General features: G+C 70.8%; 46 protein-coding genes. 17 read left to right on the plus strand and 29 right to left on the minus strand.

Going from position 1 to position 57,671, the window contains the following annotated elements:
- The coding region (locus tag ACFP2T_RS29300) for a hemerythrin domain-containing protein (RefSeq protein WP_377427242.1) at positions 1-519 on the minus strand (519 nt) is incomplete at its 3' end.
- A 107-nt stretch (positions 520-626) separates the two neighbouring features.
- Here ACFP2T_RS29300 and ACFP2T_RS29305 point away from each other — a divergent pair.
- Entirely contained in the window at positions 627-848 is a 222-nt protein-coding gene (locus tag ACFP2T_RS29305; RefSeq protein WP_377427244.1) for a hypothetical protein, read from the plus strand.
- Positions 849-1,041: 193 nt separating this feature from the next.
- Here ACFP2T_RS29305 and ACFP2T_RS29310 read toward each other — a convergent pair whose 3' ends face one another.
- The 5 genes from ACFP2T_RS29310 to ACFP2T_RS29330 form a co-directional block, all read right to left on the minus strand.
- Entirely contained in the window at positions 1,042-1,971 is a 930-nt protein-coding gene (locus ACFP2T_RS29310) for a diacylglycerol/lipid kinase family protein (RefSeq protein WP_377427245.1), read from the minus strand.
- 88 nt (positions 1,972-2,059) lie between these two features.
- Complete coding sequence (locus ACFP2T_RS29315; RefSeq protein ID WP_377427247.1) at positions 2,060-3,136, minus strand: NYN domain-containing protein; 1,077 nt, start codon at positions 3,134-3,136, stop codon at positions 2,060-2,062.
- A 78-nt stretch (positions 3,137-3,214) separates the two neighbouring features.
- Complete coding sequence (locus tag ACFP2T_RS29320) at positions 3,215-4,273, minus strand: CU044_5270 family protein (protein ID WP_377427249.1); 1,059 nt, start codon at positions 4,271-4,273, stop codon at positions 3,215-3,217.
- Positions 4,266-4,898 (minus strand): RNA polymerase sigma factor, encoded by a 633-nt coding sequence (locus ACFP2T_RS29325; RefSeq protein WP_377427252.1) that lies wholly within the window; start codon positions 4,896-4,898, stop codon positions 4,266-4,268. The genes ACFP2T_RS29320 and ACFP2T_RS29325 overlap by 8 nt, the downstream gene beginning before the upstream one ends.
- A 164-nt stretch (positions 4,899-5,062) precedes the next feature.
- A complete protein-coding gene (locus ACFP2T_RS29330; protein WP_377427255.1) occupies positions 5,063-5,686 on the minus strand; it encodes a TetR/AcrR family transcriptional regulator in 624 nt (207 codons plus the stop codon).
- Positions 5,687-5,819: 133 nt separating this feature from the next.
- Here ACFP2T_RS29330 and ACFP2T_RS29335 point away from each other — a divergent pair, with 133 nt between their 5' ends.
- The gene (locus ACFP2T_RS29335) at positions 5,820-6,839 is read left to right on the plus strand and encodes a glycoside hydrolase family 113 (protein ID WP_377427258.1); all 1,020 of its coding nucleotides are present in this window, start codon (positions 5,820-5,822) and stop codon (positions 6,837-6,839) included.
- Positions 6,840-6,930: 91 nt separating this feature from the next.
- On the opposite strand, the gene ACFP2T_RS29340 is transcribed toward ACFP2T_RS29335, so the two are convergent.
- Entirely contained in the window at positions 6,931-8,925 is a 1,995-nt protein-coding gene (locus tag ACFP2T_RS29340; protein WP_377427260.1) for a beta-galactosidase, read from the minus strand.
- A gap of 317 nt (positions 8,926-9,242) precedes the next feature.
- Here ACFP2T_RS29340 and ACFP2T_RS29345 point away from each other — a divergent pair, with 317 nt between their 5' ends.
- Positions 9,243-11,588: a TIM-barrel domain-containing protein gene (locus ACFP2T_RS29345; protein WP_377427261.1), complete on the plus strand. Its 2,346-nt coding sequence runs from the start codon at positions 9,243-9,245 to the stop codon at positions 11,586-11,588.
- A 79-nt stretch (positions 11,589-11,667) separates the two neighbouring features.
- On the opposite strand, the gene ACFP2T_RS29350 is transcribed toward ACFP2T_RS29345, so the two are convergent.
- The 5 genes from ACFP2T_RS29350 to ACFP2T_RS29370 all read right to left on the minus strand — a co-directional run bounded on the left by ACFP2T_RS29350 (position 11,668) and on the right by ACFP2T_RS29370 (position 17,558).
- Complete coding sequence (locus tag ACFP2T_RS29350) at positions 11,668-13,143, minus strand: MFS transporter (RefSeq protein ID WP_377427264.1); 1,476 nt, start codon at positions 13,141-13,143, stop codon at positions 11,668-11,670.
- 73 nt (positions 13,144-13,216) lie between these two features.
- Entirely contained in the window at positions 13,217-13,705 is a 489-nt protein-coding gene (locus tag ACFP2T_RS29355) for a MarR family winged helix-turn-helix transcriptional regulator (protein WP_377427266.1), read from the minus strand.
- Between the two features lie 114 nt (positions 13,706-13,819).
- Positions 13,820-14,758 carry a carbohydrate ABC transporter permease gene (locus ACFP2T_RS29360; RefSeq protein WP_377427267.1) on the minus strand — a complete coding sequence of 313 codons (939 nt, stop codon included), beginning with the start codon at positions 14,756-14,758 and terminating at the stop codon, positions 13,820-13,822.
- A complete protein-coding gene (locus tag ACFP2T_RS29365) occupies positions 14,755-15,726 on the minus strand; it encodes an ABC transporter permease (protein ID WP_377428028.1) in 972 nt (323 codons plus the stop codon). The genes ACFP2T_RS29360 and ACFP2T_RS29365 overlap by 4 nt, the downstream gene beginning before the upstream one ends.
- A gap of 152 nt (positions 15,727-15,878) precedes the next feature.
- The gene (locus ACFP2T_RS29370) at positions 15,879-17,558 is read right to left on the minus strand and encodes an extracellular solute-binding protein (protein ID WP_377427270.1); all 1,680 of its coding nucleotides are present in this window, start codon (positions 17,556-17,558) and stop codon (positions 15,879-15,881) included.
- 273 nt (positions 17,559-17,831) lie between these two features.
- Here ACFP2T_RS29370 and ACFP2T_RS29375 point away from each other — a divergent pair, with 273 nt between their 5' ends.
- The 4 genes from ACFP2T_RS29375 (at position 17,832) to ACFP2T_RS29390 (ending at position 25,434) form a co-directional block, all read left to right on the plus strand.
- Complete coding sequence (locus tag ACFP2T_RS29375; RefSeq protein ID WP_377427272.1) at positions 17,832-19,349, plus strand: ROK family transcriptional regulator; 1,518 nt, start codon at positions 17,832-17,834, stop codon at positions 19,347-19,349.
- Positions 19,350-19,665: 316 nt separating this feature from the next.
- Positions 19,666-22,746, plus strand: a complete 3,081-nt coding sequence (locus ACFP2T_RS29380; RefSeq protein WP_377427275.1) for a glycoside hydrolase family 3 C-terminal domain-containing protein — start codon at positions 19,666-19,668, stop codon at positions 22,744-22,746.
- A gap of 74 nt (positions 22,747-22,820) precedes the next feature.
- Positions 22,821-23,879, plus strand: coding sequence for a LacI family DNA-binding transcriptional regulator (locus ACFP2T_RS29385; RefSeq protein ID WP_377427278.1), 1,059 nt, complete (start codon positions 22,821-22,823; stop codon positions 23,877-23,879).
- A gap of 46 nt (positions 23,880-23,925) precedes the next feature.
- Entirely contained in the window at positions 23,926-25,434 is a 1,509-nt protein-coding gene (locus ACFP2T_RS29390) for a pyridoxal-dependent decarboxylase (protein WP_377427280.1), read from the plus strand.
- 54 nt (positions 25,435-25,488) lie between these two features.
- Here ACFP2T_RS29390 and ACFP2T_RS29395 read toward each other — a convergent pair whose 3' ends face one another.
- Positions 25,489-26,403: a helix-turn-helix domain-containing protein gene (locus ACFP2T_RS29395; RefSeq protein WP_377427282.1), complete on the minus strand. Its 915-nt coding sequence runs from the start codon at positions 26,401-26,403 to the stop codon at positions 25,489-25,491.
- 121 nt (positions 26,404-26,524) lie between these two features.
- On the opposite strand from ACFP2T_RS29395, the gene ACFP2T_RS29400 reads away from it, so the two are divergent.
- Positions 26,525-26,839, plus strand: a complete 315-nt coding sequence (locus ACFP2T_RS29400; RefSeq protein ID WP_377427283.1) for a PadR family transcriptional regulator — start codon at positions 26,525-26,527, stop codon at positions 26,837-26,839.
- Positions 26,839-27,801 carry a hypothetical protein gene (locus ACFP2T_RS29405; protein WP_377427285.1) on the plus strand — a complete coding sequence of 321 codons (963 nt, stop codon included), beginning with the start codon at positions 26,839-26,841 and terminating at the stop codon, positions 27,799-27,801. The genes ACFP2T_RS29400 and ACFP2T_RS29405 overlap by 1 nt, the downstream gene beginning before the upstream one ends.
- Before the next feature lie 23 nt (positions 27,802-27,824).
- Here ACFP2T_RS29405 and ACFP2T_RS29410 read toward each other — a convergent pair whose 3' ends face one another.
- The 3 genes from ACFP2T_RS29410 to pyk form a co-directional block, all read right to left on the minus strand.
- The gene (locus ACFP2T_RS29410; RefSeq protein WP_377427288.1) at positions 27,825-28,391 is read right to left on the minus strand and encodes an RrF2 family transcriptional regulator; all 567 of its coding nucleotides are present in this window, start codon (positions 28,389-28,391) and stop codon (positions 27,825-27,827) included.
- A gap of 110 nt (positions 28,392-28,501) precedes the next feature.
- A complete protein-coding gene (locus tag ACFP2T_RS29415; RefSeq protein ID WP_377428030.1) occupies positions 28,502-29,371 on the minus strand; it encodes an acyl-CoA thioesterase in 870 nt (289 codons plus the stop codon).
- A 20-nt stretch (positions 29,372-29,391) separates the two neighbouring features.
- Positions 29,392-30,843: a pyruvate kinase gene (gene pyk / locus ACFP2T_RS29420; RefSeq protein ID WP_377427290.1), complete on the minus strand. Its 1,452-nt coding sequence runs from the start codon at positions 30,841-30,843 to the stop codon at positions 29,392-29,394.
- 379 nt (positions 30,844-31,222) lie between these two features.
- On the opposite strand from pyk, the gene ACFP2T_RS29425 reads away from it, so the two are divergent.
- On the plus strand, positions 31,223-31,525 hold the full coding sequence (locus ACFP2T_RS29425) for a hypothetical protein (RefSeq protein WP_377427293.1): 303 nt from the start codon (positions 31,223-31,225) through the stop codon (positions 31,523-31,525).
- Between the two features lie 17 nt (positions 31,526-31,542).
- Entirely contained in the window at positions 31,543-33,225 is a 1,683-nt protein-coding gene (locus ACFP2T_RS29430) for an amidase (RefSeq protein WP_377427295.1), read from the plus strand.
- Between the two features lie 224 nt (positions 33,226-33,449).
- On the opposite strand, the gene ACFP2T_RS29435 is transcribed toward ACFP2T_RS29430, so the two are convergent.
- Positions 33,450-34,175 carry a helix-turn-helix domain-containing protein gene (locus ACFP2T_RS29435; protein ID WP_377427297.1) on the minus strand — a complete coding sequence of 242 codons (726 nt, stop codon included), beginning with the start codon at positions 34,173-34,175 and terminating at the stop codon, positions 33,450-33,452.
- Positions 34,176-34,249: 74 nt separating this feature from the next.
- Here ACFP2T_RS29435 and ACFP2T_RS29440 point away from each other — a divergent pair, with 74 nt between their 5' ends.
- On the plus strand, positions 34,250-35,791 hold the full coding sequence (locus ACFP2T_RS29440; RefSeq protein ID WP_377427299.1) for an FAD-dependent oxidoreductase: 1,542 nt from the start codon (positions 34,250-34,252) through the stop codon (positions 35,789-35,791).
- A 106-nt stretch (positions 35,792-35,897) separates the two neighbouring features.
- Here the strand turns inward: ACFP2T_RS29440 and ACFP2T_RS29445 are convergent, their stop codons facing one another.
- The 8 genes from ACFP2T_RS29445 to ACFP2T_RS29480 form a co-directional block, all read right to left on the minus strand.
- Positions 35,898-37,496, minus strand: coding sequence for an FAD-dependent oxidoreductase (locus tag ACFP2T_RS29445; RefSeq protein WP_377427302.1), 1,599 nt, complete (start codon positions 37,494-37,496; stop codon positions 35,898-35,900).
- 65 nt (positions 37,497-37,561) lie between these two features.
- On the minus strand, positions 37,562-38,698 hold the full coding sequence (locus ACFP2T_RS29450) for a glycoside hydrolase 5 family protein (RefSeq protein WP_377427304.1): 1,137 nt from the start codon (positions 38,696-38,698) through the stop codon (positions 37,562-37,564).
- Between the two features lie 160 nt (positions 38,699-38,858).
- Complete coding sequence (locus ACFP2T_RS29455) at positions 38,859-39,746, minus strand: carbohydrate ABC transporter permease (RefSeq protein WP_377427306.1); 888 nt, start codon at positions 39,744-39,746, stop codon at positions 38,859-38,861.
- Entirely contained in the window at positions 39,743-40,642 is a 900-nt protein-coding gene (locus ACFP2T_RS29460; protein WP_377427309.1) for a carbohydrate ABC transporter permease, read from the minus strand. The genes ACFP2T_RS29455 and ACFP2T_RS29460 overlap by 4 nt, the downstream gene beginning before the upstream one ends.
- Before the next feature lie 128 nt (positions 40,643-40,770).
- Positions 40,771-42,129, minus strand: a complete 1,359-nt coding sequence (locus ACFP2T_RS29465; RefSeq protein WP_377427312.1) for an ABC transporter substrate-binding protein — start codon at positions 42,127-42,129, stop codon at positions 40,771-40,773.
- A 55-nt stretch (positions 42,130-42,184) separates the two neighbouring features.
- A complete protein-coding gene (locus ACFP2T_RS29470; RefSeq protein WP_377427314.1) occupies positions 42,185-43,456 on the minus strand; it encodes an enolase C-terminal domain-like protein in 1,272 nt (423 codons plus the stop codon).
- Positions 43,453-44,352 carry an NAD-dependent epimerase/dehydratase family protein gene (locus ACFP2T_RS29475; RefSeq protein ID WP_377427316.1) on the minus strand — a complete coding sequence of 300 codons (900 nt, stop codon included), beginning with the start codon at positions 44,350-44,352 and terminating at the stop codon, positions 43,453-43,455. The genes ACFP2T_RS29470 and ACFP2T_RS29475 overlap by 4 nt, the downstream gene beginning before the upstream one ends.
- Positions 44,353-44,531: 179 nt before the next feature.
- The gene (locus ACFP2T_RS29480) at positions 44,532-45,530 is read right to left on the minus strand and encodes a LacI family DNA-binding transcriptional regulator (RefSeq protein ID WP_377427319.1); all 999 of its coding nucleotides are present in this window, start codon (positions 45,528-45,530) and stop codon (positions 44,532-44,534) included.
- Between the two features lie 140 nt (positions 45,531-45,670).
- Here ACFP2T_RS29480 and ACFP2T_RS29485 point away from each other — a divergent pair, with 140 nt between their 5' ends.
- Together ACFP2T_RS29485 and ACFP2T_RS29490 are read left to right on the plus strand one after the other, a co-directional pair.
- Positions 45,671-49,204, plus strand: coding sequence for a hypothetical protein (locus tag ACFP2T_RS29485; RefSeq protein WP_377427322.1), 3,534 nt, complete (start codon positions 45,671-45,673; stop codon positions 49,202-49,204).
- A 208-nt stretch (positions 49,205-49,412) separates the two neighbouring features.
- A complete protein-coding gene (locus ACFP2T_RS29490) occupies positions 49,413-52,130 on the plus strand; it encodes a glycoside hydrolase family 3 C-terminal domain-containing protein (protein WP_377427324.1) in 2,718 nt (905 codons plus the stop codon).
- Here the strand turns inward: ACFP2T_RS29490 and ACFP2T_RS29495 are convergent.
- Positions 52,093-53,505, minus strand: coding sequence for an FAD-binding oxidoreductase (locus tag ACFP2T_RS29495; RefSeq protein WP_377427326.1), 1,413 nt, complete (start codon positions 53,503-53,505; stop codon positions 52,093-52,095). The two genes, ACFP2T_RS29490 and ACFP2T_RS29495, sit on opposite strands and share 38 nt — an antisense overlap.
- 312 nt (positions 53,506-53,817) lie before the next feature.
- On the opposite strand from ACFP2T_RS29495, the gene ACFP2T_RS29500 reads away from it, so the two are divergent.
- The 3 genes from ACFP2T_RS29500 (at position 53,818) to ACFP2T_RS29510 (ending at position 55,647) form a co-directional block, all read left to right on the plus strand.
- Positions 53,818-54,489 (plus strand): SRPBCC family protein, encoded by a 672-nt coding sequence (locus ACFP2T_RS29500; RefSeq protein ID WP_377427328.1) that lies wholly within the window; start codon positions 53,818-53,820, stop codon positions 54,487-54,489.
- 45 nt (positions 54,490-54,534) lie between these two features.
- Positions 54,535-54,918, plus strand: coding sequence for a VOC family protein (locus ACFP2T_RS29505; protein WP_377427331.1), 384 nt, complete (start codon positions 54,535-54,537; stop codon positions 54,916-54,918).
- A 114-nt stretch (positions 54,919-55,032) separates the two neighbouring features.
- Positions 55,033-55,647 carry a DUF4865 family protein gene (locus tag ACFP2T_RS29510; RefSeq protein ID WP_377427333.1) on the plus strand — a complete coding sequence of 205 codons (615 nt, stop codon included), beginning with the start codon at positions 55,033-55,035 and terminating at the stop codon, positions 55,645-55,647.
- 78 nt (positions 55,648-55,725) lie between these two features.
- On the opposite strand, the gene ACFP2T_RS29515 is transcribed toward ACFP2T_RS29510, so the two are convergent.
- The 3 genes from ACFP2T_RS29515 to ACFP2T_RS29525 all read right to left on the minus strand — a co-directional run bounded on the left by ACFP2T_RS29515 (position 55,726) and on the right by ACFP2T_RS29525 (position 57,659).
- Positions 55,726-56,235, minus strand: coding sequence for a hypothetical protein (locus ACFP2T_RS29515; protein WP_377427336.1), 510 nt, complete (start codon positions 56,233-56,235; stop codon positions 55,726-55,728).
- A gap of 161 nt (positions 56,236-56,396) precedes the next feature.
- The gene (locus ACFP2T_RS29520; protein WP_377427337.1) at positions 56,397-56,783 is read right to left on the minus strand and encodes a carboxymuconolactone decarboxylase family protein; all 387 of its coding nucleotides are present in this window, start codon (positions 56,781-56,783) and stop codon (positions 56,397-56,399) included.
- A gap of 156 nt (positions 56,784-56,939) precedes the next feature.
- Positions 56,940-57,659, minus strand: coding sequence for an SDR family oxidoreductase (locus ACFP2T_RS29525; RefSeq protein WP_377427338.1), 720 nt, complete (start codon positions 57,657-57,659; stop codon positions 56,940-56,942).
- Positions 57,660-57,671: the final 12 nt, after the last annotated feature.

Raw genomic sequence — 57,671 nt, forward strand, 5'->3', positions numbered from 1 at the left:
CGGGTGCGGTAGGCCCAGCAGGTCCGCCGTGGTCCGGCCCGGACCGGCCAGCGCGTTGAGGGCGTCGGCGATCTTCTTCTCCTCGTACCGAAAATGCGTCTCCAATACGGCCTCCAGGCCCTCCAACTCGGCGCGTACCCGCATCGCCCGATCCGGATCCGGTTCCGGACCGAGGCCGTTGAGCAGGTCGGTCAGGTTACCCAGGATCTCGGCCAGGATCTGGTGATCGCGCTCCAACTCCGCCAGCACGGGGCGCAACGGCGGAAACTGTTCCGCCAGGGCGGGGAACGCCCCGCCGTCCTCGCCGGTGTGATGTCGGGTCAATGCCGAACAGAAGGCCAGGCAGTGCACGGGCAACGCCGCTGCCGAAATGGCCCGACCGCCCAGCGTCCCGCCGTCAAGATGGGAGTCGACATCCTCGCGGAGCCGGGCGAACTCCTCGCGGAGCCAGATGTGGATCTCGATCAACTGATTGCCGAACGCCAGAATCCGGTCGTCCGATCCGGTGGTTGACACCATGAAAACCCTTGCTGTACCGCGCCTCCATGCCCTCGGTGGTCTTCGTGCCGGGTACACCGCGACGCTGCGGACGAGTTTACCCACGCGCCAGCCGGGATGATGGAACGATGTCGACGGAGTCATCAGCCGGCGAGGCACGCGATGACGGCAGCCGGAGCGCGGGTCGTCAGCGGCGAGCTTTGTGGATCGTCTGGCGTCAGGACGACAACGGCAACCAGTTCGAGGTCGCTCGGCACGAGCGTCGCGCCGACGCAGACGCCCTGGCCGCCACGATGGAGGCTCGCGGACACAAGCAGACGTACTGGGTCGCCGCCGCGGCCGACGCCTGATCACCCGGCAGGAGCGCGCCGGTGATCGTGCTCTCGGCCCTCGCCCGCGTGCCGGAGAGCGTCGTCATGGCTCGGGCGGCCGCGTACCGCTACTGTTCCGTGACGCGTCCACCCTCGGCAACGCCTGTCCCGGCGGCCTCGGGGACCCTCGTACCGGCGGCGTTCGGGCCGGGCACCGGCTGGATCGCCCGGGTCAGCGGTCCGGGGTGTCGACCGGGGCCATCACCCGCAACGCATTCGCGTCGAGCCCGATCTGGACCGGGGTCTGTCCGCACACCTCACCGTCGACCTCGACCGGTGCCGGCCGGTCGGTCTCCACCCAGAGCTCCCCGGTGGCGAGGAACGGCTCGTCGCCGAGGGTGCGGCGGTGGCCGGTCGCCGCGTTCCGGGCCGTGTCGCGCAGCAGGTCCCGGCGCGCCGGGCCGCCCACCGGGTACGCCACCAGCAGCCGGTCGTCGGCGTTCGCGTCCGCCGTGATCGGTCGACCGGCGTGGAAGCCGCCGTTGGCGACGTACAGCTGATGGGTCAGGAACTCCCGCGTCTGCCCGTCGGCCCGCACCGTCATGCGCACCGGGCGGTGCCGGGGCAGCAGCGCCAGGGCGGTGACCGGGTACGCGAGCCGGCCGGTGACCCGCTTGAGTCGCGGCGGCGCCACCAGCATCACCTCGGCCGACAGGCCGATGCCGACGTGGTTGGCGAACGGCATCCCACCGGCGATCCCGAGGTCGACGTCGATCACCTTGCCGTCGGCGAGGGTGGCGATGGCCGCGTCGATGTCGAGCGGAACGCCGACGGTCCGGGCGAAGTTGTTGGTGGTGCCCAGCGGCAACAGGCCGAGCGCGATGTCGCGATGGGCGAGCAGCCGCGCGGCGGCGCCGATCGTGCCGTCCCCGCCACCGACGACGAGCAGGTCCGGTCCCAACTCGGCGGCGACCGCCAGGCTCACTTCGAGTTCTCCCGGCCGATCGACCGGATACGCCCCGAGCAGGGTGAAGCCGGCCGCCGCCAGCCGTGACCGGACGCCGGTGTAGAGCCGGCGGCCCCGGCGAGAGCGGGCGTTGACGACGAGCGCCGCCCGGCGTTGCTGCCGGATGGCCTCGCCCAACTCCTGCTTTGTCCGCATGGGCCCAGACCCTATCGCCAGCCGCCCGCCGGTCGGCACGACGTGGGACGCCCTGACTGCGGCCCGCCGCCGACCGGACATCGGGCGGTCACGAGGAATTCGGGGTGAGCAGGTAGTCGTCGGATTCGGGGCTCCAGCGCAGTTGGACCGCGCCGCTGGTCGCGGCGGCCTTGCAGAACTGGAGGAAGGTGCGGTAGCCGAGCTTCTTCTCGCTGAAGTCGGGCCGGGCCCGCCGAAGCTGGTTCTTGAGGCCGGACAGCGCCACCGCACCCTCCTTGCCGGCCAGGTCCACCACCACGGAGCGAAGGAGTCCGAACGCCACCTCCCGATCACCGTGCTCGGGCAGTGACACCTCGGGATCGCCCTTGGCCGGTCCCTCGGTCAGCTCGATCACGTTGTGCTCGGCGAGGTACCGCAGAAGCTCGCCGAAGGCGCGGAATCCGTAGTTGGACTCGCTGAACGTCGGGTCCTTCCGCAGCAGGGTCCGCTTCAGCGTCGAGGCGGTCACCGCACCGCCGGAACTGCCCTGGAGGCCAGCCACGGTCTGGGCCACGAGGACGGCGAGCGTATCGACGTCGCGCACGGGTTCCTCGACCGCCGGCAACGGCTCCGGCTCCTGCTCCACCTGCTGCGGCTCCGGGCCCGTCGGTCGGGCCGGACGGCCCCGCCGACCCCGTGCGGAGGGGACGTCGACGCCCTCGAGGCGGTCGTAGTACAGGAACTCGTCGCACGCGGGCGGGAGCAGCGCCGAGGTCGAGTTCTCGACGCCGACCCCGATGACCCGCTTGTTGAGTTCGCGAAGCTTGTGGACCAGTGGCGTGAAGTCACTGTCACCGGTGCAGATCACGAACGTCGAGATGTAACCGCGTTCGAAGGCGAGTTCCACGGCGTCGACCGCCATCTTGATGTCGGCGGCGTTCTTGCGCGAGGCACCCATCCGCTGAGGTATCTCGATGAGTTCCACGTGGGACCGGGTGAGCATCCGCCGGTCCTCGTCAAAGTACGACCAGTCGGCGTACGCCCGCCGCGCGATCACCCGCCCCCGCTCGGCGAGGGCGTCGGCGATCGGGCGGAAGTCGAAGCCCATTCCGCCGAGGTGGTCGCGCGCCCCCAACGCGAGGTTCTCGTAGTCGAGGAACAGGGCAATGCGGTCTTCTTGATCCACGCGCGTCAGCCTACGCCCGGCTCGGTGCCGTGGCCGATGACATCGGCTCGGGGGCGCCGGGCGCGTCCCGCCGCAGGGTCACGGGAGTTGGCGGGCCCGGTCGACGATGGCGATCCTGGTCCGGGCGACCTCGCCCACCACCTCGTTCACCTCGGGCCTCGGGCCGGGCGGCGGCCACAGGTGCTGCCCGGACGTGGCCGGCGTCGGTTCCCGGGAACTCACTTTCACTTCCCGGGCGCCGAGATACTCGTGGGTCTTCGCATCGAAGATCAACTCCGTTCGGAAACCGTCGGCCGTCATCGCGACGGCGACGCCACGCCGACCGGCCGGATCCACCGCGTTCGGCAGCACGACAACACCAGGAATGGTCGCGGTCGCCTCGAAGAGCGCGGCCAGCGACCGCGGGGGAACGTACCCCTCCTGGATGAGGTCGCCGACCCGCCGGAACATCCACGGGTCGAGCGGGCTGTCGTCCGGACCGTTCGCCGCCAGGTACGCCCGCATCCCGTCCCGGTCGGTCGGAAGGTTGTCCAGGTACGCCGGCACGCAGCCAGGCCCCGACTCGCGACAGGACGCCTCCAATGGAAGGTGCAGGTCCGGCCGGCCCTGGTGCCCCGGGTCGTAGGCCTTCTCGTCGAGCCAGCCGTCCCGGGTACCGTCCACCGAGGTCCATGATTGCCGGTGCTTGCGAACGGGCGGAATGTACCTGCCGTCGGCGTCGTATCCGTGGAACGCGACGACGGACTCGACGTACACGAACTGATCGGATCGGGGGGTGACGGCCGGCGTCTGCCGGGCCTGCGCGGCCGCCAGCCGCAGCACCGTGCCGGCGTCGAGCGTCGACACCGGCGGACCGGCGACGTCCGATCCCGCGACGTCCGATCCCACGACGTCCGATCCCGCGATGCCGTGCCCGACGGCCACCAGTCCGACCGCCAGGGCGAGCACCAGACCGCCGGCCGGCACCAGCTGCCAACTCCAGCCGGCCGCCGGCCATGCCCGCCGGGTACGGCTGACCAGAGCCGGCACCGGCGGAGCGGCCTCGGTGAGCAGCCGGGCCCTGGCCCTGGCCATCGCCTCGGGGTGGGCCGGCGCCAGTTCGGCCCGGAACTCCGTCATCAGGTCAAGGTCATTCATCGTCGATCCTCTTCAGCAGGTCCAACTCGGGGTGGTCGCGAAGCGCCTCGCGGATGCGGCGGCGGGCGCTGTGCAGGCGGGACCGGACCGTCCCGACCGGGATGTCGAGGGCCCGCGCGACCTCCGGATAGCTCAACTGCGCCTGGCCGACGAGGGTCAGTACCTCCCGCTCCCGTACCGACAGTCGGGCGAGGACGGCCGCGAGCTTGCGGACGTGGTCCTCGGCGTCGATCCGGGACAGCACCCGGTCGGTGTCGCCGTCCAACACCGGGTCGACCCCGGTACGGGCCAGCGCCCGGTACTGGCGTACCTCGGTGCGCTGCTCCCGGCGCAGCAGGTTGGCGGCGATCCCGTAGAGCCAGGGGCGGGCGTCGGGCAGCGAGACGTCATACCGTCCCCGGTTCCGGAACGCCACCAGAAACGTCTCGGCCGCGAGGTCGTCGGCGAGTGAACGGCCGATCCGACGCGCCAGATACCGGTGGATCGCCTCGGCGTGCCGGTCGAAGATCCCGGCGAAGCGTTCCGGCTCGGTCCAGGAGGAGCGGATCAGCTCGTGGTCGCCGGCCGTGCTGGTCACCGCTGCGACCTGCGCGGTGCCGGCCGTCACCGTCGACCGGGCGGCCACGCCGCAGTCCGTTCGCCGACCGCCCCGACGCGTGGTGGGTCTGTCATTGGCTCTCCCCGCGAGGTGTAGGAACCTGTCACCCGTTCTTGCCCGATCGGGCCGGAGCGGTTCGGTTCGGCTCTCCGGGCGGCAGTCGACCGCGCCTGCGGCCAGTTGACCGTGCCTCAGGTCAGGGGCAGCCCGCGTCGTTTCACCAGCGGCAGGTACACCTCGTCGACGATCTCGACGATGGTGGCGTCCGGCACGCTCCTGATGCCTCGGGTGAGGTATTCGTTGCGGAGCAGGTTGATGGCTACGGTGGCGACTCGCGGGTGCAGTGCCTCGGGGTGAGCCTCGCCGCGTGCGACGGCCCGTCCCAGGATGGCCAGCCAGGTACCCACGTTGGCGTCGGCGGTCTGCTCGTGCAAGGCGGCCAGGAGCGCGGGATCGTCGGCGACGCTCGCCAGCAGGCTGTGCAGGATCTTGCCGCGCGGCGAGGCCGCGTCGCTGTTCAACCGGCGCAGCAGGTCCAGCACATCGCCGCGCAGCTCGCCGGTGTCCGACGGCCGCACGTCGGAGTCGACGAGTTGCCGGTAGGCGGCGACGCTGAGGGCCGCACGGCTCGGCCAACGGCGGTAGATCGCGTTCTTGTTGGTGCCGGCCCGCCGCGCGACCGCGTCCATGGTCAGGTCGCGGTATCCGGAGTCGACGAGTTCGTCCGCCGCCGCACGCAGGATCGCCTGCTCCAGCTCGGTTCCACGCCGCCGCGTCGCGGGCGGCGGGGACTGTGGTGAAACGTCCGCAGCCATGGGCGCCTCCTTGAGGGTACTGATGGTACCCCAGAACATCCCCACACTCGCGCTTCCACCTCGACATAGGGTACGGTCGGTACCCTAAATGCGGCTGCGCGGTACACCCGCGCGGGACCATCGGGAGCGATACATGCGAGGCAAGGGCATCACCTACGACACCGGCTTCCTCGTGGGCGGATCGAGCACCCACGAACCCTTCGAGCCCGACGTCGTCAAGCGCGAGATGCGCGTGATCCGCGAGGATCTGCACTGCACGACGGTGCGCGTCACAGGAGGCGACCCAGAGCGGCTGGAGATCGCCGCCCAACACGCCGCCGACGCCGGCCTGGAAGTCTGGTTCTCCCCGTTCCCGAACGACCTCGACACCGGGCAACTGCTCGCCCTGCTCGCCGACTGCGCCGAGCGGGCCGAACGGCTACGCCGCACGGGAGCCGACGTCGTCATGGTCACCGGCGCGGAACTGACCCTTGTTGCCAAGGGCTTCCTGCCCGGCGACACCCTCGCCGACCGGATCGCCCTGATCACCACCGACCCGGCACGCGCACGGGAGGCGATGGTCCAGGCGCCCGCCGCGCTCAACGCGTTCCTCCGCGAGGCCGTGTCCGTCGTCCGGGAACGGTTCGGCGGCAAGGTCACGTACGCCTCGCTGCCATCCGAAACCGTCGACTGGACACCATTCGACTTCGTCTCGGCCGACGCCTACAAGTCCGTCGAGATCGCCGACCAGTACCTCGACGGCATCCGTGCCCTGCTCGCCCACGGCAAACCCGTGGCGATCACCGAATTCGGCTGCACCACCCACCGCGGCGCGGCCGACCTGGGCGCACGAGGGATGTTCATCGTCGAGTGGGACGGCGCCGGAGCCGTCCGGTTGACCGGCGACTACCTGCGCGACGAGGAGGAGCAGGCCGCCTACCTGGAGGAACTCCTGGACATCTTCACCGCCGAAGGCGTCGACACTGCCTTCTGGTGCACCTTCGCCGCCTACAACCTGCCGCACCGCGACACGGGCGATTCCCGCGACGACCTCGACATCGCCTCCTACGGACTCGTGAAGGTGCTGGAGCACGGCCACGGCGAGACCTATCCGGACATGGGTTGGGAACCGAAGAAGGCCTTCACCGCTCTCGCCCGCCATTACGCCACCTGACGAGAGCCACCGGATCAGCCGGCGACAGAGTGCCGTGGAGTCGATCGAGGGCGGCACGCTGCGCCGTGCTGAGCCGGAGGACCGGCGGCCCTCACGTCTCCCGAAGCACGGCACAGCCGCCGGCCGGCAGCACCACGGACTCACCCCGTACCCCGGTCAACAGGTCCACTCCGGACGCCGGCACGGTCACCGCGGCGTCGGTGTGGTTCAACAGGAACAACCAGCTCTCCCCGGCGGCACGCCGCCGAACCGCCTCCACCCCGTCCGGCGCCGCCGGGCAGGTCGGTGCGACACCGGCCGCCCCGGCGGCACCGGCCAGCAGTTCGCGGTACCCGGCGTCGCCCGGCCGGGTCGAGACGTACCAGGCCACTCCGTCGCCGTACCGGTGCCGGGTCACCGCCGGCTGCCCGTCCAGCACCCCGCCGACGTACGTCAGCACGGGCTCGGCGCCGGTCAGCCGGACCGTCTCGGACCAGAGCCGGCCAGTCGTGGTGCCGTCGGACAGTGGCAGCCGCTGCGCGGCGTCGAGCGGGTGGAACTCCTCGACCCGGATCCCGAGCAGGTCGCGGAAGGCACCGGGATAGCCGCCCGGGCGTACCCGGGCGTGTTCGTCGGCGATCCCGCTGAAGTAGCCGACCACCAGGTGACCACCGGCCGCCACGTAGTCGCGCACCTGCCCGGCGTACGCGTCCGAGACCAGGTAGAGCGCCGGCAGCACCAGCAGGGCGTACCCGGAAAGATCGTCACCGGGGGCGACGACGTCGACGCCGTAGCCGGCCCGCCACAGGCACCGGTGCGCCGCCGACACCTCGGCCAGGTAGTCGAGCTGCTCCGACGGCAGTGCCGTGGCCTGCATCGCCCACCAGCAGGCCGCGTCCCAGGCGATCGCCACCTGCGCCTGGACCACTCCGCTGTCCGCCTCGGCCAGCCGTTCGAGGGTCGCGCCGAGCGCCACCGCCTCGGTGAACGCCCGGGTCTGCGGGCCGGCGTGCGGCAGCAGCGCGGAGTGGAAGAGTTCCGCGCCGCCGCGCGAGGCCCGCCACTGGAAGAACATCGCCCCCCGGGAGCCCCGCGCGACGTGGGCCAGGCTGTGCCGGATCATCCGGCCCGGCTCCTTGGCGTGCATCCGGCCGGGCGTGAGGACCAGGTTCGGCGCGCTCTCCATCAACAGCCAGGCCGGTCCGCCGGTGGCCCGCCGGCCCCACGACCGGGCCAGGTCGGCGGCGAACGCGGTCTGCTCCTCCGCGCCCGGTCCGGCCTCGGCCGGGTAGTGGTCGACCGCCACCAGGTCCACCTCGGTCGACCACCGGGTGTGGTCCACCGGAACCCATCCGCCGAGTACGTAGTTGGTGGTCACCGGCACGTCCGGGGTGACCGCGCGGAGCAGGTCGCGCTGCTCGACGTACGCCCCGAGGAGTTCGTCGGAGACGAACCGGCGGAAGTCCAGCAGTTGGCTGGGATTGCCGAGGTACTGGGTGGCCCGGGGCGGCCGGATCTGCTCCCACTCCGAGTAGAACTGGCTCCAGAAGCTGCCGGTCCACGCCTCGTTCAGCCGGTCCAGATCGATGTAGCGCGCCCGCAGCCAGCTCCGGAACGCGGCGGCGACGTGTTCACAGTGACACGTCGTGCCGTACTCGTTGTGCACGTGCCAGAGCGCGAGCGCCGGATGGTCGCGGTACCGACCGGCCAGTGCGGACGCGATCTTACGGGCCGCCGCCCGGTACGCCGGGGCGCTGACGCAGTAGGTGTCCCGGCTGCCGTGACTGAGCCGGACCCCGTCGGCGGTGACCGGCAGCCCCTCCGGGTGCCGCAGCGAGAACCACGGCGGCGGGGACGCGGTGGGCGTCGCCAGCGCCACCCGGATGCCACCGGAGTGCAACAGGTCCAGCACCCGGTCCAGCCACTCGAAGTCGTACCGGCCCAGCTGCGGTTCCAGCCGCGACCAGGCGAAGACCCCGACGGTGACCAGGTTGACCCGGGCCCGGCGCATCAGCTCGACGTCGGCGGGCCAGAGTTCCGGCGGCCACTGCTCCGGGTTGTAGTCCCCGCCGTAGCAGAGCCCGGCCAGTCCCTTGGGCCAACGCACCCGCCACGCCCCTTCCGCCGCGCCCCGCCGCTTCCCACCGCGCCCCGCTCTCGGTCGCTCCCGGTCCCCCCTCGGTCGCCCCGGAATCGCTGGCCTTTGTTGGAACTCCAGCCAAAGTAGGGCGGGTCGGATCTCCCTGTCAACGGAATCGTCTCGACCCAGGACCCAACGACTGTCAACGCGGCGATCACATCGACTCCGCTCACGACGTTGACAGTTTGTTGGGTCACCAAAGAAACTAATAAGAGCCCGCCGGGTGTCACGGTCACCGCCGCCGACAGCCGCGCCGGTCCGCACCCGGGAGCCGAGGAGACCGAATGCCGTACCGACCGCCCCTGGTCCCGCACGAGACGTTCGTCGCCGACCCGCCCGAGCTACCGGTCCGGGCGCCGGGCGAGCACGGACTCTCCGCGCTGACCCGGGCCGAGGTACTCAGCGCGGACGGCCAGGGCGTGACGCTCAAGGCGGGCACCTCGGACGGCGGCTCGCTCGCGGTCCGGATCACCGCCGCCGCGGAGGGCGTGATCCGGGTACGCCTCAGCGAGGACCCGATGGCCCGGGGCCGAACCACCCGCGCCCTGCCCCTGGTGCACCCCCAGCCGTACCAGGCCGAGGTACGGGTGGAGACCGACCGGGTACGCATCGACGCCGGCGCCGTCGTCGCGGAACTGCGCCTCGACCCCTGGCACCTGCGCTTCGTCGACCCCTCCGGGGCTGAACTGGTCAGCCAGAGCCGCGGCGAGCAGGACATCAGCGGACGGCTCCGGACGCTGCCGTTCGGCCGCTCGCTGGTCGACGGCACGGTGGCCGCCTACCACGAGAGTTTCGTCGCCCCCGGCGACGAGCGGTTCGTCGGCCTCGGCGAGAAGTTCACCCCGCTCGACAAGCGCGGCCAGCGGGCGCTGATGTGGAACTTCGACGCCTTCGGCAGCGAGTCCGACCGCTCGCACAAGAACATCCCGCTCTACCTGTCCAGCCGGGGCTACGGAGTGCTGGTCGACAGCGGCATGCCGGTCGAGTTCGACATCTGCCAGTCCACGCACAGCTGCGTACAGATCCTGGTACCGGACGACCTGATCGACTACTACGTACTCGCCGGCCCGACCCCGCCGGAGATCCTGGGCCGGTACGACCGGCTGACCAGCCGGCCGGCGCTGCCGCCGAAGTGGGCCTTCGGCACCTGGATCTCGTCCGGCTTCTTCCGGGACAGCCAGCAGCGGGTGCTGGAGCGGGCCCGACAGATCCGGGACCGTGGCATCCCCTGCGACGTGCTGCACCTGGACTGCTACTGGCAGGTCGCCGGGGCCTGGTCGGACCTGCGCTGGGACGCCGAACAGTTCCCCGACCCGACCGGCATGCTGGCCACCCTGGCCGAACAGGGCTTCAAGGTCAGCCTCTGGATGAACCCGTACGTGATGACCGGCAGCCCGCTGTTCGCCGACGCGGCGGAGGCCGGCTACTTCCTGCGTCGGCCGGACGGCTCGGTCTACGTCGCCGACACCTGGCACGGCAGCCATCCGGCCGGCGGGATCGTCGACTTCACCAATCCGGCGGCGGCCGACTGGTTCGCCAGCCTGCTCCGTCCGCTGCTGGAGCAGGGTGTCAGCGTCTTCAAGACCGACTTCGCCGAGGGCGTACCGGCCGACTCCGTGGCGTACAACGGGATGACCGGCGTCGAGTTGCACAACGTCTACGCGCTGCTCTTCAACGACGTCGTATCGGCGACCACCCAGCAGGTCGCCGGGCACGGCACGGTGTGGGCCCGGTCGTCGTACCTGGGTGGGCAGCGGCACTCGGCGCAGTGGAGCGGGGACGTCAACGCGACGTACCCGGCGATGGCCAGCACACTGCGCGGCGGGCTCAGCCACGGACTCTCCGGGGTGCCGTTCTGGAGCCACGACACCGGCGGGTTCCACGGCACTCCATCACCGGATCTCTACGTACGCTGGGCCCAGTTCGGCGCACTGTCCCCGCTGATCCGGTTCCACGGCACCACCAGCCGGCTGCCCTGGGACTTCCCCGCCGGCGCCGAGCGGGACGCGGTCGACGCGCTCCGGCTGCGGTACCGGCTGATGGCGTACCTCTACTCGGCCGCCGTGGTGGCGGCCCGGACCGGTGCACCGATGATGCGGGCCCTGCTGGTCGACTCCCCCGACGACCCGGCCGCCTGGACGGCCGAGTTGGAGTACCGCCTCGGGCCGGACCTGCTGGTCGCCCCGATGACGAACCCGGAGGGGCGCCGGCACGTGTACCTTCCGGCCGGCGACTGGGTGGACTTCTGGACCGGCGAGGTACACCCGGGCGGCCGGCACCTGCTGGTACGCCGGCCGCTGCGCCAGGTCCCGCTCTTCGTCCGGTTCGGCGCGCTGATCCCGGTGCTGCCGCCGGCCGACCGGGTCGGCGACGCGCCCTTCTCCGACGTCACCGTGCTGAGCTGGGGCGCGACCGATGCCAGCACGGTGGTGCACGACGTCGACGGCGACACGACGATCCGGGCCAGCCGGTCCGGGAACGAGTTCCGGGTCGAGGCCGACGGGCCGCTGTCGATAAGTGGAATCGCCCTCGCCCGGGTGGACGGAGCCCGGCTTCCGGTTCGGCTGCTGCTCGGCGGCGCCGAAGCGGTGCCGGTGCTCCTGGATGGACTACCCACCGTGCGGGGTTGAAGGTCGGGGCGGGGTGCCCAGGTGGGGGGCGCCCCGTCCCCCTTCAAGGTCGCGCCGGTCTCGGCGTACCTCCACCTGGTCAGGCGGCCGGAGTTGCCGCGACGGCGATCGGATCACGCTCCGCCGGTCCGGCGTCGGGCCAGCGACGGGGCTGCCGCAGCACGGTGAGCGCGACGACGAAGGCGGCGACGACCAGCCCGATGGCGACCGTGAAGGCCAACCGGTAGCCGCCGGTCAGCGCCGCCGCCTCGGTCCCGCCGGCCGCGAGCAGGTCCCCGGTCCGGGACGCCGCGAGCGTGGCGAGCACCGCGACGCCGAGGGCCATCCCGATCTGCTGGGTCGTGTTGAACACCCCGGAGGCGAGCCCGGCGTCGTCCTCGCGGGCGCCGGACATCCCGAGACTGGTCAACGCCGGGAGGGCGAGGCCGAAGCCGGCGGTGAGCAGCATGACCGGCAGCAGGTCCGTCAGGTAGTTCGCCTCCACCGGGATCCGCGCCAGCAGCCCGAACACCCCGGCCAGCAGCACGAGCCCGACCAGCAGGACGGTGCGCTCGCCGAACCGCGCGTTGAGCCGGGCGGAGACGCCGAGCGACACCGCGCCGATCACCACGGCCGCGGGCAGCATCGCCAGGCCGGTCCGGGCGGCGCCGTAGTCGAGCACCTTCTGCAGGTAGAGCGCGACCAGGATCTGGAACGCGAAGCAGGCCGCGACCATCAGGATCTGCACCAGGTTGGCCCCGGCGACGCTGCGGGACCGGAAGATCCGTAGCGGCAGGAGTGGGCTCGCCGCGGTGGCCTGTCGGACGACGAACGCGACGAGCAGGATCACGGCGAGCGCGCCGAGCCCCAGGGTGGCGGCCGAGGTCGCGCCGCGCGTCTCGACGTTGACGACGGTGTAGATGCCCAGCATCAGCCCGGCGGTGACCAGCAGCGCGCCGAGTACGTCGGCACCGGCCGCGAGGCCGAGCCCCCGGTCCCTCGGCAGCACGGGACGGGCGACCGCGAGTGCCGCCAGCCCGATCGGCAGGTTGATGAAGAAGATCCAGTGCCAGCTGAACGCGTCGGTGAGCACGCCGCCGAGCACCGATCCGAGGGTCGCGCCGGCGGCGCCGGTGAAGCTGAAGACAGCGATCGCCGTCCCCCGCTCCCGGGGCTCGACGAAGAGCGTCACCAGGATGCCCAGGCTGACGGCGGTGGCCGCCGCGCTGCCGACGCCCTGGAGGAAGCGGGCGATGATCAGTACCGCCGGGGAACCGGCCACGCCTGCCAGGAGTGAGGCGGCGGTGAACAGGGCCGTGCCGGCCAGGAACAGCCGCTTGCGGCCGAGCAGGTCGCCGAGGCGTCCGGCCAGCAGCAGCAGGCTGCCGAAGGCGATCAGGTAGGCGTTCACGACCCAGCTGAGGCCGACGGAGGAGAAGCCCAGGTCGCGCTGGATTGCCGGCATCGCCACGGTCACGATGCTGCCGTCGAGGATGGTCATCAACATCGCCGAGGCGATCACCCCGAGGGCGACCCACCGGGAGCGGGGTGCCGAAGAAGCGGAGGTAACGGACATTCTGTCCTCCTGTCGAGCGGACTGACAGAAGGACCGTACCAAATAGTTTTGATGCAGACTATCTGTCTGCGATCTAGCTCTCCCGCTGCCGGGCCCGGCGTACCGGGGCAGGCGTCTCGACCGGCGCCGCGAGATGCCCGGTCACCAGGCGTTCCATCACCCGCAGGAAGACGACCCGCTCGTCCGGGGACATCGTCGCCAACGCCTCCTCGTGCACCCGGTCCACGATCGCCTGACTCTGCGCCGCCACCCGGGCACCCCGCTCGGTGACGGCGATGATCCGGGCCCGCCGATCCCGCCCGGACGGCCGCCGCTCGGCCAGCCCGGCCGCCTCCAACGCGTCCACGGTGACCACCATCGTGGTCTTGTCCATGTCCCCGATCTCGGCGAGCTGCGCCTGGGTCCGCTCCTCCTCCAGGGCATGCACCAGCACACAGTGCATCCGCGCCGTCAGCCCGATCTCGGCCAACGCCGCCGCCATCCGGGTCCGCAGCACGTGACTGCCGTGGTCCAGCAGGAACGACAGATCCGGCCCGGTCCGGGTCGGCGCCATAGCGGTCATACCGACCAGCATAGCAATCCGATCCGTAACGGATCATCTACCAGCAGTCACATCTGTAAGGAAGGGCCCCCTGTTATCGCTTTCTGCATATAAAGGGCCCCCTCCTAACCGCTGTCAGCCCTTCACGGCGCCGATGATGACGCCCTTGACGAAGTGTCGTTGCACGAACGGGTAGACCAGGACGATCGGCGACACCGTGACGATCACGACGGCCATCTTGATCGCCAGGGTCGGGGGCATCGAGACCCCCACCGCCATCCCCGAGGTGTTCGGGGACTGGCCGGCGAGGATGAAACTCTGCAAGATCCGCTGGATCGGGAACTTCGAGTTGTCGTCCATGTACAGCAGGGCGTTGAACCAGACGTTCCAGTAGCCGACCGCGTAGAACAGGCCGACCACGGCGATCACCGCGCGGGACAGCGGCAGCACGATCCGGGCCAGGATCCGGAACTCGCCGGCACCGTCGATCCGGGCACTGTCCAGCAGCTCCGCCGGAATGTTCTGGAAGAAGGCCCGGATCACCACCAGGTTGAAGACGCTGATCGCGGTCGGCATGATCAGTGCCCAGATGCTGTTCTTCAGCCCGAGCCCGGTGACCACGAGATAGCTGGGCACCATGCCGGGATAGATCAGGAAGGTCAGCAGGAAGTAGAAGAGCAGACCCCGGTGCGCCACCGAGCCGGGCCGGGACAGCCCGTACGCGGCCAGCACGGTCATGGTCAGGCTCACCGCCGTACCCAGCACCGTGACGAGGGTGCTGATCCAGAGCGCCCGGGCGACCAGGCCGCCGGAGAAGATCGTCACGTACGCCGAGAAGTCGATCTCTCTCGGCACCAGGACCAGGCCACCGGCCTCGTTGATGGTCTCCCGGGACGACAGGCTGGTCACCAGGACCACCCAGAGCGGGATCAGCACCGCCAGGACCACTCCGGTGAGGACGGTTCCCCGGGTGACCTGACCGGCCGCGCTCGGCTTCTCCTCCCAGGCCGGTCGACTGGTACGCCGTCGACGCAGGTCCGGAGCCACCTTCCGCGCAGGATCGATGACACTCATGATCGCGAATACACCCCCCGCTCGCCGAGGGCGTGTGCGAACCGGTTGGCGGCCAGGATCAGCACCAATCCGACCACGGCCTTGAACAGGCCGGCCGCCGCCCCGTACCCGTAGTTTCCGGTCGTGATGGAGTTGAAGTAGACGAAGGTGTCCAGCACCTCGGCGGCCTGCCGCCCCACGGCGTCCCGTTGCAGCATGAACTGCTCGAAGCCGACCGAGAGCGCGTCACCCAGCCGCAGGATCAACAGCAGCACGATCACCGGCCGCAGCCCCGGCAGGGTCACGTGCCACAGTCGCCGCCAGCGGCCCGCCCCGTCCACCGCCGACGCCTCGTAGAGATGCTGATCGATCATGGAGAGCGCGGCGAGGAAGACGATCGTGCCCCAACCCACGTCCTTCCATACCGTCTCGGCGGTGACCAGCAGGATGAAGGTGTCCGGATTGGACATGATGTTCCACGGTTCGAGCCCGACGTCGCGCATCTCCTGGGCGAGCAGCCCCGCCCCGCCGAACATCTGCACGAAGAACGTCACCACCAGCACCCAGCTGAAGAAGTGCGGCAGGTAGACGACGGTCTGCACGAAGCCACGCAGCCTCGACGAGAGGATGTTGTGCAGCATGATCGCCAGCACGACCGGCAGCGGGAAGTAGAAGACGAGCTGGAACGCGGTGATCGCCAGGGTGTTCCGCAGCGCGTCCCAGAACGCCGGATCACCGAACAGCGCCTCGAACTGGCCGAACCCGATCCACGGGCTGGACGTGAAGGCCGCCAGCGGCGTGTCCCCGGCGTACGGGTTGTAGTCCTGGAACGCGACCACGTTGCCCAGGGTCGGAAGGTAGTGGAAGACCAGCAGCAACAGGGCGGCCGGGGCCACCATCAGCAGCAACGGCCAGTCCCGGCGCAGCCGGGCCCGCAACGGTGCCCGCTTGGCGCGCCGGCCCCGGCCCCGTCCGTGCCGGACCGGCATTTGTGCCCGGTCGCTGGTGGGGCCCGGACCGGTGGCCGGACTCGGCGGAGCGCCGGCGCCGACACCGACGCCCGTTGCGGCTGGCCCGGATGAGCCGGGCGGGCGGTGCCGGTCGTCACCGGTGCCACCCGCCCGGGCCGCCTCGCGAGTGCTCATCGTCCGGCGTCGGCCAGCGCCTTGGCGCGGAAGTCGCGGGCCTCGTCACCACCGCCGCTGCGCCACTCCTGGATGATCGTGTCGAGATCGGTCAACGGGCGACGGCCCCGCATCACGTCGATGACCTTCTCGTCGGTCGGGTTCAGGCTGGCCTTGAACCGGGCCGGCATCTCCAGCTTGAGACCCGCCCACGGGTCCTTCTCCAGGTACTTCACCATGTCGTTGGAGTAGGTGAGCGCGTCCCGGACGAAGTTCGGCGTCTGCGGGAACGGCTGGATGACCGGATTGCGTCCGCTGATGAAGAAGTACTGGTTGGCGATTTCCTTGAAGCCCAGGTCGGTCTTGACCGGGCCGGTCGCCGTCCGGGTGTGGTGCTTGCCCTCCACCCCGTACTCGCGCAGGTCGAACTCCTTCGTTCCGAACGGCGCGGAGCACCAGTTGATCACCCGCAGCAGTTCCTCGACCCGCGCCTTGCCCAGCCCCTTCTTGATGAAGGTGAACGAGATCGGGTCGTCGTCGCCCCAGACCAGCGGGTCACCACCGGTCGCCGAGAAGATCGGCACCGCCTGGACGTTGAAGCCGGGGGTGGTCTTCTGGTGCTCGGCCTGCATGCCCTGCCACGCGCCGGGGCCGTCCTGCATGAAGACGATCTTGCCGCCCGCCATCAACTGCTTGGCGTCGGCGCCCTTGGTCGCCACCAGATCCGGATGGACCAGGCCGGCCTGGAAGACCTTCACCATGAACTCGACGGCCTGCCGGTACTCCGGCGTCTCGTACTTGAACTCCGGGGTGCCGTCCGGCTTGAGTCGCCAGCCGTCGTCGGTACCCGGCGTTTTGTAGAGCATCTGGACCACCGCGAAGATCTCGTTGAACGCCCAGACCCCCTTGCTGGGGTTGGTCACCGCCTTGCCGACCTCGAAGAGCTCGTCGATCGTCTTCGGGTAGCTCAGGCCGGCGGCGTCGAGCAGGTCCTTGCGGTAGAGGAGCGCCCACGGGAAGGGGCCGTCGGTCGGGTTGGGGACGGCCATCAGCCGCTCGTTCCAGAACGAGTTCCGCCAGGCCCCGGCCGGGAAGGTGGCCAGCATCGGGTACGCGTCGACCGCGTCGCCCTTCAGGTAGTCGGTGAGGTCCTCGAAGAGTACGGCGACCGCGTCGGAGAAGCGCGGTAGCTTCGACACCTCCCACTCGGGCACGCAGAGCAGGTCCGGCACGTCCCGCGCCCCGAGCATCGCGTTGAGCTTGTCGGCGTAGAGGAGTCCGTCCTGGACGCTGAAGTTGACCTCGGCGCCCAGCTCCGCGTTCACCGCCGCCAGATAGGCGCTCTGTCCCACGCCGGGTGGCGCCGGGCCCCAGGCCGGGGTCATCGCGGTGATCTTCTGCCCGCTGGTCGCGGGCTTGTCGGCGATGGCGTCCACCAGGCTGGCCGGGAACTCCGTGTAGCCGTCGGGAACCGGCCGGATCCCGGTGATGCTCGGCTTCGGAATGCCCAGTGACAGTTCCTTGTGGTTGGGCAGCAGACCGGCGAGCTTGTCCAGGTCCTGCGCCTTGCTGGTGGGGGCCACCTCGCCGCCGCAGCCGGCGAGCAGGCCGCCGCCCGCGGTCGCCGCGGCACCGAGGCCCACCAGGCTGAGGAAGTTTCTACGGTTGGTGGCGCCGCCCGGGCCGGATGGTTCCACGGGGCGCTCCCTTCGTTATCGCCGAACGGCGGTGACCCCCGCGAGCCACGCGGGGTGCGAACTCGTTCGGTTGCTGGGTGGGTATGGGGTAGAGTTAGTTCGTCGGGTGACTAAACAAACGTAATCGACGGTGACCGGTGCCACAAGACACCGGAACCATGGCGCGGCGGGCGGCGATGGCCCCGGCGGGCGGAGGTACGGCATGATGGGGCGCACCGTCGGCGACCGGAGCGCACCGACCCGGAGACCGATACGCGGGGAGCGGGGCTGATCTTGATCACGACGCAGACCGGGCCACAGCCGGCCGATCTCGCCGACGTACGGGCCACGAATCTCGCCGTCGTGCTGCGCTTCGTACGCGTACACGCGCCCTGCTCACGGGCGGACATCGCCGCCTCGACCGGGTTGAACAAGGCGACCGTCTCCAGCCTGGTCGCGGAACTGATCGAGCGCCGCCTGGTCCGGGAGACCGGGCTGGCGGAGAACCGGATCGGGCGGCCCGCCACCATGCTGGTGCTCGACGGGGCCCCCTACGCGGCGATCGGCATCGAGGTGAGCATCGACGAGCTGACCGTGGTCGCCGTCGACCTCGCCGGCACCGAACTGCTCTCCTGGCGACGGGCCTTCGACGGCTCGACCGCCTCCCCCGGCCGGGCGGTCAGTGCGATCGCCGCGCTCGCCGGACGGGCCGTCAACCGGGTCGCCGGCCAGCACCGCCAGGTGCTCGGTCTCACCGTCGCGGTGCCCGGACTGGTGGACGGTTCCGGCGCCGTCCGGCTGGCCACCACGCTCGGCTGGCGGGACCTCCCGCTCGGCGCCGACCTGCGACGGGCCCTGCGCGAACCCGCCTTCGAGGTGGTGGTGGACAACGACGCCAACCTCGCGGCCCTGGCCGAATACCGGCACGGCCCGTACGCCGGCACCGCCAACCTGGTCCACCTGACCGGCGGCGCGGGCCTCGGTGCGGGCGTGGTGACCGACGGCCGGTTGCTGCGCGGCGGGCGCGGCTTCGCCGGCGAACTGGGCCATGTGACGATCGATCCGGACGGCCCGCTCTGCCCCTGTGGCCGGCGCGGCTGTCTGGAGGCGATGGCCGGCATCCCGGCGCTGATCCGGCGGGCGCTGCCGGACGCGGCGGAGGACGGGCCGGTCACCGACTTCGCGCCCGAGGTCGACCGGATCCGGGCGAAGGCACGTCGGGGCGATCGATCCACACTGGACGCACTCGCCGAGACCGGCCGGCACCTCGGGCACGGCGTGTCCCTGCTGGCCAACCTGGTCAACCCCGAGGTCGTGCTGCTGGGCGGATACTTCGCGACCCTGGCACCCTGGCTGCTGCCCGCGGCCGAGACCGAGCTGACCGCCCGCACGCTGGCGCCGGATGCCGGGGGCACCCGGCTGCTCGCCTCCGCCCTCGGCACCGGCGCGGCGGCGGCGGGCGGCGCGGCCCGGACCCTGGAGACGATCGACGCGGGCCGGCTGCCGAGTCGCGATCCGGGTCGGACCACCGGCCGGGACCCCGGCCCCGCCGCGAGCGTCGCCCGGAAGGCGCCCACCCGGTCCACCAACCCGCCGGGCGCGTCGGGCCGCGGTCCCGGCGCTCCGGAACCCGCCGGCTCCGACACCGTCGAGGCCGGTGGCAGCGGCGCCGTCGCCGGCTCGCCCACTGCCGAGGCGACCGGACCCGACAGCGCCGCCGCAGGGGCCGAGGGCACCGGTTCCGAGCCCGTCGAACCGGTGACGGAGCCGCCACCGCCCAGCTCACGGCGGCTACCGGCGGGACGCCGCTGACCGCGTTTCCGCCACGTTCCGCCCATCCGGGTCGGCCCCGGAAACCGACCGCCGCCAATCCGTTCGACGCAAACCCTTGACCGGTACGGCGGCTGGTGGAAGCCTCGAAATGCTCCTCCGTAACAGACGGGAAACCGTTTTCCACGGTGGAGTCTCTTTTCCACGGTCGTCGAAGCGCTTCGAGCTTCCCGGGCTGGCGACCTGGCCGCTTTGCTACTCCGCCACCGCAGCATTCGAAGCGCTTCGACGACCCGCCGCCGTCACCGCGATCCACCACCCCGGGGCGCTAGTCGAAGATCATGGAAGGTGATCGACCATGAGCGACAGGACGTTCCGCGACCCCGACCGCCCGCTCGACGTACGGGTCGCCGATCTGCTGGGCCGGCTCACCCTCGCCGAGAAGATCGCACTACTGCACCAGCACCAGGCGCCGATACCCCGACTCGGGCTGCCCGCCTTCCGTACCGGCACCGAGGCGCTGCACGGGCTGGCCTGGCTCGGCCCGGCCACCGTCTTTCCCCAGGCGCTGGGGCTCGGCAGCACCTGGAACCCCGACCTGGTCCGGGCCGTCGGGTCCGCGGTCGGCGACGAGGTCCGGGGCCTGCACCACAAGGACCCGACCCGGGTGGGCCTGAACGTCTGGGCCCCGGTGGTCAATCCGCTCCGCGATCCCCGATGGGGACGCAACGAGGAGGGCTACGCCGAGGACCCCTGGCTGACCGGGCGGCTCGGCACCGCGTACGCCCAGGGGCTGCGCGGCGACCACCCCGAGTACCTGAAGACCGCGCCGACGCTCAAGCACTTCCTCGGCTACAACAACGAGACCGACCGGTGTACGACCTCCAGCAACCTGCCGCCCCGGGTGCTGCACGAGTACGAACTGCCGGCCTTCCGGGCACCCATCTCCAGCGGTGCCGCGGTGGCGGTGATGGCGTCGTACAACCTGGTCAACGGTCGGCCGGCGCACCTGAGCCCGCTGATCGGCACCGCGCTGCGGCGGTGGACGAGCGACGAGATCATGGTGGTCGGCGACGCCGGTGCGGTCTCCAACATCGCCGGAGCCCAGGGATACCACCCCGACCACCCGAGCGGGTACGCGGCGGCGCTACGCGCCGGGATCGACAGCTTCACCGAGGACGGCGAGGACTCCGGGCCGACGGTCGAACGGGTCGGCGAGGCGCTGCGGCGGGGCCTGCTCGACGAGTCCGACCTGGACACCGCCGTCACCCGCATCCTCAGCATCCGGTTCCGGCTCGGCGACTTCGACCCGCCGGAACGCAACCCCTACACGGCGATCACCGCCGACGTGATCAACTGCCCCGCCCACCAGGAACTGGCCCAGGAGGCCGCCCGACAGTCGATCGTGCTGCTCCGCAACGCCGCCGTACCCGGCGCCGGGCCGCTCCTTCCGCTCGCCCCGGAACGCCTGCGCCGGCTGGCCGTACTCGGTCCGCTCGCCGACACCCTCTACGAGGACTGGTACAGCGGAACACTGCCGTACGCGGTCACCGCCCGCGCCGGCCTGGCCACCCGACTCGGTGCCCCGGCCGTCGTGCACCACACCGGCGCGGACCGGATCGCGCTGCGTACCGCCGAAGGCTACGTCCGGGCCGCCCGCCGCCCGGACGGTGCCCCGTTGACCCTCGCCCCCGCCGCACCGGACACCCGGTTGCCGGCCGGTACCCGCCCACCGGCCGGCAACCGGAGTGCCGCCGACCACCGGTTCCCGGCCGACGGCGTGTTCGAGGTCTTCGACTGGGGCCAGGACATCGTCGCGCTCCGGGCGGTGTCCAACGGCCGGCACGTCGGCGCCGACGAAGAGGGCACGCTGGTCAACGACCGGCCCGGCCCCGGTGGCTGGGTGGTCCGGGAGACCTTCCGACTCGTCGGTCGGCCGACCGGCGACCACGTACTGCACCACCTGGCCAGCAACCGGTACGTCACCGCCGGCCCGGACGGCGTGCTGCGGGCCGACGCCGTCGACCTCGACCAGGGCACCGGGTTCGTGGTCGAACTCCTGCACGACGGGGCGGCCGGGGCGGCGGCACTGGCCCGCGAGGCCGACGTCGCGGTGGTCGTCCTCGGCAACCATCCGATGGTCTGCGGCCGGGAGACCGAGGACCGGGCCGACCTGGCGCTGCCGACCGGACAGGAGGCGCTGCTCCGGGCGGTGTACGCGGCCAACCCGCGTACGGTGCTGGTGGTCACCAGCAGCTACCCGTACGGGCTGGGCTGGGCCGACGAGCACCTGCCGGCGGTGCTCTGGTCGGCGCACGGTGGCCAGGAGTACGGCACCGCGCTGGCCGCCGTGCTCTGCGGGGACGCCGATCCCGGTGGCCGGTTGACCCAGACCTGGTACCACGATGCGGCCGAGCTACCCGACCTGTTCGACTATGACGTGATAGCCACCGACACCACGTATCTCTACCATCGGGGCACCCCGCTCTACCCGTTCGGCCACGGGCTGAGTTACGCCGACTTCGCCTACTCTGACCTGCGGGTGAGCGCGGACGAGGTGGACGCGGACGGAGAGATCGAGGTCAGCGTGCGAGTGAGCAACGTCGGCACGCGACCGGGCGACGAGGTGGTGCAGCTCTACACCCGGCAGCGGCGTTCCCGGGTCAAGCAGCCCCTGCGCCAACTCCGCGACTTCGCCAAGCTGAGCCTAACCCCGGGCGAGCAGACCACGGTACGGTTCCGGCTGCGCGCCGCCGACCTGGCGCACTGGGACGTGATCCGGGGACGGTACGTGGTCGAGGACGCCCGGCACACCGTCGCGGTCGGCCGGTCCAGCGCCGACCTCGTGCTGAGCGCCGCCCTGACGGTGCACGGCGAACCGGTCCGGCCCCGCGAACCGCTGGCCGGTCCACTGTGGGCGATCGACCACGACGAGTACGCCGGCACCGAGCCCCTGCCGGACGGCCCGGACGGTGCCGCCGTGGTGGCCCGGGAGGCCGGCGGCTGGATCCGGTTCTCGCGAGTGGACTTCGGTGCCGGGGTGCACGGCGTGGCCGCCCGGGTCGGTGGGCGCCGACCGGTGCGCGACGGCGCCGAACTCGTGCTGCGGTTGGACGATCCGGTCTGGGGACCGGTGGCCGGCACCGTTCCCATCCCGGCCGGCGACGACCACGATCCGGGACCGGCCGCCGAACCGGGACCGGCCGCCGGCACCGGGCCACGGCTGGGCACCGGCGCCGATCCCGGCATGGTGCCGGCGGTTGTCGGGGCGACGGACCGGCAGCCGGCCCGCGAGGTGTCCGGTCACTGGCGTGGCGAGGCGACCGGGGTACGCGACCTGTATCTGCTGTTCGACGCGCCGGGGGCTACCGTGAGTTGGCTGGCCTTCGAAGACGGTACGGACGGCGACCGTGCCGCGACTGGAAGTGGGGGCGCCTAGTGTCCGAATCGTCGCGCCCCACCTCGCGACCCGTGCCCCGGCAGCCCGCCGGAACACCCGCCAAACGGCCGGACATGGTCACCATCGCCGACGTGGCCCGGCACGCCGGGGTCGCGGTCAGCACCGTGTCGTACGTGCTCAGCGGCAAACGCGCGATCTCGGCGTCGACCCGGGAACGGGTGCTGGCCAGCGTGCGTACCCTCGGCTATCACCCCAACGCCGGAGCCCGGGCCCTGGCCAGCAAGCGGGCCAACGTGATCGCGCTGGTGCTGCCGCTGCGCTCCGGGATGCACCTGCCGGTCCTCATGCAGTTCGCCACCTCGGTGGTGACCACGGCGCGGCAGTTCGACCACGACGTACTGCTGATGACCGCCGACGAGGGACCGGCCGGGCTGCGCCGGATCGCCGCCAGCGCGATGGTGGACGGGATCGTGCTGATGGACGTCGAGATGCACGACGCCCGCGTACCGCTGCTCCGCGACCTGGAACGGCCCAGTGTGCTGATCGGCTTTCCGGCCGATCCTGCCGGGCTGACCTGTGTGGACCTGGACTTCTACCGGGCCGGGCAGGCCTGCGTCGAGCACCTGGCCGGGCTCGGTCACCGCCGGATCGCGCTGCTCGGCGCGCCGGCGGTGGTCTACGACCGGGACACCGGTTTCGCCCACCGCACCAGGGCCGGGTTCGCCGAGGCCGCCGCGCGGCACGGCATCGCGGCGATCGCCCAGCCCTGCGAGGAGAACTTCGACGCGGTCCGCCGGGAGCTGGCAGGGCTGCTGGACCGGCAGCCGGACCTGTCCGCGCTGGTGGTGCACAACGAGGCGGCGGTCGGCCAGGTGCTGGCCGCGCTGCCCGTGCTCGGCCGACGGGTTCCGGACGACGTGTCGGTGGTGGCGATCTGTCCGGACGAGGTCGCCGAGCGGGCCCGTCCCGCCCTGACCTCGGTGCTGATTCCGGCCGAGGAGGTGGGCCGGCAGGCGGTGTCGCTGCTGATGCGCAAGCTGGAGGGCGAGCCGGTCCCGGAGGGGACCCTGCTCGATCCCCGGCTGACCGTCCGGGCCAGCACCGCCCCGGCGCCGACGTCCGACCCCGGCCCCCGCCCCGCGCCCGCCGGGGTGACGCCGGCCCGGCGCTGACCGACCGCTTCTTGATCCAGAGCCGGTGGCCTGATCGACTCGGGTCATGGCCAACCATATGACCCCGGACGAGTTCCGTCGGCACGGGCACGCGGTCGTCGACTGGATCGCCGACTACTGGTCCAGCCTCGACCAGCGGCCGGTCCTTCCGACCGACCCGCCCGGTTCGGTCGCCGCCCGGCTGCCGGCCCGCCCGCCCGAGCGGGGCGAGGAGTTCGACCGGATCCTCGCCGACCTGGAGACGGTGGTCGCTCCCGGCGTCACCCACTGGCAGCACCCCGGGTACTTCGGGTACTTCCCGGCCAACACCTCCGGGCCGAGCGTGCTCGGCGACCTGGTCAGCGCCGGCCTCGGCGTGCAGGGGATGCTGTGGTCCACCGGACCGGCCTGTACCGAGGTGGAGACGGTGATGCTGGACTGGCTGGCCGAACTGCTCGACCTGCCGGACCGGTTCCGGTCCACCGGTCGCGGAGGCGGCGTCATCCAGGACTCGGCCTCCTCGGCCACCCTGGTCGCGGTGCTGGTCGCGCTGCACCGGGCCGGCGGCGGACGGTGGCGCGAGCACGGCGTCGAGCGGCGGCACCGGATCTACACCTCCACCCAGGGGCACTCCTCGATCGAGAAGGCGGCCCGGATCGCCGGGCTCGGCGACGAGGCCGTCCGGACCGTCGAGGTCGATCCCGGCACGCTGGCGATGGACCCGGCGGCACTGCGGGCGGCCATCGGGGCCGACCGGGCCGCCGGGCTGGTCCCGACGGCGGTGGTCGCGACCATCGGCACGACGTCGACCACCGCGGTCGACCCGGTGCCCGCGATCGGCGAGATCTGCCAGGAGTACGGCGTCTGGCTGCACGTCGACGCCGCGTACGCCGGGTCCGCCGCGATCTGTCCCGAGCTGCGCTACACGCACGCCGGACTGTCCTACGCCGACTCGTACTGCTTCGATCCGCACAAGTGGCTGCTCACCGGGTTCGACTGCGACGCGTTCTGGGTGGCCGACCGGGCCGAACTGATCGAGGCGCTGAGCATCCTGCCGGAGTACCTGCGCAACGCGGCGACCGAGTCCGGCGCGGTGATCGACTACCGCGACTGGCAGGTGCCGCTGGGCCGGCGGTTCCGGTCCCTGAAACTCTGGTTCGTGCTGCGCTGGTACGGCGCCGAGGGGCTGCGGGCGCACGTCCGCACGGGGGTGGCGCTGGCCGACCGGTTCGCCGGGTGGGTCCGGGCCGACGAGCGCTTCGAGGTGGTGGCACCGCACCCGTTCTCGCTGGTCTGCTTCCGGCTGCGCGCCGGTACCGGCACCGGCGACACCGGTGACCCGGACGGCAGGGACGCCGACGTCAGCGGCAGGGACGCCGACGTGGACCGGGCGAACGCCGAACTGCTCGACCGGGTCAACGGCACCGGCCGGGTCTACCTGACGCACACCCGGGTCGACGAGCGGCACACGCTGCGGCTGGCGGTCGGTTCGCCGTACACCCGGGAGGAACACGTGGCCGAGGCCTGGCGGCTGATCACCGAGGCCGCCACGGCACTGCCGGTCCGGCGGTCCTGAGATCGTCGCCGGGCGGCGGCATCGGATGCCGCCGCCCGGCGCGGGAGGACCGGCTCAGCGGGGCACCCGGAGCGCGGCGATGAACCACTCGAAGATCGGCACCCTGGGCGGAAACGACGGGCGGTCGTTCAGCACCCCGATGAGCTGCCAGTACCGCTCGACCCGGCGGTCGGTGAACGTCTCCAACTCGTCGGCGATCCGGATCCGCTCGTCGGCGGGCACCTCCGGATCCACGAGCCGGTCCAGGACGGCCCGGCCCTGTGCCGAGTCGGGAGCCACAGCGGCATCCACCGCGCGCCCGGCATGCTCGATCACCTCGGCGGAGTCGTAGCGGGGCGGCCCGGCCGGGCCTCCGCCCTGCGCGCCGGCCATCGCCATCTCCCGGACCCGCTGGCTGAAGCTGGCGTCGCTGACGAGTTCGGCCAGTTCGAGCCAGGCGTCCACCTGCTCGGGTGTGGGATCGTCGGGCAGCTCGGCCGGCATCTGCCGCATCCCCTGGGCGATCTGCGCCCCGGTGGCTTTCGGGTCGAGGCCCTCGAACGTACGGTCGACGAAGTCGTCGATCATCCGCTGCCGCTCCTCGGCGGAGAGTCTGGCCAGTCTGTTCATCACACTCATCTCCTCGGTCGTACTGTTCCGGCGGGCGATCGACCGCAGCACCGCGCGGCGCAACTGGAGCGTGCGGATCTCGGTGTCCAGCGCTTGGGCGTGGGCCCGCGCGACGTCGGCCACCGTGCTCTGCCGGGCCAGGATCCGTCCGACGGTGCTGAGGTCCAGCCCGAGTTCGCGCAGCGTCCGCACCAGGTCTAGCCGGGCCAGCGCCTCGGCGTCGTAGAGCCGGTATCCGCCCGCCGAGCGGGCGGTCGGCGGGATGACGCCGATGTCCGACCAGAACCGGATGGTCCGGACCGACAGGCCGGTGCGTTGGGCGAGCTGTCCGATGGTGAACAGCTCCGTGCGGTCGTTCACGGAACGAGCATCGACCTTCCAGTAGCTGGAGACTCAACCCCATTATCGGGCCGAGATCGGTTGACCGGGACTGCTACGTGGTGCGATGCTACGCCGGACGTAGTAGTTGGGAGGTGGCGTCGTGTCCGGACTATCCGACCTGGGCAGGTTCTCCGAACCCGCGCTGCTCGTCCTGATCAGCCTGGCCGCCGGCCCGCGACACGGGTACGCGATGCAGGACGACATCGCCGGCCTGACCGGTCAGCGGCCCGGCCCGGGAACGCTCTACGGCGCGATCCGACGCCTGGAGGAACACGGTTACATCGAGGCGCTGGCCGAGCAGGATCGGCGCCGCCCGTACCGGCTGACCGACGCCGGACGGGCCGCCCTCGGTACGGAACTGGAGCGGATGCGTACCGTCGTCAGCACCGGCCTCCGCCGGCTGGCGGTGGCCTGATGCCACGCCGACGTTCCGGCGACGGTGCACCGGTGCGGCTGGTCCACACCGTCCTGGCGCGGTTGGTCGACACCGTGCTGGCGCTCTATCCCCGCCCGATCCGGGAGCGTTACGGCCCGGAGATCGCCGACCTGCTGACCCACTCCCCCACCCCGGTACGCGACCTCGCCGACGTGACCTGGTGCGCCCTCTGGGACCGGGTCGTCCGTGGCGCGCAGGCGTTGAGCATGGCTCGGGCCCGTACCGGCGTGCTCGCCCTGGCCAGGCTGCTGCTGATCCCGCTGGGCCTCACGATCGCGCTGCTGGTGCTGATGGTGGCCACCGGACCGGTCTTGAACCTGATGGTGGCCCTCGGCATCGACGTGGAACGGACCGCGTCGATGATCCACAGCCTGTCGCTGCTGCCCGTCGGGTTGCTCGCCTGGTGGCTCGGGCGCCGGCTGGGCCGTACCGGCGCAGTCCCCGCCGCGTGGGCACTGGCACCCACCGCGCTCGCCGTCGGGCTGCTCGCCATCGCGGCCCTGCCCGGGGTGGGCGTGGTGCTCGGCGAGACGCCGGGCTCGTCCACACTGGCCGTCCTGTGCTGGTCCGCCGGAACCGCCGTGACCTGCCGACTGCTCCGGACCGCCGTGGAGCGCGGTCGGGTCGCCAGGGCCTGGCTCACCGGTGTCGTCGGCGGACTGGTACTGCTCACCCTGAGCACCATCGGGTACGTCTGGAGTTCCATCGACGCCGTCCGGGCCCCGCGCGGGTCCGCACCGTACTGGTACCTGAGCGCGATCAGCGGCATCGACCCGGGACTGGTCGACAACACCTACCTACAGCTCTCCGACGCGGTCGCGCTGTTGCCGTCGGCGCTCACCGCCTGCACGGTGTACGCGTTCGGGCTGACCGGATCGGTCGTGGCGCGTCGCCCGGTGCCGACCGTCGGGCCCGTCCGATCTGACGGCGCGGCGGGCTGACCTCGCTGCCGACCCGTTCGTCGTCAGATCCAGGCGTTCGGATCGGCCGCCAACTCGCGGACCCGGTCGGGCAGTTTGCCGCCCGCCACGTCGGCGATCGTGACCGAGTCGAGGATCTCCCGCTCGCTGGCCCGCAGGGCGATCCAAACCTCCTGGAGCGCCCGCGCCGCGCCCTGGTAGCCGAGATCCTCCGGGCGCTGGCCCCGGACGTTGGCCAACGGGCCGTCGATCACCCGGATCACCTCGGCCAGCGAGATCTCCGCCGCCGCGCGGGCCAGCCAGTATCCGCCCTCCGGGCCCCGCTGGGCGTGCACGATGCCGCCCCGGCGCAACTGCAACAGGATGCTCTCCAGGAACTTCGGCGGAATCTCCTGGGTCCGGGCGATCTGGTCGGCGGTGACCGGCGTCGGCCGCTGGGGCGGCGTCCCGGTCCGGGCCGCTTCGCCCGGCGGGCCACCGGCACCGGGTCGGGCTCGGCCCCCGGTTCCGGAGCCGACGGCGGGACGCGGGCCCGACGCGCCTTCCTCGGCGCGTGCGGCGAGTTCAGCGACGGCACGCAGCGCATAGTCGACCCGGGCGGAGAGACGCATGCCGGCAAGGTTAGTCCGGTCATCGGGTCTGCCCCCCGCCGGACCCCCGAGCCGCCCCCGCAGCCCGATGGGTTAAAGCCCGCCCGGTCAACCGCCGAAGGCCACCCGGGTCAACCGCCGACGCGGCGGAGCAGACCCTCCTGTACAGCGCTGGCGATCTGCCGGCCGTCGACGGTGAACATCCGACCGGTGGCCAGCCCCCGACCCCCGGAGGCCGACGGGCTCCAGCAGTCGTAGAGGAACCACTCGTCGGCCCGGAACGGGCGGTGGAACCACAGGGCGTGGTCGAGACTCGCCCCCACCATGCCGCCCGGTCCCCACACCTCGCCGTGCACCGAGAGGACCGAGTCGAGCAGCGTCATGTCGGAGGCGAAGGTGAGCGCGCACGCGTGCAGCAGCGGGTCGTCCGGCAGCTTGCCGTCGATCCTCATCCAGACCCGTTGGTGCGGATCGACCGGCCGGTCGCCGGGAGCGACCCAGCCCGGTTCGCCGACGTACCGGACGTCGATCGGGCGCGGGATCGTCCCCCAGATGCCCAGCCGTTCCGGGTACCGGGCCAGCCGGTCGGCCATCGTCGGCACCTCGTCCGGCGGTGGCACGTCGACCGGGGTCGGGGCGTGGTGGTCGAGCCCCTCCTCCTGGCGGTGGAACGAGGCGGACATGAAGAAGATCGTCTTCCCGTGCTGGAGCGCGACGGAGCGGCGTACCGAGAAGGAGCGTCCGTCCCGGATGTTCTCCACCTGGTACTCGATCGGCTCGGCCGGGTCGCCGGGGCGGACGAAGTAGCCGTGCAGGGAGTGCACGACCCGGGACGGGTCCACGGTCCGGCCGGCGGCGACCAGGGCCTGACCGGCGACCTGACCGCCGTAGACCCGCTGGGGGCCGACCGGTGGGCTGGTGCCCCGGAACGTCATCTCGTCGAGCTGCCGCAGGTCGAGGACGTCGAGCAACTGGTCGACCGCGGCCTGTCCGACGATCAGCTCGGGTCCACTCCCGGAACTCACTGCCGGGCCCGGGCCGCCGACGTCGCGTCGACCAGCGTGCCGAGCTGGTGCACCCGGAGGGTGTTGGTGGAGCCGGGGGTGCCGGACGGGGTACCGGCGACGATCACCACGTAGTCGCCCGGGTTGGCGTGGTTGAGCCCGACCAGCGCCTGGTCGACCTGCCGGAACATGTCGTCGGTGTGCTGGACGAACGGCATCAGGAAGGTCTCGACGCCCCAGGAGAGGGCAAGCTGGTCCCGGACCTCGGGTACCGGGGTGAAGGCCAGCAGCGGCAGGTCGCAGTGCAGCCGGGACAGCCGCCGGACCGTGTCACCGGTCTGCGAGAACGCCACCAGGGCCTTCGCGCCGATGGCCTTGGCGATCTGGGAGGCGGCGACGGTCAGCGCGCCACCGTGGGTACGCGGGTCGTGCTGCAACCGCGGCACGCCGATCGACCCGGACTCGGTGGTCGTCACGATCTTGGCCATGGTGCTCACCGTGAGCACCGGGTACTTGCCGACGCTGGTCTCGCCGGAGAGCATCACCGCGTCGGCGCCGTCGAGCACCGCGTTGGCGACGTCGGACGCCTCCGCGCGGGTCGGCCGGGAGTTCTCGATCATCGAGTCCAGCATCTGGGTGGCCACGATGACCGGCTTGGCGTTTTCCCGGCAGAGCTGCACGGCACGCTTCTGCACCAGCGGCACCTCGTCGAGCGGAAGCTCGACACCGAGGTCGCCCCGGGCCACCATGATGCCGTCGAAGGCGTCGACGATCGCCTCCAGGTGGGTCACCGCCTCCGGCTTCTCCACCTTCGCCATCACCGGCCGGTGCACGCCGACCTCCTGCATGATCCCGTGCGCCAGCTTGATGTCGTCGGGCGAGCGGACGAACGACAGCGCCACCATGTCGACGCCGAGGCCGAGCGCGAAGCGCAGGTCGGCGGCGTCCTTGTCAGACATGGCCGGCACGCTGACCGCGACGTTGGGCAGCGACACGCCCTTGTTGTTGGAGACCGGGCCGCCCTCGGTGACCAGCACCCGGATGTCGTTGCCCTGCACGTCGCTGACCTCGACCGCGACCCGACCGTCGTCGATGAGCAGCCGGTCACCGGGCTTCACCTCGGCCGGCAGCTTCTGGTAGGTGCAGGAGACCCGGTCCCGGGTGCCGATGATGTCGTCCCCGGTGATCACCACGGAGTCGCCGGTACGCCACTCGTGCGGACCGTCCGCGAACCGACCCAGCCGGATCTTGGGGCCCTGTAGGTCGGCCAGGATCGCCACCGCGTTGCCGGTGGTCCGGGCAGCCTCGCGGACCAGGTGGTACACCTGCTCGTGGTCAGCGTGGCTGCCGTGGCTGAAGTTGAGCCTGGCTACGTCCATGCCCGCCTCGACGAGCCCACGAATGCGCTCCGGTGAGGAGGTCGCGGGGCCAAGGGTGCAGACGATCTTCGCGCGGCGTGTCACGGCCATCAGGCTAGTCTCTCTCTCGGATCGGCCCGCCAGACCCTCGGAAGCCAAACGGTTGACCAACGTCTCGCGGCGGGAAGGTGACCGGCGGGTACGTCACACCGGGACGTTGTCGGCGGGCATCAGCGACCGCGCGGCGCCGAGCCTACCCCCGCCGCCCCTGCCGCGTGTTCCCGGCCTGATCTGCTCCGGGTCGCACACGGACGGCAACGACGCCCGAGCAAAAGTGTACGCCGCCGCCGCACGGTTCACCGCGACGTGATCTTGCCGTTATCGCGCCGATACCGTCCGGACCCACAGTCGGTGGTCAACGATGTTGATCAAGACAGCGCCCCTGGTCGACACGTCGTCACCCCGGCACCCCCAACGTCCGAGGAGAGCCATGGCACCCACCCCGCCCACCGACGCCGAACTCAACGTCATGATCCGGGCCCGACTCGCCAGCCTGGGCATCGACCTCGATCAGCTCCCGCCCGGTACCGCCACCGACCCGGAGACCGGATCGCCCGGCCAGGACTCCGTTCTCGCCTCGCTGCGCTCCTTCGTCCGGGGCACCGTGGGCGCGCTGGCCGCGTACCAGATGCCCGCCCCCGCCGGGACCGACCCGGAGGTGGCGAAGGCGCTCTCCCAGCAGGCGGCGCCGATGCTCTATCCCTCGATCAGCACGGAATGGCGGCAGTCGTGACCTCCACCCTCGAACCCGTGGACTCCTTCGAACCCGTGGACCGGACGGTCGACCGGCGGGCGTTCCTGGCCCGCGCCGCCGCGCTCGCCGCCGCCGGCACCGTCGGCACCGCCATCGCACTTCCGGGCACGGCCACCGCGCACGGGCCCGCCACCCTCACCCCGGGCGGACACGGCAACGCCGGGAAGCCGAACCCGGCGCTGGACCGGCCCGACGCGTACCGTCGGCCCCGTCCCGAGGCGCTGGCCGACCCGAGCGAGCTGACCATCGCCGAGGCCGCCTGGCTGATCCGCGCCGGCAAGCTCAGCCCGGAACAGCTTGTCGAGGCATACCTGGCCCGGATCGGCAGCCACGACGGCACGTACCAGGCGTTCAACCTCGTGCTCGCCGACGCGGCGCTCGCCACGGCCCGGGCCGCCACCCGCCGGTCGCACACCGGCGCGCTGCACGGCATCCCGCTCGCGATCAAGGACAACTACTACACGGCGGGCGTGCCGACCACCGCGAACTCGTACCTGTTCCAGGACTTCGTGCCGCCGTTCGACGCCACGGCGGTGGCCCGGCTCAAGGCCAGCGGTGCGATCGTGCTCGGCAAGACCCAGATGGGCCCGCTGGCGACCACCCGGGCCACCACCCCGGCCGGCGTGATCACCACGGTCAACGCCTGGACGCCGACCAACCCCGACACCGATCCGGGCGGCTCGTCGACCGGCACCGCCACCGCGGTCGCCGGCCGGATGGCCACCGCCGGCACCGGCACCCAGACCGGCGGCTCGATCACCGCGCCGTCCAACGCGCAGAACCTGACCGGGATCAAGCCGACCATGGGCCGGGTCTCGTTGAACGGGATCATCCCGCTCAGCTACACCAGGGACCATCCCGGACCGCTGGCCCGCGACGCCAAGGACGCCGCGATCATGCTGACCGCGATGGCCGGCGAGGACCCTGCCGACCCGCGCAGCCAGGGCCTACCCGCGGTACCCCGGCTGATCGAGGCGGCCACCCCGGTGTACGCCGGCAGGCGGGTCAAGCTGCGCTGGAAGACCCGGATCGGCGTACTGCCCGGGTACGCCACCGGCACCTCGGCGACCGCGCTGGCCCGGCAGGCGTTCCTCGCCGAGTTGGCCGCGATCTCCGGCGCCACGCTGGTCGACGTACCGCTGCCGGACGAGTGGGACCTGCTCGGCGGCAACACCTTCAACAACATCCGGCTGCCGGAACGCAGCGAGCCGTTCATGCCATACCTCCGTACCGACCTGCGCGGTTTCGGGGTCGCGGTGACGAGCTGGTTGCAGGGCGCGCTGCTCGGCGGCAACGAGTTCATCACCGGGCAGCGGGCCAAGCTGCTGTTCCTGGAACGGGTGCTCGACCAACTCTTCGACGCCTGCGACGTGGTGGTGCAGACGAGTCCGGTGCCGTTCGACATCCTCGGCCTGCCGGAGATCGCCTTCCCGATCGGGTTCAGTAGCGCTGGCGTACCGATCGGCACGATCCTCGGCGGCCTGCCGTACGCCGAAGACCGGCTGTTGTCGGTGGTGGCCGCGTACCAGGAGGTCACCGACTGGCACTGGCGCCGGCCGGCGGACCCGCCGGCTCCGGCGGCCGGCGCCCGGGCCGCGCGCGGCACCGTCGCGGCGGCCGAACCGGACGAGTCCCGGGGCCGGCTCACCGCCGACCAGGTGGCCGAGCTGACCCAGTAAGCGCTGGCGGGAGGGCAAGCCGGGCGAGTTGGCGTACTACCTCTGCCACGGACCGGCCGACACCGACGACGAGGAACTGATCCGGGTCGGCGTCCGCGCCACGGCTTGCCGCTCCCGATCGAACCGACCCGACCGGGTCGAGCGGGAGCCGCCGGAACAGGTGACCGGCCTCCGGGCCGAGGGACTTCGTCGCGCGGGGCGTCGGCTGCGGCGTCCCTCGTCACTCAGACGCGGCTGTCGTGCCGGTACTGCGATGGTGACTGGCCGGTGTGGTTGCTGAAGACCCGGCTGAAGTAGAACGCGCTCCGGTACCCGCAGCGCTCGGCGATCGCCCGCAGTGTGTCGTCGGTCTCGGTCAGCAGCTCCCGTGCCTTCTGCAGCCGGACCCCGCGGAGGTATGCGACCGGCGTAACGCCCCGGACGGCTCGGAATCGTCGTGAGAGCTGCGTTGGACTGATGCCGAGTGTGGCGGCCAGACCACCGAGCGAAAGGTCCGCAGAGGCGAAGTGGTCCAGGATCAACGCTGTCGCTTGCCGCACCAGCTCGTCTCCGGGCGCGCCGCGGTGGGCGCGGAGCATCATCAGGATGAGGTCGGTGACAACGTGAGCGGCCACCAGGCCGGGGTGGGCTTCGGCGGCTTCGAGCATCGCTAGGTCGGCGCGGAACCGGTCGACGTCCGGTAGGCGCGTACGGCCGATCGGCGGCTCCAGTTCTGTGCTGAAGCGCGCGTGGAAGAAGGATGTCGGAGTCTGCATCCGGCGCCAGAGCGTGCCGCCCGGCGGGCAGACGACGATGTCGCCGTGCTTCGACACCCCTCGCGGTCCGCCGGAGACCTCGAAGGTGAAGGATCCGGTCCTCGGCAGCAGCAGGCACCAGTCGTCGTACCTGTCGAAACTGAGGCTGAACTGGTCCCGGGACGGGGCGAGCAGGTAGCCGTCCAGCGTCACCATGGCCAAGAAAGTATATGCGGACAGCCGGAATTGCTATGCCCAAGGGGATTCCCGCAGCGGCAGAGTGCATGGTTATGACGACTACAGCCGATGTCTGTGTCTACGGAGGAACGCCCGCGGGTTGCATCGCCGCGATGACGGCGCATCAGGAGGGCGCGTCCGTGATCCTCATCGAGCCGAGCCGCTGGCTTGGCGGCATGCTGAGCTCGGGTATCAAGCCCCGGCAGGACTGCCCGATTCCCGCGATCGCGGGCGGCCTGACCAGCGACGTGGTCTTCGGCTTCGGGGACAACCCCCGCAACGTCATGCTGGCTCTCCACGAGTGGATCAAGAGTGCCGGCGTCGAGGTGATCTTCGAGCGCCGCGTCCGTTCGGTGAGCCGAGAAGGCAACCGCATCACCGCCGTCCAGCTGGAGACCTCGCAGCCGGACCGGTGGGCTGTTCCGTTGCCTGCTTCGGAGTCGGTTCCCGACATCGTCGTGCAGGCGGCGGTCTTCATCGACGCTTCGTACGAGGGCGACCTGATGGCACTGGCCAAGGTCCCCTACCGTACCGGACGCGAGTCACGAGACGCCTTCGGCGAGCAGATCGCCGGCGTTCGCCCGGTCACGAACCGCACGCCTATCGACCCGTACGTCGTACCGGGCGACAGCACGAGCGGACTGCTGGCACTGGTAGAACCGGATCACGGTCTGCCCATCGGCGCGGCCGACGACTACACGCAGGCGTACAACTTCCGCTTCTACGTCACGGCCGACCCGGCACGTCGGGCCGAGCTCACTCCGCCCGAGGACTATGCTCCCGACGACTTCGAACTGGTACGGCGTTACGTCCGACATCTGGGATCCGACGTCGAAGCGCTGCGCGGCATCTTCCCCGGTTGGCTCAACTCGGGTGAGTACAACTACCAGCGCGCGTCGCTGATCACCAACGCTCCCGTCGGAGTGAGCCGCCGTTACCAGGATGGCGACTGGAACGACCGTTCGCGACTGTGGCGCCACCACATCGACTATCTCCGCGGTATCCACCACTTCCTGTCGACCGATCCCGCCGTACCTGAGGAGTTCCGGGCGGAGACAGCGACCTACGGCCTGGACGCGAGCGTCTTCCCGGACACCGACGGCTGGCCACCGCAGCTCTACGTACGGGTGTCGCGGCGGCTCGCCGGGATCTACACCGTCACCTACGCGGACGTTGCCAACCAGACCGATCCCAGCGACAGCATCGGCCTCGCGCTGTTCGGCGTGGACGTCTACCCGGTACGGCGGATTCCGTACCGTGATCCGGAGACCGGGAAGCTCGGTGTGGCGACTGAGGGCGACATGTTTCTCGGCGGCCACATGGGCACCGGCGAGCCGTATCCGATTCCCTATCGGGCTGTCACCCCGAAGCAGTCCGACTGCGGAAACCTGCTGGTCCCGGTCTGCCTGTCCGCCACTCACATCGGCTACGCGGCAACCCGGATGGAGCCCGTGTTCTGCGTCCTGGCCGAGTCCGCGGCAGTTGCCGCGGTGCAGTCCCTGCGCGAACACACCGACGTGCAGGACATCGACGTTGCCCGACTCCAATCCCGACTCGTCGAGCGCGGTCAGGTCATCGCCTGGACCGCCACATAGGTCCTCGGATCCTCCCTCCCGGTGCGGTCCGTCGTCGCCGCGGCTGGAAGACGGGGCGAGCGCGCCGCGGTGTCCAGGTCGAAGAGGATCGCTCTTCCGGGCAGACTCACGGTGCTCGGTGTCTGCGGATCTCGTCCGGCCAGCCGAGGGTGACGCCGAGGGTGTCGGTGAGCAGCCGCTGGTAGTCGGCCAGGTGGGTGTGGTCGGTACGGACCTTGCGGGGTGGTACACCTCGGTCGAGGCAGTACGCCGCCATCGCGCCGGCGGCCTCGCCGATGCTCCACTCGACCGGGTGCAGCCGGTAGCAGCCGTTGGTGATGTGGGTGGTACCGATGTTCTTGCCGGCGGCGAGCAGGTTGTCGACCCGGATCGGGATGAGGGCGCCGAGCGGGATCTGGAACGGGTACGACTCGATGTCGACGTAGGTGCGCCCGGCGGTGCTGGGGTGCAGGTCGATGCGGTAGTGGCCGATGCCGACGCTGTCGGCGAAGATCTGGCTGCCGGCCCCGGGTGGGCGGGCATCGACGCCGACGTGCTGTTCCAGGACGGTGAACTCGGCCTGGATGCGGCGTGATTCGCGAATGTAGGGGGCGATGGCGAGTCCGTCGGCGGTTCCGGTGATGTCGCCCCGGAGCCGTAGCCCGGGGTATCCGGCGCCGTCGCCGACCGGGTGCGGCGCCTCGGTCTGCATCCAGTACAGGAACGACAGCGACAGGTCGCGGGCGCCGTCGAGCGCGGTGGCCCGGGTGGCGTCGTCGACACCGAGCAGCGGGGTCTGCCAGTAGTCGATCTGCGGCCAGTTGACCATGGTGACGTCGGCGAAGGCGGTACCGGTGAACTGGCGGGCGGCCAGGATGCGCCGGTAATGCCACAGGTCGTCGGCGGGCCCACTGCCGGGGTCGCCGCGAAAGATGGGCCGATTGCGCGTGCTGAGGGTGACCGGTTCGACGTCGATCCAGGACAGCTGCGGGCCGGGCCAAAACGGGGCGACCGTGGTACGCCAGAAGTCGTAGCCTGCCGGGCGGTCGATGGTGTGGTCCTCGCCGGGCCGGTGCTCCAGGGCGAAGCACCACGAGATCGCCTGCTGGTTGAGCGGGTCAGCAACCGGCAGCGCGTGAGGTTCGTCGGTGGCGTCCTGGCCTTCGGCGCCGATGACGTGCTCGACCCCGGCCAACGGCAGCAGGTCGCCGAGTTCGGTGGCGTCGAGGATGTAGTCGGCGGTGACGGTGACGTCGCTGCCGTCGGGGCGGCGCAGAGTGACCGCGGTGATCTGCTCCCCGGTGGTGTCGACCGCGACCGGTTCGTGCCGCAGCAGGACCGTCACGCGACCGGCGGACTGCCACGGTGCCAGCATCTGATCGATGACGGCGAGGGCGGAGCGGGGTTCATGGCACAACCGACTGACGTGGCCCAGGCCCGGGTTGAGCAGCGGATCGGCGGCGGCCCGCGGCGTCAGTGGGTAGTTGTCGCGGTAGTGACGGCGGATGCGCTGTCGGAAGTCGGCGTAACTGACGGCGGTCAACTGGGTCTCGATCCAGGCGTTCTCGTCCGGTGGCACCGCCTGGCTGGTGAACTGGCCGCCGAGCCACTCGGTGGCCTCGGCGAGTATCACTTGGCGGCCGAGCTTGGCGGTGGCCAGCGCGGCGGCGACGCCGCCGACTCCTCCGCCGACCACCAGAACATCCGTCCGCAGTTGCGTACTCACGCAGTCGTTCCCTTTCGCACCTCGGTTCTTCGGCCGGTCGGCCGGTGGTCGGGGGCCACCCGCACTCATCGGCGGCCCTCCCGTTCGATGCGTGGGCCGGCATCGATTCCCATCCGGGCGAACCATTCCGACGCGAACTCCAGGTCCGGAACAGTTCCCACCGGCATCGAAATGCCAGGTCCGGCAAGCTCGGGTGGCGTGGGGTGAGCCCGCAGCTCAGCGATCACGTCGCGGACCCGCGCCCCGACCGGCTTCACGGTGTTCTCCGCATCGATGAGACCGAGCCCGTACTCGAGTTCGTCGAAGCCGCGGAACCGGCGATCGATGTCATGCGACGCCCACCACGTCACGGCGGTGACCTCCGGGATCGCGGCGATCCGCCGCAGCATCCGTTCGGCGAAATCCGGCACCGTCGCCCGCTCGAGCCAGAGGTCGGACACGCCGACCTCCTGTACCCACAACGGCTTCCGCCGTCCGCCGAGAATCGCCAACGCGATCTGGGCCAGGTAGTCCGGGATCGCCCACGCGCCGCGCTCCTGGTCACCGAACCGCGCCAGGGCCCCGGTGAAGTACGGCCAGGCGTGGATGGCGACCAGGTCCGAGATGTCGACAACCGTCTCCGCCGTGAGTGGGCAGTCGCCGGTCATCCAGGGCTCGTGGTCGATACCGACGGTCACCGGTACGCCCGGAGCCCCGGCGCGCGCCGCTGTGACCATGCGGCGCGCCCAGTCGTCGCAGGCGCCTGATCCGAGCCGGGACCGTCGCATGAGGACGTTCGGCTCGTTGGCGACGTCAACGCACCACAGGGCCGGATGCGCCGCGACGGCTCCGGCGACTGCGGTCACCAACATCGCGGCGGCTTCCACCGCGTCTGGATCGGTGAAGGGATTGGCATCCCGCAACCAGGCGGGACGGAAGTCGAAGCCGCTCAGCCAGCCGTCGAGCACGGTCGGACAGACCGCCAGGTTGCGCGCTTCGGCGAGGTCGAGCAGGCGTACGAGCCGGTTGAGCATGGCCGGGGAGACGTACGCCGGGTTCGGTTGGAACAACGGCCACAAGCATTGGATGCGTATGTGGTCGAAGCCGAGTCCGGCGATGACGTCGAGGTCACGCGCGAGGTCCGCCTCCTCCCAGTCGACCCACGCGTACCACCAGTCGCGGCTGGGCAGGTAATTGACGCCGTAGCGAACCGATGCGCTCACCGGCCCAGCCGATCCACGAGGATCGACGCCCGGAGCGGCCACTGACCCGCGGCTGCACCGTCGTGACCGTCCCAATGCGCCCCCTGCCCCCGCGGGTCGGCGAGTGCCTCCGCGCCGAGGCGGTCCGTTCCGACGCGGACCGGATTGTCGAGGTCCACGCTCACCCCTTCAGCGCTCCCGAGTTGCCGGCCGCCCTCAGGAACTGCCGCTGGAACACGAGGAAGAGCCCCACCGGGATGATCACGGAGATGAACAGAGCACCCATGAACTGCGCGAAGTCGCCAGCGGTTTCCAGCCGCGGCAGGGCGACCGAGATCGGTTGGTCCTCCGGACTCGGCAGCACCAGCAGCGGCCACAGAAACTCCTTGTACGCCCCGACGAGCGTCAGCAGGCTCACCACGCCCAGGATCGGCCGTGACATCGGCAGCACGAGCGAGACGAAGACCCGGAAGGGACCCGCGCCGTCGATTCGGGCCGCCTCGAACAGTTCGGCCGGAATGGCCGCGAAGAACCGTTGCATGAGCAGCACGTTGACCGCGTTGGCCGAGGCGGGCAGCCACACCGCCCACAGGGTTCCGATCAGGTTGACGTGCACGAGCGGCAGATCCATCACGGTCAGGTAGAGCGAGACGAGCGAGATGACGCCGGGGATGAACAGCGTCGCGAGGATCGCTGCGAACACGGCCTTCGCGTACCTCGGCTTCAGGATGGCGAGCCCATAGCCGCCGGTCGTCGCGACGAGAAGCCCGAAGAACAGCGTCCCCGCCATGAGCCAGAGCGTGTTGACGAAGTAGCGCGCGAAGTCGACCTTCGTCCACACCTCGGCGAAGGTGTTCCAGTGGATCCCGCTCGGCCAGAGCGAGAACGGCGCGGAGAGCGTCTCGGTCGTGGTCGATGTCGCGGCCTTGAACAGCCAGAACAACGGTCCCACACACAGGATGGCGAGAGCGGCGAACACCAGCACTCGGACGGCGACGAGGGCGATCCGTACGCCGGGTCGGCGCCGGTCGAGACGGGACAGGATGCTGCGTTCAGCGTCGGCGGTCACGACGTGCTCCAGTGCTTGGTCGCCCAGAGGTAGATCCAGGAAAGGCCCGACAGGGCGATCGCCAGCAGTAGGCTCAAGGCCGTCGCGCGCCCGTAGTCCCCGGAGACGAACGCGTACCGGTAGATCAGCATGAGAATCGTGACCGTGCGGTTCTCGGGACCGCCATTGGTCATGATGTAAGGCTCGGTGAAGACCTGGAAGGTGCCGATCAACTGCAGTAGCAGCATCACGAGCAGCACGCTGCGCATCTGCGGCAGAGTGACGTGCCAGAACCGCCGGAACGCACTCGCCCCGTCTGTTTCCGCGGCGTCGTACAGCTCGGTCCGTACGCCCATCAGGGTGGCGAGATAGATGATGGTCGCAGTGCCGAACGACGCCCAGGTGGCCTGCAGCACGATCGAGGGCATGGCGAGGTCTCCGTCGTTGAGCCACGACAACGGGCCCAGCCCGACCCACCCGAGGATGGTGTTGAGCACGCCGGTCGGGCTCGGGTCGAAGAACGCCTTCCACAACAGGACGGCGACCACGGGCGGGAAGATCACGGGCAGGTACACGAGCGCCGAGGCCAGTCCCCGGGTGCGACGCAACTCCGCGATGAAGACCGCCAGGATCACCGGCACGGGGAAACCGATCACGAGTGCCAGCACCGCGAACCACAGCGTGTTGAGCGCGGCCGTCAGGAGCAGCGGGTCGGCCAGGACTCGGGCGAAGTTGTCGAGGCCGACCCACTCGGTGGTCAGGAAATTGGTGCGCTGGAAGCTGAGCGGCAGCGACCGGAGGATCGGCCACCACGAGAACAACCCGAACGACAGCAGCAGGGGCAGGAAGAACACGAGCGTGGACAGTCCGCCCCGGCGTACCCAGCTGACGAGGCCGCGGGAACGACGGCTCGGCACGACTTCGTGCATGCGGTACGCCGGCCTGGACCGGGCAGGGGCGCTCAGGGGAATCACCTCGTCTGTTCACGGGCGGATCTCTGTCGCGCCGCGGGAACCGCGCCGCGACAGGGACGGTCGGGCGATGATCAACCAGCGTCGATGATCGCCTGGACCTTGCGCTGGGCGTCCTTCAGCAGCGCGTCGATGTCGGCGCCTTGGCGGGTCAGAACCGCCTGGACCACGGTGTCGAGTGTCCCGTACGTCTCCTGCGCCTTTACCGGCGGCTCCGGAACCAGGGCCAGCGTCTGCGCCGTGGCGAAGTACGCGGCGTAGTTCTGCCGCGGCACGTTGACGTAGTCCTTGACCCAGCCGAGGTACCGGTCGGTCGTCGCCTGGTCGAGGAGAGGCAGCGCCGGGTCACCCACCGGTTGCTTGTCAGCGGCCTTGGCCTTCGCGTCCGTTACGGCCTCCGCCTCGCTGTCGTACTTGCGGAAGTAGACGAACTCCAACCACTTGATCGCCGCCCTGGTCTCGGCAGCCGAGGCGCGCGGATTGACGATCGCGACCGTACCGCCGCCGAGCGTACCCAGCCCCTGGGCCCCTTGCGGCAGCGGCGCGAGGCCGAAGTCGTCGGGCTTCATGCCCATGTTCGACACGACCACCTTGTACGCGTCCGCGCCCTGCACGAACATGCCGATCTTGCCACCCGCGAACGCCTTCGTGGTGTCGTTGTAGCCGGTCAGGAAGTTCGAGCCGAACGTGTTGTCCTCCCACCGCAGCGAACGGTAGAACTCCAGAACACTGCGGGTGGCGTTGTTGTCGACGGTCGCGTGCTTGCCGTCCGCCGACGCGATCGTGCTGCCGTTGGCGTAGCTCATCGCGGTGAGCACCCAGCCACCGGTGTTGTCCTTCGTCATGCTCGCGAAGCCCTGTACGCCGGTGGCCGCCTGGATCGTCTTCGCGGCTGTGCGTACCTCGTCCCACGTGGTCGGGGGTTTGTCGGGGTCGAGGCCCGCCTTCTTGAACAGGTCCCGGTTGTAGAACAGACCCATGCTGTACGCCTGGATCGGCACCCCGTAGATGTGGTCGCTCGCATCCTTGGTCACCTTCAGGATCGACGGGTTGATCCGGCTGACCACGGAGTTTGCGCCGATTGCGCCCGTGATGTCGGCGATCTGCTTACGGTCGATGAGGCCCCGCATCTCGGTGAAGGGGACGAGGGAGACGGTCGGCAGCTTGCCGCCCGCCAGCAGGGCCTGGAACGTCCGCACATCGAAGGTGGCCTCGTCGCCGACGACCTTGATGTCGGGGTTCGCCTTGGTGAAGTCGGAGATGTTTCGGTTGAAGTTGTTGAGTTCCTCCGGATGCCGATTCGTGGGCATGCCCGCGACGGTTATCGACACGGGTCCGGACGACTCGCTGTTCGACCCGCCGCATCCAGGGACGGAAGCGAGCGCCGCGACGGCCAGGGCCAGCGCGAGAAGCCGGGTTCTTGTGCTTTTCATGACACTCCTCGGACAGTGTTGGTGGTGGATCACTCGGTGTGGGTGGTACTGCCGGTCAGGGAGCGACGAGTCCTCCGTCCCGGCCCCGGACCCGCGCAGCCCACGCGTCGTGCCCGGAGAGTCCGGCGGGGAACCGGGCGGCGGCGGCCTCGTCGAGGTCGATCCCCCAGCCCGGTGCCTCGTTGGGGCGCAGCCAGCCGCGCTCGATGCGCAGCGTCCCGGGGAAGACCTCGTGCACGGCGGGGGTGTACACGTGGCCTTCCTGGATGCCGAAGGCCGGGCTGGTCATGTCCAGCGCGACGTTCGCTGCCGCACCGATGGGCGACGTGTCGCCCGGGGCGTGCCACGCCGTGCGTACGCCCACCAACTCCGCGGCGGCGGCGATCTTGCGGGCCGCGGTGAGGCCACCGATGCCGGAGATGTGGGAGCGGATGAAGTCCACGCCTCCGCCGAGCACGAGGCGCGCCGCGTCCGTCAGCGAGGTGGTCAGCTCGCCCACCGCGAGGGGCACGGGTGAGGCCGCCCGTACCTCGGGCAGGCGGTCCCAGTGCTCGGGCGCGACGACGTCTTCCAGAAAGTACAGGCGGTACGGCTCGAGCGAGCGGGCGAGCACGACGGCCTGCTTCGGGGAGAGTCGCGAGTGCACGTCGTGCAGCAGGGCGATGTCGGGGCCGAGCCGGGCTCGGGCCGCCGCGAAGAGCTCGGGGGTACGCCGGAGGTACTCCTCGACATCCCAGCCGCCCGGATACTGATGGTCGGTGGTTGCGGTGTGCGGCACCGCCGGGGCGCCGTAGTGACCGGCACCCGGCTGGCCCGTCTGGAGCCGGATGTGCCGTAGCCCCTCATCCCGGAGACGTTCCGCCTGGTCGAGCGTTTCCTCGACGGTCGCGCCAGCGGCGTGCAGGTAGGTGTCGGCCGCCCCGCGTACCTTGCCACCGAGAAGCTCGTGCACCGGCCGCCCGGCCCGCTTTCCCGCGATGTCCCACAACGCCTGGTCGAGCCCGGAGATCGCGTTGTTGCCGACCGGGCCCTCGCGCCAGTAGGACGAGAACCGGGCGAGGCGTACGAGGTCCTCGATGTCACCCGGGTAGCGGCCGACGACCAGCCGGGCGAGGTGCTCCTCCAGATAGGTCGCGACCGCCCGCCAGCGCTGGGTGAAGGTCGCGCAGCCCAACCCGTACAGGCCGTCGTCGCTCGTCTCGACCTTGACGACCAGCAGCGGAATGCCCTCCGGTGCGGTCGCGATCGCCCGGACCCGGGTGATGCGCACGTCGTCGGGTGCCTCCCAGGGCTGGGCGAAGGGGGACGCCGCGTCCTGCGCACTCATGCGGTTGCCTCCATGATGATGGATGCCTCGCCCTCGGCGAGCGAGACCACGGGAGCCCAGCCGAGTACGTGGCGCGCGGCGGACGTGTCGATCGGTGCTCGGCGCCCGTCGAAGCGTTGCCGGCGTTCGACGTGGGCCGCGTAGCGGTCGAGAAGATCCTCGGTGGACTGGTTCAGGATGGTGTCCGCCGCGGCCACCAGGAGCGTGTGCATCCCGGAGATCGGCTGGGTGAGGCCGCGCAGGATCGCGTCGACGGCATCCGCCATCTCCAGGTACGCCCACCCCTCACGCGCGAGGCGTGCCTGTTCCCCGGGTATCGCGATCATGCGCCGCACCGTGTCCCGCAACGCGGCGAGCTCGCGGACGAGCGGGAAGCGCAGCGCGACGACGGTCATGTCCCAGCGGCTGCAGGCGAACGCACCGATCCGCTCGTCGACCCACTTCGACAGCGAGTACGCGTCGTCGTGCGCCACGGGCGACGCCTCGTCCAGCGGGTAGTACGCCGGCATCACGTCGTGCCGATTCATCGGTATCCCGAAGGCGTTGATCGAGCTGGCGATGACCGCCCGGCGGATACCCGCCTCCCCCGCGCAGGCAAGAACCGTGAATGTCGCGGAGGTGTTCCCGACGAACACGGCCCGCGGCGTGTCGAGGTCGGGATGCGCCGTCGCCGCCAGATGAACGACCGCGTCCACGTCCGACAGCGCGTCCCGTACCAGGACTTCATCGGCGGCGTCGCCGGTAAAGACCCGGTCCGCCGGAGTCGGCGCGGACCAGGTACGGGACAGTGCGGTGACGGCGATGCCGTCGTCGACGAGCGCCTCGACCGTCGGCCGGCCAACGGTCCCGTCGGCACCGGTGACCAACACTCGGGTGGGTCGGATGAGCTCAGGCACGCCGGTGATCCTCACTGTCAGGAAACGATGTTGCGAAACTGCTTTCGCAGCAGAGAAGCACACGCCCCAGAGGATGTCAACAGTCGGATGCCGACGGCCCGCTCCGGCGCACGCCGAGGCACGGCAGTCCTATCAGGACTGCCGTGCGGTCCGGAACGCCGTGCGGTGCGGCTGTGCCGTCAGGAGGAAGGACCGAGCACCAGGGTCGGCGCCACGAGGTGCTCGCCGGGCGCCCGCTCGGGAGCGAGGACATCGGCGGCGGCGAGTCGGCCGAGCCGCTGCAGCTCCAGGTCGACGGTGGTGAGCCGGCGGATGCCCTGATCCAGGACGACGCCTTCCCAGTTGTCGACGCCGACGACGGCGATGTCCCCGGGCACCCGGAGGCCGCGCACGGCGCAGACCTCGAGCACACCCAGGCCGATGTGGTCGTTGCCGCAGAAGACGGCGTCGATCTCGACACCGGAATCAAGCATCTCGGACATCGCTGCGGCGCCCCAGTCGTGGGACCAGGACCCGTGCCGGGTCTCGCCGGCCTGCTTGAGCCCGGCAGCCTCCAGTTCCGCACGCATCCCACGCTCACGCAGGCGGGCGGCGATGCTGTCCCGACTGCCCGTGATGTGGGCGATACGGGTAGCCCCGACCTCCACCAGATGCCGTGTCGCGAGGCGCCCCGCACCCTCGTTGTCGGGCAGGTAGACGACATCCTCGGGGTGGTCCGACGCCGCGAACGCATACGTCACGGGCACGCCGAAGTGGTGCGTCACCGAGTGCGACACGCGTTCGTGACCGTCCCCGACGACGAGAAGGCCGTCGATGCGGCGCGCCTGGAGCGCCCGGATGCTCTTGGTCATCTGGCGCGGCACGAGCAGGTCCTCGTCGAACACGAGAGACGCCTGCTGCAGCTCACCGAGCTGCAGCACCGCGCCGATGAGGACCGGACCGGCGAAGGTACTGGTCGCACGGTAGGTCAGGATCCCGATGGTCCGGCTGCGCCCGAGCGCGAAGGATCGCGCGAGCGCGTTCGGCTGGAAGTCGAGCCGCTCCGCGACCTCGCGCACGCGCGCCCGGGTCTCCGCCGAGATCCGATCGCCCCCGTTCAGGGCCTTGGACGCGGTGGAGATCGACACCCCGGCGATCGCCGCGATGTCGCTCAACCGGACGCTGCGGTTCGACGGCATGCCGAAAGCATACCGGCGCGGGGGCATTGACAGAGTTTGACCACCCGGCGAAAATTGGCGAACTGCGAAACCGGTTTCGCACCGCAAAGCCTCCCCGTCCCCCCGATCGCGGTCGTCCGACGCCCCATCGAGGAGTGCTCATGCCCAGGACAATCTCTCCGCCTTCCGAAAGGGCGCTCTCCCGCCGAGCGCTCGCACTGCTGGCTTCCGTCGCTGCCGCCATGGCGCTGCTGTCCGTCCCACAGCCCGCCGCCGCCAGCACCGGGCCCGTCGTAATCGGCGACTTCGAACGCGGCACCGATCCGTGGTCGCCGGTGACGACGGGCGGCGCCACCGCGACGCTCACGACCACCACCAACGCGCCCGCAGGCGGCACCGCAGCCGCCCGCGTCCAGGCGAGTGCGCCGAGCGGAACGGTCGAGATGGCGCGCGGCGTCCCCTCGCTCGACCTGCGAAGACTCGACCTCTCGGTACGCAGCGCCCAGCTGACCGGCCTGGTCCTGCGCCTCGTCGACAGCACCGGGCAGGCGCACCAGCAGACCCTCGCGCTCTCGCCCGGCACGCAATGGCAGAGGCTGTCGATCACCACCTTCGCGGGCGGAGTCCAGTACGTTCACTGGGGCGGCGCCAATGACGGCGCGTGGCACGGGCCGCTGACACGGATCTCGCTGCTGATCGACGCGTTCCGCATCTCTCCCGGCCCAGCCGTGACGCTCGACGTCGACGATGTCGTCGTCCAGGGACCGCCGCCCCCGCTCGCCATCAAGCCGACGACGCTCGGTAACGCCTTCACCACCGGCGACACCGTGTCGTTCGGCGTCGACACGGCCGCCACGTCGCTCAGCTGGTCGGCGCGGGACGCGTACGGGGGCGTCGTCGCCGCGGGCTCCGGCACTCCTGCGCAGCTCGGAAACACCATCTCCCTCGGTGCGCTGGGGACCGGCTGGTACACGGTTGACATTGCCGCCGTCCAGCCCGATGGCACCACCGTCAACGGCGGCACGGACATCTCGGTGTTGCCCGCGACTACTTTCCGTGAACGACGCATCGGTGCCGCGACGCACTACGGTCAGCAGTGGCCGACCGCCTCCGTACCCTTGCTCGGGAAGGCCGGTCTCGGCTTCGCTCGCGACGAGGCGTACTGGGCGGAAGTCGAACGGGTCAAAGGCACGTACGCCTTCCCCACCCGCGTCGAGACCGCCACGGCGGCGCTGCGCGCGAACGACGTGGACTTCCTGCATGTGCTCGACTACGGCAACGCGCTCTACCACGAGGGAGAAGCGCCCGCGACCGATGCGGGGCGAGCCGGTTTCGCCGGGTACGCCCAGGCGTCCGTCGATCACTTCGGCACCGCACACGCGACGTACGAGGTGTGGAACGAGTGGAACATCCGCGACGTGAACGGTCCCGCAGGGGCGACGCCGCAGACCTATGTCGCGCTGCTCGCCGCGACGGCCGCGAGAGTCAAGGCGACACATCCGGACGCGACGCTGGTCGGGCCCGCCCTCGCGCCGATGAACGACTGGCAGGGCTGGCTCGACGGCTTCATCTCCGCCGGCGGCCTCGACCACATCGACGCGTTCTCGACTCATCCGTACAACTTCACGGCCGAGCCCGAGTCGTTCGAGACCCACGTGGCGATTCTGCGGCAGAAGTTCGCCGCGGCGGGGCACCCCGACCTGCCGATCTGGTTCACCGAGCACGGCTGGTACACGACGCAGAACCCGCCTGGCGTGGCGCCTGGCGTACAGGCACGCAACCTCGCGCGCGCACAACTGCTGAGCCTCGGCGACGGAATCGGGCGATTCACCGTCTACGACTTCAAGGACGACGGCACGAACCCGGCCGATGCCGAGCACAACTTCGGGATGATCCGCAATGAGGGCGACGCTCGTGGCGCGTACGTCCCGAAGCCCGCGTTCACCGCAGAGGGCATACTCACGCGTCAGACGGCGGAGCGCCCCGTCCGCACGGTCCTGTCGCTCGGCACCGGGCGCTACGGAGTCGAGTTCGGCCCACGTACGGGCGAATCCGCTGACACGCGCATGCAGGCGCTGTGGGCACTGACGCCACAGACGTGGAGCGTCCAGGCGACCGGCTCGGTAACGGTCACCAACCTCTACGGCGGTACGACCGTCCTTCAGCCCGACGCCGACGGACGGGTGCACGTCGCGGTGGGTACGGAGCCGGTCTATCTGCAGGGCGCGCTGGGCAGGATTGCGACCGCCTCGCCGTTCTCGCTGGCCGTGACGGGTGCCGTCGGTGGGAGCGCGCCGGATACCACCTGGCGTATCGCCAACTCGGGGACGTCGGCCCGCACCCTCTCGCTCGTCTCCGATGGGCTGACCACGCAGGCGACCGTGCCCGCCGGGGCCACCCAGGACGTCGCTGCGGCGCTCGCGCCCGCTCAGGTCGGGCAGCGCACCTGGACCGCGGTCGTGCGGGAGGGAGGTCACGCGATCGGCGTCCTCACCGCTGCCGCGCAGGTCGTTCCCGCATTGCAGCTGACGGGTGAGCATGCGCTGAGCGCTGCCGGCGCGGACGTGCTACGGCTCAAGGTTCTCAACCGCAACACGCATGCGGTACGCCTCGACGGCGTCACCTGGGCCTTCGGCGGTTCGGAGGGAACGGTGCTCGCCGATGCGCAGGTGGCCGCCGGAGCCACGGCCGTACAGGATGTTCCGCTCACCACCTTCGGTGCGTGGTCGGCGACCGTCTCCGGAGCCGCGACCGACACCGTGAGCGGCATCGTTGTGGCTGCGAGTTCGGTGGCGGTGGACGTCCCGTACCAGACGGTGCAGGTAGACGGCGTGGTGGATCGTGCCGTCAAGAAGCTCCCGGCACAGACGCTGGGGAAGGACGAGCAGGTGATCACCGGCTGGAAGGGCCCGCAGGACCTCAGCGGAAGTCTGTGGATCACACACGACGACAGCCGGCTCTACCTCACGACGCAGATCATCGACGACGTCCAGGCGCAGCCGGCCAGGGGTGCGGCCATCTGGCAGGGTGACAGCCTCCAGCTCGGGGCCTCGCCCGGCTGGCCGGGCGAAAATGGCCGCCCCGTAGGGGAGGTCGGCAGCGCCCTGACCGACGTGGGACCGGTCGACCTCACCCGGTGGCTACCGGTGAGCGGCGGGACGGATGGCATCACGACCGTGGTGAGGCGGGACGAGAAGACGAAGACGACGACCTACGAGTTGGCAGCGACGTGGGCGGCGCTCGGGGTCGACCCGGCCAATCGCATCATGGCCGCCACGATCGCGATCAACGAGAACGACGGGTCGGGCCGCCGCGGCTGGAGCAGTTGGGGCAAGGGTGTCGCCGAGACGAAGGATCCGACTCTGTTCCACTCCCTGCGACTCATGCCTCCCGGCGGTAACAAAGTGGACCTGTCGACCCGGGCGCGGACGGTGTGCCTTCCGTCCGGTGGCTCCGTGGCGGTCGAAGTGACGAACCGGGAGTTACTGGCAGCCGGTGTCCGCATCACCACTCCTTGGGGTAAGAAGGAGTTCCGCGATGTGCCGCCCGGTATGAAGGTCTCCGAGACCTTTCCCACCGGGTCGGTGTCGCTTCCCGCCGGAGAGGTGACCGTGGACGGTTCGGTCGTCGCCACGAGCGGCCAGCCGTCCTACCAGGTGCGGCAGGTGCCCCACCCACCGATCAACTGCCCCTGACAGCGCCCACCTGGACGACGGCGGAGAGGCCGGCTCTCTCCGCCGCCCCAGGCCCGCTCCATCGAAGAAGGCCCTCGGCCCATCCACCGGGACGACACCGACGCGACTGGCGGTGGCCGGATCTCTGTCCACAAGTATCTTGACCGTCATCGATACAAGTCATACGTTCGCCCCGGGGTCCAGCGGGCCGGCGGAGGGGGATGACCGGATGCGAGCGCGTGCCTGGGCGGCGGCGGTGGTGGCCGTCGTACTGGTCAGCGGCAGCGGTTGTGCAGCGGAGCCGGTGGCTGCGCCGACCGGGACCAGCGGCGACGGCGCCGTTCCGCCGATCTACTCCAACCGGGCGTACCCGGCCCGGGAACGGGCGATCGACCTGGTCTCCCGGATGACCCTGGAGGAGAAGGCCGCGCAGATGGTCAGCAGCCAGTCGGCGGCCCTGCCCCGACTGGGCATCTCGGCGTACGGCTGGTGGAACGAGGCCGCGCACGGAGTCGCCCGGGAGGGCACCCTGAACAACGCCAACCCGCCCATCCTGATCAACACCACCTCCTATCCGGTCGACCTCTCGCTCGGCGCCACCTGGAATCCCGATCTGGTCTACCGGGAGGCGACGCTGATCTCCGACGAGGCCCGGGAGGTCGTCCGGGACAACCGGCTCGACCTGAACTTCTACTCCCCCACCATCAACCTCGCCCGTGATCCCCGCTGGGGTCGGGGCGACGAGGCGTTCAGCGAGGACCCGCTGCTCACCGCCGCACTCGCGGCAGAGTTCGTGAACGGGATGGAGGGCAAGGACCGGGCCGGACGGCTGCTGCCGCAGGGCGGCGGCTACCTGAAGACCAGCACCACGCTCAAGCACTACGCCGCGAACAACAGCGAGTTCGACCGGCTCACCGGATCGGCGAACATGGACGACCGGACCCTGCGCGAGTACTACACCGCGCAGTTCCGCGAGGTGATCGAGCGCAGCTCACCGGCCTCCATCATGACCTCGTACAACCGGGTCAACGGGGTGCCGACCTCGGCCAGCGGCTACCTGATGGACGAACTCGCCCGGCAGACGTTCGGCTTCGGCGGCTTCTTCACCTCGGACTGCGACTCGATCCGCGAGATCCAGCACGGCCACCACTGGCAGCCGCCGGGTGAACCGGAGCCGCTGGACCACGTCGAACGGCACGCGTGGGCCAACGCCGCCGGTGAGGACCTGAACTGCCAGCAGGGCTACCACGACCAGTGGAGCTACGCCAACACGATCCCCGAGGCGGTCGCGCGGGGCATCATGACCCCGAACGGCAGGTACACCGAGGAGCACGTCGACGCCGCACTCGTCCGGCTGCTGACCACGCGGATCCGGCTCGGCGAGTTCGACCCCGCCGAGAACGTGCCGTGGGTGACGGCGGCCCGGAGCCGGGTCGCGCCCGGCAGTTGGACGAACTCGGACGCCAACGGTGCGGTGACGCAGACCGCGGATCGGCTCGCCCTGGCCCGCGAGGTCGGCGCCGAGAGCATCGTGCTGTTGAAGAACGAGGCCAGCCGGAGCAGGCAGGGTGGCCGGAACGCACTGCTGCCGCTGCGGGTTCCGGCCTCCGGGCCGTACCGGGTCGCGGTGATCGGGCACTACGCCAACCCGCCGTCCATGTACCTCGGCGGCTACTCCAGCATTCAGGCCAGCGCCGGCCAGGCCAACGAGGTCAACGGCTACGCCGGGGTCCGGGCGGCGATCCAGGCGATCAACCCCGGTGCCGTCGTCGACCACCTGCCCGGCGTCACCCCGGGCACCCTGGCCGAGGTCGACCCGGCGTCGGTGGCCGCCGCCGCCTCCTACGACGCGGTCATCGTGTACGCCGGCACCGACGACCGGCACTCCCGCGAGGACGTGGACCGCCGCTCGCTGGCCCTGCCCGGCGCACAGGCGTCCCTGATCAGCCAGGTGGCGGCCCGGAACCCGAACACCGTCGTCTACCTGGAGACCGCCGGACAGGTCGACGTCGCCGACTTCGAGGCGGCGGTGCCGGCGCTGCTCTGGAGTTCGTACAACGGGCAGCGCAAGGGCGAGGCGCTGGCCGACGTGCTGCTCGGGACGCGTAATCCCAGCGGGCGGCTGCCGTTCACCTGGTACCGGAACGCCAGCCAGCTCCCGCCGATCGACGACTACGGCATCCGGGGCGACGGAACCAGCCCCGGGCGGACGTACATGTACTTCGACGGGGACGTCTCGTACCCGTTCGGGCACGGGCTCGGCTACACCGGCTTCGCGTACTCCCGGCTGGCGGTCGACCGGCGGACGGTCGACGCCAACGGCAGCGTCCGGGTCAGCGTCGACGTCACCAACACCGGGTCGGTGGCCGGGTCCGAGGTGGTCCAGCTCTACGCGGGTACGCCCACCGCGCCGGCCGCCCGGCAACGCCCCGCCAAGCGGTTGAACGGCTTCCAGAAGATCTCGCTGCGGCCGAAGCAGACGAAGCGGGTCAGTTTCACCGTCGACATCCCCGACCTGGCCTTCTTCGACAACCAACTCGGCCGGTACGTCGTCGACCGGGGCTCGTACCTGATCCAGGTCGGCAGGTCCAGCACGGACGCCAACCCCCGGCAGCAGGCTCGGGTCCTCGTCGGCGGCAGCCTGCGGCCGGAGCTGTCGGTCGTCACCGCGACCGCGCCGACGCTGGTCTCCCCGAACACGGTCGTGTCGCCGAGGCTCACGATTGCGATGAGCGACGACACCCGGTACGGCTACCGCGCCGAGGGCGCCAGCACCCCGCTGCCGACCGGCACTACCGTCCGGTACCACAGCAACCGGCCCGGTGTGGTGTCGGTGGACCCGGCCGGAGTCATCCGCACCGGCTCGCCCGGCGTCGCGACCGTCACCGTCACGGTGAGCTACCGGGGCGTCAGCCGATCGACCGAGTTCTCGCTCGGGGTCCGGTGATCCGGGGCAGCGTCGGCACGGCGGAGCCGAAGAGGTTGTCCGGGTCGTACCGGCGCTTCGCGGCCAGCACCCGGGGATAGTTCGGTCCATAGGCGAGCCGGACCCGCTCGTGCTCGTCCGGCGCGAGCAGGTTCGGGTACCCGCCGGGCAGCGCGAGCGGGGCCAGCCGGGCCGAGCAGCGGTCCGCCCAGTGCCGGTGCGCCGCCACCGGCTCGCCCGGCGGCCAGACCGCGATGACCTCCACCAGCAGGTGGTCGTCGCGCAGCCCGAACGCGGTCTCGGTCCGGCCGATCCGGCTCGCCGCACCGTGGAAATGGTGTACGGCCAGCGCCGAGAACGGCGAACTGGCGCTCGTCGCCGCGTCGAGCAACACCTCGACCGCCGGGCCGGACAACTCCGCCAACCACCGGGTACGCAGCAGATAGTGGTTACCGGGCAGCATCCCGCCGTCGAACATCCCGAGCGCGTCGCCGTACGTCATCGGGCCGACCTGGGCCGTGATCGGCCGCCCGAACGCCGCCAGCCGGGCAACCGCCCGCTCCCCCGCGCCGAGGTCCCGACCACTCCAGGTCGGCGCGAGGAACACCATCGGCTGCCTCTGCGGGCCGGGCAGGAAGCCGGCCATCACGGTCAACTCGTCGGGGCAGTCGGGCAGGAAGTTCCGGTAGCTGGCCAGCACGTTCCGGGCCTGCTCGACCGGGAACAGGATCATCCCGGCCAGCACGGTGCGCAACGGGTGCAGCCGGTACCGCAGGCTGGTGACGACGCCGAAGTTGCCGCCGCCGCCGCGCAGCGCCCAGTAGAGATTCGCGTCGTCGTCGAGGCTCGCCGTGACCTGCGTCCCGTCGGCGAGTACCAGCTCGGCACCGAGCAGGTTGTCCAGGGCGAGCCCGTAGCGGCCGCAGAGCGGGCCGTACCCGCCGGCGAGGCTGAGCCCGGCCATCCCGACCGCCCGGACCACGCCGGTTGCGGTCACCAGCCCGTACGGCTGGGCGGCGGCCAGCAGGTCTGCGGCGGTAGCCCCGCCGGCCACGATCGCGGTCGCGCTGTCCCGGGCGATGCTCACCTGGTTCATCCCGGTCATGTCGAGCACCAGTCCACCGGGGCGCAACGCCCGACCGGCCCAGTCGTGTCCACCGGCCCGGACCGAGAGCGGCACCCCGCAGTCCCGGGCGGTACGGACGACCGCGCGCACGTCGTCGGTGTCGAGGCAGCGGGCGATCAGCGCCGGTCGGGTGGTGACGGCGGCGTTCCAGAGCCGACGCGTCGACTCGTACCCCGGATCCGAGGTCGTCACGAGCCGGTCCCCGAGAATCGGACGGAGCCGCCGGACGGCATTCCGTACGGCGGTGGGAAGGCTGCTCTGTGCGGCCATGGCGACTCCCTGGACGACAGGTGCGGCCGGCAGCGGGCGATGGTCGTCGGGCTGGTTTCCGCGTCGGCTGGTTCCGCGTCGGCCGCTCGGTGCGGCGAACGTATCGTCGGCGCCGAGGACGCGCGATCCTCGATCCGGCCTCGGCGCGGTCGGAAAGGCGACCCCGGGTCGGCCGGAGAGCCGACGGTGGGGGTTGTCGGGGTTCGGCCACTCCGAGGAACGCCCGCAGTTAGCTTATATAAGCCGATCCTGATACGCTGCCACCCGTTCTGCCGGGAAAGACCGGGATGAAATCCACAGGATGAAGGAGCGATGGTGGACATCGTCGACGAGATCAATGCGACCCACCGGGTGGTCGGCCGAGCCGACACCCCGGCCGGCGAGGCCCGGACCGTCCTGTTGCGACGGACCTACGACACCTCCGTCGAGGACGTCTGGGACGCCGTCACCAGCCCCGAGCGGCTGCCCCGCTGGTTCCTGCCGGTCAGCGGCGACTTCCGGCTCGGCGGCAGGTACCAGGTCGAGGGCAACGCCGGCGGCGAGATCATCGCCTGCGAGCCACCCCGCCGACTCCGGCTGACCTGGGTGTTCGGCCCGCCCGTCGAGGGCGGATTCAGCGAGGTGGAGGTCCGGCTGTCGCCCGGCACCGGGCCCGACGACGACAAGTCCACCGTCTTCGAACTCGAACACATCGCGATCGACGATCCCGAGCGGTGGGCCCAGTACGGCCCCGGCGCCGTCGGCGTCGGCTGGGACCTGGCCCTGCTCGGCCTCGGCCTGCACCTGGCCGGCGGCGGCATCGACGACCCCAGCGCCTGGGAGCAGTCCAAGGAGGCCCGGGAGTTCGCGACGCTCAGCAGCAACTCCTGGGGCGCGGCGTCGGTGGCCGGAGGCGAGTCCCCGGACGCGGTGGCCACGATGGTCGCGAACACGACGGCGTTCTACGCCCCGGACGTACCCGCCCCGGAACCGTCGGGCGACTGATCCGCAGGTGGTCCTCCCCTCTGGCGGAAGGTGTAAGAAGAATGCATGTCACGCATCGTCTGGTGGGAGATCGAGACCCCCGACCCTGACACGTTCCAGGCCTTTCACGGCCGCCTGTGGGGCTGGACGTTCCGTGCCGCGTTCGCCGACACCGAACTGGGTGCCGACTACTGGCTCATCAGTAGCGACGGCGAGACACTCGGCGGCTTGCAACGTGCTGCCAACGGCATGCCGCCGCACGCCGGTACCCGGGTGTACGTCGAGGTAGACGACCTGGAAACGACCTTGACGCAGGTCGAGGCGCACGGCGGTCGGGTCGAACGCGCCCGCACCGCGCTCGGCGGCGACGACCGCTGGTTCGGCACCGCCCAGGACCCGACGGGGATCTCGTTCGGCATGTGGACGGGCAACCCCGCGCGTAACCTCTGACCCCGCTGTCCGGCCTTCGACGGCAGCCGCCTCGATCTGCCCACGCCGCCATCCGCCCCCACCGCCATCCGCCCCCACCGCCATCCGCCCACGCCGACCGGAGGTCGCCGCTCCATGTACGCCAAGCAGTACGAGATCACCCTGCCCGCCGACTACGACATGCGGATCATCCGCAAGCGCGTCGCCGACTTCGGGCACCTTCTCGACGACCGCGCCGGGCTGGGGCTGAAGGCGTACCTGGTCCGCGAACGCGGCCGGGACGGTTCGCCGGTCAACCAGTACGCACCGTTCTACCTGTGGAACGACGTGGGCGCGATGGCCCAGTTCCTGGCCGGTGGAAGCGGCTTCCAGGGCATCATCCGCGACTTCGGCCGCCCCACCGTGCAGCACTGGACCGGGATCGCGAGTGTCGCCGGGCCGAGCCGTGAGTCCGTCCCGAGGGCGGCGTCGCGCCGGCTGACTCCGTTGCCGGTCGACCCCGACGTCGAGGCCAACGGGCTGGGGCTGACCGCCCGGATCGAGCAGGAGACCGCCGCGCTCGCATTGCTGGCCCGGCGGGACGGCGTGCACACCGCCGCGCTCGCCCTCGACCCTCAGCATTGGCAGCTGCTGAGATTCGTCCTGTGGCAGGACACCGTTCCGCACGACGAGCAGGCCACCGAGCAGTACGAGGTGCTGCACCTGTCCGCGCCCGGACTGGCCGAGCTGCCAACTGGACGAACCTGGTAGGCCGCCTCGGGAGTCCGTCGACAGCCCCGGCGAGCCCACTGCTTGCGCCCAGCGGCCAGCAACCGAAGTCCTGAAATGCTACGCCTCGTCGCCGACCCATTTCTCCCCGCACCGGCCACAGACGTCGCCCCAGCGCGGGTTGTCCCAGTTGTGTTCGGTCCTCACCCAGCTCGTGTCACCACAGTCCTGGCAGAGATCCACATAGTCACAGTTAAGCTTCTCAGGCCAGTAGGTCACATCCGTCGAGCGCTCGCCGGAGGGCAGATCCTGAACGAATACCCGGCGCGTCCGATGCTCGACCTCCGTTTTCTCATGCCCGCACCGTACGCAGGTCCGTATCCGCCGGCAGGGATGGTCCCCGGTGGTTTCGCGGGCGTAATCGTGGTTCGGGCCATAGCTCCTCAGCCGGTCGCAGTAGACGCACCGCCACTCGACCCGGCACGGCTCCGCCGGGTCGGCGACCTCGTCGGCCGACAGGAAGCGATGCTGGTGCAGACCGAGCGTGCATCGGATGCGGCGCCCCAGCCCGGGGGGACGCCTGGAGGGTGTCACGTCCACCGCTGCTACCTCACCGTCGCCGAGCTTCACCAACCGGAGCCCCGTGACCGTTCATCGAGAAGTCCAGGAACTCCTGACGCAATGATCCTGGAAGCCGGTGCTGTCGCCCGCCGGTCCGTGGCTCGACGATTCCGTGTGGTTCACGCGGACACTCGCGACCTTCGCCGGACGGGCCGGATCGGCGGTAGCGCTCACCCACGCTCGGCCCGCTCGGCGAACACCTCCATGGCCACCTGGTAACCCTCGAAAGCCCGCGCCGCTCCGGCGTACGCCTGTAGGTGGATGAAGAGTTCGACGATCTCGTCCGGCGACACCCCCGAGTTGAGCGCGATCCGTAGCTGTCCCCGCAGCGGGCCGAGGGTGCCGAGGGTGGCCGCGATCGCCACCGACACCAGCCCCCGGCCCCGCTCGTCGAGCCCTGTTCGCACCCACGAATCACCAAAGGTGTGCGCGATTGCCAGCTTCCGGAAGTCTCGCCCCGAGTCCGGTTCCCCGGCCCCCATCGGGATGTCGAGGCGCTGCCCGAGCAGGCGTTCGGTTGCCAGCAACCCGCGCTCGTACGAGTCGTCGCTGCTCATAGTATCTCCTCGGCCATCGTTCGGCAGTCAGGAAGCGGTGGATCCTCGGCGCTCAAACCAGGGTATCCAGGACGAATCACCCAGCCGGTGGGTTTGACAGCCGCTCCCCGCCGCGCTCGGGCGTTCCGGTCGCGCGCCGGGGCGGGCTCGACGGAGTCAGGCGATCAGGGTGCCACCGTCGACGGTTACCACCGTTCCGGTGGCGTAGCTCGCCCGCAGCAGGTAGACGAATGCCTCGGCGACCTCCTCGGGCTCGCCTACCCGACCGAGCGGAAGCGACTCGCTGAGCTGGGCGTACATCTGCTCGCGGGTCTCGTCCGGCAACGAGTCCCAGAGCGGCGAGCGGATCACGCCGGCAGAGACGGCGTTGACCCGGACCGGGGCGAGTTCGACGGCGAGTGCGCGGACCAGCGCGTCGATCGCCCCGGTGATGCTGGCCGCCACCGACCAGCCCGCGCTCGGCCGGTAGTTGGCGGTGCCGGTGGTGAGGGTGATCGATCCACCCGGCCGCAGGTAAGGGACTGCCGCGTTGACCGCCGATAGGGAGCCGAAGTAGCGCAGTTCGAACGCGACGCGGGCGGCGGCGAGGTCGAGGGCGTCTACGGACATCAGTGCGAGCGGCTCACCGGCGGTATAGACGAGGTGGTCGAACGGGCCGAGACCCTCGAACAGCCGGGACACGTCGCCTGGGTCGGTGAGGTCTGCGACGTACCCCAGGGTGCCCCTCGGCAGGGTCGACAGGGCGCGATCCACACTGCGCTGGCTGCTGGAGGCGACCACGACCTGGGCGCCTTCGCGGGCAGCCAGGGTGGCGGTGGCGAGCCCGATCCCAGAGGTTCCGCCGAGTACGACGACGCGCTGGTCGGTAAGGGCCATGATCTTCCTTCC

Origin of the sequence: Plantactinospora solaniradicis (assembly GCF_042658085.1) — a bacterium.
GTDB classification, from domain to species: Bacteria; Actinomycetota; Actinomycetes; order Mycobacteriales; family Micromonosporaceae; genus Plantactinospora; species Plantactinospora solaniradicis.

Coding starts and splice junctions, on each gene's coding strand:
- ACFP2T_RS29380 (WP_377427275.1), top strand. CDS start 19,666: ATGAGCGACAGGACGTTCCGCGACCCCGACCGCCCGCTCGACGTACGG.
- ACFP2T_RS29385 (WP_377427278.1), top strand. CDS start 22,821: ATGGTCACCATCGCCGACGTGGCCCGGCACGCCGGGGTCGCGGTCAGC.
- ACFP2T_RS29390 (WP_377427280.1), top strand. CDS start 23,926: ATGGCCAACCATATGACCCCGGACGAGTTCCGTCGGCACGGGCACGCG.
- ACFP2T_RS29365 (WP_377428028.1), bottom strand. CDS start 15,726: ATGCCGGTCCGGCACGGACGGGGCCGGGGCCGGCGCGCCAAGCGGGCA.
- ACFP2T_RS29440 (WP_377427299.1), top strand. CDS start 34,250: ATGACGACTACAGCCGATGTCTGTGTCTACGGAGGAACGCCCGCGGGT.
- ACFP2T_RS29465 (WP_377427312.1), bottom strand. CDS start 42,129: ATGAAAAGCACAAGAACCCGGCTTCTCGCGCTGGCCCTGGCCGTCGCG.
- ACFP2T_RS29490 (WP_377427324.1), top strand. CDS start 49,413: ATGCGAGCGCGTGCCTGGGCGGCGGCGGTGGTGGCCGTCGTACTGGTC.
- ACFP2T_RS29470 (WP_377427314.1), bottom strand. CDS start 43,456: ATGAGTGCGCAGGACGCGGCGTCCCCCTTCGCCCAGCCCTGGGAGGCA.
- ACFP2T_RS29480 (WP_377427319.1), bottom strand. CDS start 45,530: ATGCCGTCGAACCGCAGCGTCCGGTTGAGCGACATCGCGGCGATCGCC.
- ACFP2T_RS29330 (WP_377427255.1), bottom strand. CDS start 5,686: ATGGCTGCGGACGTTTCACCACAGTCCCCGCCGCCCGCGACGCGGCGG.
- ACFP2T_RS29345 (WP_377427261.1), top strand. CDS start 9,243: ATGCCGTACCGACCGCCCCTGGTCCCGCACGAGACGTTCGTCGCCGAC.
- ACFP2T_RS29495 (WP_377427326.1), bottom strand. CDS start 53,505: ATGGCCGCACAGAGCAGCCTTCCCACCGCCGTACGGAATGCCGTCCGG.
- ACFP2T_RS29350 (WP_377427264.1), bottom strand. CDS start 13,143: ATGTCCGTTACCTCCGCTTCTTCGGCACCCCGCTCCCGGTGGGTCGCC.
- pyk (WP_377427290.1), bottom strand. CDS start 30,843: ATGGCCGTGACACGCCGCGCGAAGATCGTCTGCACCCTTGGCCCCGCG.
- ACFP2T_RS29320 (WP_377427249.1), bottom strand. CDS start 4,273: ATGAATGACCTTGACCTGATGACGGAGTTCCGGGCCGAACTGGCGCCG.
- ACFP2T_RS29310 (WP_377427245.1), bottom strand. CDS start 1,971: ATGCGGACAAAGCAGGAGTTGGGCGAGGCCATCCGGCAGCAACGCCGG.
- ACFP2T_RS29435 (WP_377427297.1), bottom strand. CDS start 34,175: ATGGTGACGCTGGACGGCTACCTGCTCGCCCCGTCCCGGGACCAGTTC.
- ACFP2T_RS29425 (WP_377427293.1), top strand. CDS start 31,223: ATGGCACCCACCCCGCCCACCGACGCCGAACTCAACGTCATGATCCGG.
- ACFP2T_RS29335 (WP_377427258.1), top strand. CDS start 5,820: ATGCGAGGCAAGGGCATCACCTACGACACCGGCTTCCTCGTGGGCGGA.
- ACFP2T_RS29520 (WP_377427337.1), bottom strand. CDS start 56,783: ATGAGCAGCGACGACTCGTACGAGCGCGGGTTGCTGGCAACCGAACGC.
- ACFP2T_RS29305 (WP_377427244.1), top strand. CDS start 627: ATGTCGACGGAGTCATCAGCCGGCGAGGCACGCGATGACGGCAGCCGG.
- ACFP2T_RS29485 (WP_377427322.1), top strand. CDS start 45,671: ATGCCCAGGACAATCTCTCCGCCTTCCGAAAGGGCGCTCTCCCGCCGA.
- ACFP2T_RS29405 (WP_377427285.1), top strand. CDS start 26,839: ATGCCACGCCGACGTTCCGGCGACGGTGCACCGGTGCGGCTGGTCCAC.
- ACFP2T_RS29510 (WP_377427333.1), top strand. CDS start 55,033: ATGTACGCCAAGCAGTACGAGATCACCCTGCCCGCCGACTACGACATG.
- ACFP2T_RS29505 (WP_377427331.1), top strand. CDS start 54,535: ATGTCACGCATCGTCTGGTGGGAGATCGAGACCCCCGACCCTGACACG.
- ACFP2T_RS29500 (WP_377427328.1), top strand. CDS start 53,818: ATGGTGGACATCGTCGACGAGATCAATGCGACCCACCGGGTGGTCGGC.
- ACFP2T_RS29525 (WP_377427338.1), bottom strand. CDS start 57,659: ATGGCCCTTACCGACCAGCGCGTCGTCGTACTCGGCGGAACCTCTGGG.
- ACFP2T_RS29410 (WP_377427288.1), bottom strand. CDS start 28,391: ATGCGTCTCTCCGCCCGGGTCGACTATGCGCTGCGTGCCGTCGCTGAA.
- ACFP2T_RS29355 (WP_377427266.1), bottom strand. CDS start 13,705: ATGACCGCTATGGCGCCGACCCGGACCGGGCCGGATCTGTCGTTCCTG.
- ACFP2T_RS29360 (WP_377427267.1), bottom strand. CDS start 14,758: ATGAGTGTCATCGATCCTGCGCGGAAGGTGGCTCCGGACCTGCGTCGA.